The sequence below is a fragment of the Aquiflexum sp. genome, from assembly GCF_977115555.1.
In genome coordinates this window covers 1-41,479 of the sequence record NZ_CDSBKL010000001.1, presented here as the reverse complement: position 1 = coordinate 41,479, position 41,479 = coordinate 1, and the positions used below count along the sequence as shown (strand labels likewise).

The 41,479-nt window shown below is 41.6% G+C and carries 40 protein-coding genes; 25 read left to right on the top strand and 15 right to left on the bottom strand.

Annotation, left to right across the window (positions count from 1 at the left end; genetic code table 11):
- Both ACZFYI_RS00200 and ACZFYI_RS00195 read right to left on the bottom strand, forming a co-directional pair.
- A partial coding sequence (locus tag ACZFYI_RS00200; RefSeq protein ID WP_462522103.1) for a phosphohexomutase domain-containing protein occupies positions 1-1,035 on the bottom strand: 1,035 nt, incomplete at its 3' end.
- 59 nt (positions 1,036-1,094) lie between these two features.
- The gene (locus tag ACZFYI_RS00195) at positions 1,095-1,325 is read right to left on the bottom strand and encodes a hypothetical protein (protein ID WP_258422401.1); all 231 of its coding nucleotides are present in this window, start codon (positions 1,323-1,325) and stop codon (positions 1,095-1,097) included.
- Positions 1,326-1,395: 70 nt separating this feature from the next.
- Here ACZFYI_RS00195 and mazG point away from each other — a divergent pair, with 70 nt between their 5' ends.
- The 4 genes from mazG (at position 1,396) to ACZFYI_RS00175 (ending at position 5,741) form a co-directional block, all read left to right on the top strand.
- Positions 1,396-2,196, top strand: a complete 801-nt coding sequence (gene mazG, locus ACZFYI_RS00190; protein ID WP_462522102.1) for a nucleoside triphosphate pyrophosphohydrolase — start codon at positions 1,396-1,398, stop codon at positions 2,194-2,196.
- A 346-nt stretch (positions 2,197-2,542) separates the two neighbouring features.
- On the top strand, positions 2,543-3,454 hold the full coding sequence (locus ACZFYI_RS00185; RefSeq protein WP_462522101.1) for a hypothetical protein: 912 nt from the start codon (positions 2,543-2,545) through the stop codon (positions 3,452-3,454).
- 66 nt (positions 3,455-3,520) lie between these two features.
- Positions 3,521-4,312, top strand: coding sequence for a CHAD domain-containing protein (locus ACZFYI_RS00180; RefSeq protein WP_462522100.1), 792 nt, complete (start codon positions 3,521-3,523; stop codon positions 4,310-4,312).
- A gap of 46 nt (positions 4,313-4,358) precedes the next feature.
- A complete protein-coding gene (locus ACZFYI_RS00175; RefSeq protein WP_462522099.1) occupies positions 4,359-5,741 on the top strand; it encodes a methyltransferase RsmF C-terminal domain-like protein in 1,383 nt (460 codons plus the stop codon).
- Between the two features lie 4 nt (positions 5,742-5,745).
- Here ACZFYI_RS00175 and ACZFYI_RS00170 read toward each other — a convergent pair whose 3' ends face one another.
- Genes ACZFYI_RS00170 through hflX form a run of 3 tightly spaced genes read right to left on the bottom strand, consistent with a single transcriptional unit; the run spans position 5,746 to position 7,721 of the window.
- The gene (locus tag ACZFYI_RS00170) at positions 5,746-6,075 is read right to left on the bottom strand and encodes a type II toxin-antitoxin system RelE/ParE family toxin (RefSeq protein WP_462522098.1); all 330 of its coding nucleotides are present in this window, start codon (positions 6,073-6,075) and stop codon (positions 5,746-5,748) included.
- Positions 6,056-6,412, bottom strand: a complete 357-nt coding sequence (locus ACZFYI_RS00165) for a hypothetical protein (protein WP_462522097.1) — start codon at positions 6,410-6,412, stop codon at positions 6,056-6,058. Before ACZFYI_RS00165 ends, ACZFYI_RS00170 begins: the two co-directional genes overlap by 20 nt.
- A gap of 46 nt (positions 6,413-6,458) precedes the next feature.
- The gene (gene hflX, locus ACZFYI_RS00160; RefSeq protein WP_462522096.1) at positions 6,459-7,721 is read right to left on the bottom strand and encodes a GTPase HflX; all 1,263 of its coding nucleotides are present in this window, start codon (positions 7,719-7,721) and stop codon (positions 6,459-6,461) included.
- A gap of 224 nt (positions 7,722-7,945) precedes the next feature.
- Here hflX and rfbC point away from each other — a divergent pair, with 224 nt between their 5' ends.
- The 9 genes from rfbC to ACZFYI_RS00115 all read left to right on the top strand — a co-directional run bounded on the left by rfbC (position 7,946) and on the right by ACZFYI_RS00115 (position 15,949).
- Positions 7,946-8,497 (top strand): dTDP-4-dehydrorhamnose 3,5-epimerase, encoded by a 552-nt coding sequence (gene rfbC / locus ACZFYI_RS00155; protein WP_462522095.1) that lies wholly within the window; start codon positions 7,946-7,948, stop codon positions 8,495-8,497.
- Positions 8,497-9,249 (top strand): tyrosine-protein phosphatase, encoded by a 753-nt coding sequence (locus ACZFYI_RS00150; protein WP_462522094.1) that lies wholly within the window; start codon positions 8,497-8,499, stop codon positions 9,247-9,249. The genes rfbC and ACZFYI_RS00150 overlap by 1 nt, the downstream gene beginning before the upstream one ends.
- Positions 9,246-10,211 (top strand): NAD-dependent epimerase/dehydratase family protein, encoded by a 966-nt coding sequence (locus tag ACZFYI_RS00145; protein WP_462522093.1) that lies wholly within the window; start codon positions 9,246-9,248, stop codon positions 10,209-10,211. Before ACZFYI_RS00150 ends, ACZFYI_RS00145 begins: the two co-directional genes overlap by 4 nt.
- A gap of 146 nt (positions 10,212-10,357) precedes the next feature.
- Positions 10,358-11,785 carry a tetratricopeptide repeat protein gene (locus ACZFYI_RS00140; protein WP_462522092.1) on the top strand — a complete coding sequence of 476 codons (1,428 nt, stop codon included), beginning with the start codon at positions 10,358-10,360 and terminating at the stop codon, positions 11,783-11,785.
- Between the two features lie 20 nt (positions 11,786-11,805).
- A complete protein-coding gene (locus ACZFYI_RS00135) occupies positions 11,806-12,576 on the top strand; it encodes a phosphosulfolactate synthase (protein WP_462522091.1) in 771 nt (256 codons plus the stop codon).
- Positions 12,577-12,628: 52 nt separating this feature from the next.
- Entirely contained in the window at positions 12,629-13,564 is a 936-nt protein-coding gene (locus ACZFYI_RS00130; protein WP_462522090.1) for a polyprenyl-phosphate transporter, read from the top strand.
- The gene (locus ACZFYI_RS00125; protein WP_462522089.1) at positions 13,561-14,301 is read left to right on the top strand and encodes a shikimate dehydrogenase family protein; all 741 of its coding nucleotides are present in this window, start codon (positions 13,561-13,563) and stop codon (positions 14,299-14,301) included. Before ACZFYI_RS00130 ends, ACZFYI_RS00125 begins: the two co-directional genes overlap by 4 nt.
- Before the next feature lie 28 nt (positions 14,302-14,329).
- Positions 14,330-15,586, top strand: coding sequence for a pyridoxal-dependent decarboxylase (locus ACZFYI_RS00120; protein ID WP_462522088.1), 1,257 nt, complete (start codon positions 14,330-14,332; stop codon positions 15,584-15,586).
- Between the two features lie 132 nt (positions 15,587-15,718).
- Positions 15,719-15,949: a hypothetical protein gene (locus ACZFYI_RS00115; RefSeq protein ID WP_462522087.1), complete on the top strand. Its 231-nt coding sequence runs from the start codon at positions 15,719-15,721 to the stop codon at positions 15,947-15,949.
- 149 nt (positions 15,950-16,098) lie between these two features.
- On the opposite strand, the gene ACZFYI_RS00110 is transcribed toward ACZFYI_RS00115, so the two are convergent.
- Positions 16,099-17,445, bottom strand: coding sequence for a transglutaminase-like domain-containing protein (locus ACZFYI_RS00110; protein WP_462522086.1), 1,347 nt, complete (start codon positions 17,443-17,445; stop codon positions 16,099-16,101).
- Between the two features lie 241 nt (positions 17,446-17,686).
- Between ACZFYI_RS00110 and ACZFYI_RS00105 the strand changes: the two genes are divergently transcribed.
- The 4 genes from ACZFYI_RS00105 (at position 17,687) to ACZFYI_RS00090 (ending at position 20,073) form a co-directional block, all read left to right on the top strand.
- Positions 17,687-18,634 carry a polysaccharide deacetylase family protein gene (locus tag ACZFYI_RS00105; protein ID WP_462522085.1) on the top strand — a complete coding sequence of 316 codons (948 nt, stop codon included), beginning with the start codon at positions 17,687-17,689 and terminating at the stop codon, positions 18,632-18,634.
- A gap of 97 nt (positions 18,635-18,731) precedes the next feature.
- Positions 18,732-19,097 (top strand): hypothetical protein, encoded by a 366-nt coding sequence (locus tag ACZFYI_RS00100; RefSeq protein ID WP_462522084.1) that lies wholly within the window; start codon positions 18,732-18,734, stop codon positions 19,095-19,097.
- Between the two features lie 63 nt (positions 19,098-19,160).
- Complete coding sequence (locus ACZFYI_RS00095; protein ID WP_462522083.1) at positions 19,161-19,610, top strand: hypothetical protein; 450 nt, start codon at positions 19,161-19,163, stop codon at positions 19,608-19,610.
- A gap of 145 nt (positions 19,611-19,755) precedes the next feature.
- On the top strand, positions 19,756-20,073 hold the full coding sequence (locus tag ACZFYI_RS00090; RefSeq protein WP_462522082.1) for a phosphoribosylpyrophosphate synthetase: 318 nt from the start codon (positions 19,756-19,758) through the stop codon (positions 20,071-20,073).
- 194 nt (positions 20,074-20,267) lie between these two features.
- Here ACZFYI_RS00090 and guaB read toward each other — a convergent pair whose 3' ends face one another.
- The 5 genes from guaB to ACZFYI_RS00065 form a co-directional block, all read right to left on the bottom strand.
- The gene (gene guaB, locus ACZFYI_RS00085) at positions 20,268-21,746 is read right to left on the bottom strand and encodes an IMP dehydrogenase (protein ID WP_462522081.1); all 1,479 of its coding nucleotides are present in this window, start codon (positions 21,744-21,746) and stop codon (positions 20,268-20,270) included.
- A 151-nt stretch (positions 21,747-21,897) separates the two neighbouring features.
- Positions 21,898-22,056: a hypothetical protein gene (locus ACZFYI_RS00080; RefSeq protein ID WP_462522080.1), complete on the bottom strand. Its 159-nt coding sequence runs from the start codon at positions 22,054-22,056 to the stop codon at positions 21,898-21,900.
- A gap of 105 nt (positions 22,057-22,161) precedes the next feature.
- A complete protein-coding gene (locus ACZFYI_RS00075; protein WP_462522079.1) occupies positions 22,162-22,902 on the bottom strand; it encodes a hypothetical protein in 741 nt (246 codons plus the stop codon).
- Positions 22,903-22,919: 17 nt separating this feature from the next.
- Positions 22,920-23,360: an ABA4-like family protein gene (locus ACZFYI_RS00070; RefSeq protein WP_462522078.1), complete on the bottom strand. Its 441-nt coding sequence runs from the start codon at positions 23,358-23,360 to the stop codon at positions 22,920-22,922.
- A gap of 173 nt (positions 23,361-23,533) precedes the next feature.
- A complete protein-coding gene (locus tag ACZFYI_RS00065) occupies positions 23,534-24,727 on the bottom strand; it encodes an RsmB/NOP family class I SAM-dependent RNA methyltransferase (protein WP_462522077.1) in 1,194 nt (397 codons plus the stop codon).
- Between the two features lie 118 nt (positions 24,728-24,845).
- Here ACZFYI_RS00065 and prfA point away from each other — a divergent pair, with 118 nt between their 5' ends.
- From prfA to ACZFYI_RS00035, 6 genes are all read left to right on the top strand, one after another.
- A complete protein-coding gene (gene prfA, locus ACZFYI_RS00060) occupies positions 24,846-25,922 on the top strand; it encodes a peptide chain release factor 1 (RefSeq protein WP_462522076.1) in 1,077 nt (358 codons plus the stop codon).
- 444 nt (positions 25,923-26,366) lie between these two features.
- The gene (locus tag ACZFYI_RS00055) at positions 26,367-26,909 is read left to right on the top strand and encodes a GNAT family N-acetyltransferase (protein ID WP_462522075.1); all 543 of its coding nucleotides are present in this window, start codon (positions 26,367-26,369) and stop codon (positions 26,907-26,909) included.
- Positions 26,910-26,942: 33 nt separating this feature from the next.
- Positions 26,943-28,082, top strand: coding sequence for a BamA/TamA family outer membrane protein (locus ACZFYI_RS00050; RefSeq protein ID WP_462522074.1), 1,140 nt, complete (start codon positions 26,943-26,945; stop codon positions 28,080-28,082).
- Positions 28,083-28,156: 74 nt separating this feature from the next.
- Positions 28,157-30,655 carry a TonB-dependent receptor gene (locus tag ACZFYI_RS00045; RefSeq protein ID WP_462522073.1) on the top strand — a complete coding sequence of 833 codons (2,499 nt, stop codon included), beginning with the start codon at positions 28,157-28,159 and terminating at the stop codon, positions 30,653-30,655.
- A gap of 6 nt (positions 30,656-30,661) precedes the next feature.
- Positions 30,662-31,930 (top strand): carboxypeptidase-like regulatory domain-containing protein, encoded by a 1,269-nt coding sequence (locus tag ACZFYI_RS00040; RefSeq protein ID WP_462522072.1) that lies wholly within the window; start codon positions 30,662-30,664, stop codon positions 31,928-31,930.
- A 149-nt stretch (positions 31,931-32,079) separates the two neighbouring features.
- Positions 32,080-34,572: a TonB-dependent receptor plug domain-containing protein gene (locus ACZFYI_RS00035; RefSeq protein ID WP_462522071.1), complete on the top strand. Its 2,493-nt coding sequence runs from the start codon at positions 32,080-32,082 to the stop codon at positions 34,570-34,572.
- A 189-nt stretch (positions 34,573-34,761) separates the two neighbouring features.
- Here the strand turns inward: ACZFYI_RS00035 and ACZFYI_RS00030 are convergent, their stop codons facing one another.
- Together ACZFYI_RS00030 and ACZFYI_RS00025 are read right to left on the bottom strand one after the other, a co-directional pair.
- Entirely contained in the window at positions 34,762-36,000 is a 1,239-nt protein-coding gene (locus tag ACZFYI_RS00030) for a cation:proton antiporter (RefSeq protein WP_462522070.1), read from the bottom strand.
- An 11-nt stretch (positions 36,001-36,011) separates the two neighbouring features.
- The gene (locus ACZFYI_RS00025) at positions 36,012-36,842 is read right to left on the bottom strand and encodes a universal stress protein (RefSeq protein WP_462522069.1); all 831 of its coding nucleotides are present in this window, start codon (positions 36,840-36,842) and stop codon (positions 36,012-36,014) included.
- Positions 36,843-37,083: 241 nt separating this feature from the next.
- Here ACZFYI_RS00025 and ACZFYI_RS00020 point away from each other — a divergent pair, with 241 nt between their 5' ends.
- Complete coding sequence (locus tag ACZFYI_RS00020; protein WP_462522068.1) at positions 37,084-38,700, top strand: M14 family metallopeptidase; 1,617 nt, start codon at positions 37,084-37,086, stop codon at positions 38,698-38,700.
- Positions 38,701-38,712: 12 nt separating this feature from the next.
- Positions 38,713-40,452 carry a M14 family metallopeptidase gene (locus ACZFYI_RS00015; RefSeq protein ID WP_462522067.1) on the top strand — a complete coding sequence of 580 codons (1,740 nt, stop codon included), beginning with the start codon at positions 38,713-38,715 and terminating at the stop codon, positions 40,450-40,452.
- Between the two features lie 208 nt (positions 40,453-40,660).
- On the opposite strand, the gene ACZFYI_RS00010 is transcribed toward ACZFYI_RS00015, so the two are convergent.
- Together ACZFYI_RS00010 and ACZFYI_RS00005 are read right to left on the bottom strand one after the other, a co-directional pair.
- Positions 40,661-41,242, bottom strand: a complete 582-nt coding sequence (locus ACZFYI_RS00010) for a DUF4256 domain-containing protein (RefSeq protein ID WP_462522066.1) — start codon at positions 41,240-41,242, stop codon at positions 40,661-40,663.
- A gap of 166 nt (positions 41,243-41,408) precedes the next feature.
- Positions 41,409-41,474 carry a DUF2200 family protein gene (locus ACZFYI_RS00005; protein WP_462522104.1) on the bottom strand — a complete coding sequence of 22 codons (66 nt, stop codon included), beginning with the start codon at positions 41,472-41,474 and terminating at the stop codon, positions 41,409-41,411.
- Positions 41,475-41,479: the final 5 nt, after the last annotated feature.

Sequence of the window (41,479 nt, the reverse complement as noted above, 5' to 3'; positions counted from 1 at the left end):
CCTACCGTAATGTGATTCAGGATAAATCACTCCACCGTTGCCTTCACCACCGATCATGGCATTGGTTTCTTTCATTTTATTGACGACGTTGACTTCACCAACTGCGGCTGCATTGTATTGTCCTCCTCTTTTTTCGGTGACATCTCTCAAAGCACGTGTCGAACTCAGATTGGAAACAGTATTGCCCGGTGTCTGAGAAAGTACATAATCTGCCACAGCCACCAAAGTATATTCCTCACCAAATGGACTTCCGTCCTCATTCATAAAGCAAAGTCTGTCCACATCCGGATCCACCACGATACCAAGATCATATTTTCCCTTTTGAAGCTTGTCAGAAATGTCGCGGAGGTTTTCCGGAAGCGGTTCGGGATTATGCGGAAAATGTCCATCCGGTGTACAATACATTTCCTCAATATCTTCCACGCCGAGCGCCCTCAGTAATTTTGGTAGAGCAATGCCTCCAGTTGAATTCACGCAGTCTATGACGACTTTGAATTTTTTGGCAGCAATAGCCTCTTTGTCGACAAGTTTGAGACCGAGTACATGCTGTATATGACGGTCAATGTAATCATCGATTTGGATATATTTTCCAATTTTTTTGACTTCAGCAAAAGTGAAATTTTCCTTTTCCGCACTTTCCAAAATGGATTTTCCTTCTAAATCGGAAATGAATTCCCCTTTGTCATTGAGCAGTTTCAAGGCATTCCATTGGATGGGATTATGACTCGCGGTAAGGATGATACCTCCTCCGGCTTTTTCCAAAGGAACAGCCAACTCGACTGTTGGCGTGGTACTCAATCCCAAGTCAATTACATCAATTCCCAATCCCTGAAGCGTAGCCGCTACAAGCTTGGAAACCATTTCTCCAGAAATCCTTGCATCCCGACCGATGACGACCTTGGGGTTTTTGGTTTGGGCAATTACCCAGCTTCCGTAGGCGGAAGTAAATTTGACAACATCCAAAGGAGTCAATCCTTCACCAGGTTTGCCTCCGATGGTACCTCTGATACCGGAAATAGATTTGATTAACGCCACATTGAAGAGTTTTAAGTGCTAATTGAAAAATCCCGGTTATTCCGGGAGATGAAAAATTTTTATTTGAATTTGGCCAAAACCTTGTCCACTTCATTGTCAGGATTGCCGCAGGAACTGTTTGCATCTACTGTTTTTCCACAATAGCTGCAAGTCCCTCCATCTTTGTTAAGGTATGGGTTTTGTGAGGCACAGGTTCCTTTAAACTCACCGTTTTTTAGGAAAATAAGCCTTACAGACATCAATACAAAGAACAATGCCAAGAATCCCAAAGTCAAATACAAGGTTGCCATATCAATATAATTTGCGCAAATTTACGTAATACTTTGAAAACGTCCTCACTTTCCGATTAGTTTCCCACATATGTCTGATTTATCTCATAGAAAAGCCCAACTGGAATCTTTTGACAGACTTTTGACCATCATGGATGAGCTCCGCGAGCAATGCCCTTGGGATAGAAAACAGACCATAGAAAGCCTAAGGCACCTTACCATTGAAGAGACTTTTGAGTTATCAGACGCAATCCTTGAAAATAACCTAGAGGAAATCAAAAAGGAATTGGGGGATATTCTTTTGCATATTGTGTTTTATGCCAAAATAGGTGCAGAAAAAGAAGCCTTTGATATCGGGACGGTCATTGATAGTCTTTGTGAAAAACTGATCCGGCGTCACCCGCACATCTATGGTGATACCGTGGCCAAAGATGAGGAAACCGTCAAACAAAACTGGGAGAAAATCAAACTGAGTGAAAAAGGAAATACTTCCGTTCTAGGGGGTGTTCCAAAATCATTGCCGGCACTGATCAAAGCCATGCGAATTCAGGAAAAAGCCCGTGGAGTTGGTTTTGATTGGGAAGAAAAGCATCAGGTCTGGGAAAAAGTGGAAGAGGAAATGCAGGAATTCAAGGAAGAATTCAACACTTTGGATGGGCAGGAAATAGACAAATCAAAAGCTACAGGTGAATTTGGGGACTTGCTTTTTTCCCTGATCAACTATGCAAGGTTTATCGATATCAATCCTGAGGAAGCATTGGAACGGACCAACCTCAAGTTTATCAAACGCTTTCAATACCTCGAAACGGCCGCAAAAACTGCCGGAAGGAAAATCGAGGAGATGACCTTGGCAGAAATGGATGTGTATTGGGAAGAAGCCAAAAAGTTATGATTTCTATTTTCAGTTAGTTTCAAATTACTATTTCGAATGATTTCATTTTTTCCAAAAAGAAAACTCAAATGCCATAACGAAAGCGAAATAGTAAATCTCAGCCAAGCTTTTAGAGGTTGATAAATCCATCCAATTTTTTTAAGTACAGCAGTTTTTGAAACTAAATCGCCTGAACTTAACTAGATGCAATCGCCTTTTTTTGGAGGTGAAACACATCTCCTTATGTTCGAAATAAAATTTGGTATATTTGTCTTTTTTAACTTATTTCAATTGAAATTAAGATGTAAAAGCAACTGATTTTAAACTTAAAAAAACGCTTTCATCTTTAGTCTAAATTTCATTATTCATGAAATATTTTCGACTCATTTTACTTTTGGCTTTGATTTCTTTTACATTTTCCAACAAAGCCGGCGCACAGAAACTCCCTTTTACAGAATTGGACAGCATGATTCAATCCTCAATAGAAAAAGGAGAGTGGATTAGCGTTCTAGAACTTGCAAAAGCCCAAATCAAATCAGATGTAGACTGCGCAAAAGGTTATTATTATTCTGCGCTTGCTTTTTATAATCTTGGAAAATATAAAATGGCCAAACCATACATGACCCAATTGAGAAAAATGGATCTTATGGAATTTGAAACTCGAGTGGAAGATTTAAATTCCAAGTTGAATTCGGGCGAAAACCATAACCGCAAGGAGGATTTCTTTTTGAATTATGATTCCAAAAAGGATGAAAAACTATATGACAGGACCTTCCTTTCCTTTGTCTATGATCCAAAAATTCCTTTTGGAATTGCTTATGGAAGTATTAACCACCACGGGATAGCCACCTATTTTCTAATCAGGGCAAACTCTGAAATTTTTACCCAAACCGGAGAGATTACTGTTCGAAGCAATGGAAGCGTCTTTGGCAACCAAGGCAAAGATACAGAAGCCACCGGTATGATAAGGCGAGGAGCAGCTGAATTGCTCATGGGGATTACATGGAAAATTCACCAGCCGGTATGGATGTACTTTGGAGCCGGACTTAACCATTCCAGAGAATTTTGGGAAATAACTGTTTTTGAGGAAGACGGCAGTGTTTACGGTCAATTCTGGGCTAGAAATACCGAAGTAAACCTCAATCAAGCGGTTTTGGAAAGTGGAATTATTTTGGATTTTAAAGGTTTAAACCTTCGGGGAGGGACAAGTCTTGTGGGGTTTGATTTTTCAAAGATGCGGTACAATTTGGGAATAGGAGTTTCTTTCAAAAGGAAATAGGAAATCCTTTTACCCAAAAAATTTAAATAACTGTATATTCAACTTCAGGACAAAAAAATTCAGAGGTTGGAAAAAGGAATTCATAAGAAGTATTTGGAAGAAATAATAAAGGGAATAGAAAAAAACTTTTCTCTCTTTGTCAAAGACCAAAATCCAGAAGACCTGCATCGGATGCGGGTAGAGGTCAAAAAAGCAAATTCCTTGTTGAAGCTCCAGGTATTTGCTAAACCCAAAAGCAAAGTCATTCATTTTTTCCGCCCTATAAGAAAAATCTTTAAGCAGGCTGGATTGATCCGTGAAGCCAAATTAAATCTTGAAAACCTGGAATCTATTCAGGTACAGGATGAAAAAATAAAGCAACTTCTCCAAACCGAAGTTGATAGAGAAACCAAAAAATACCTCTTCAAGGCCAGGAAACTTGGCAATCAACTTGAAAAAAGCGGGGCGATAACTTTGAAAAAGATGAAGACGGTTCCAGACAAAAAAGTCCAGGCTTTTTGCAGATTTCATTTGCAAGTGGTCAGCAAAAATTTCAAAAGGAAGCTCTATGTCAACTACCTGCATGAAAGCCGAAAATCTCTAAAGCTTTTGATCCACATCCATGAAATCATGCCTGATACATCATTTGAAGCATTACAGATAAACTGGTCCTACTTTGATCAACTACAGGAAAAGATCGGAACCTGGCATGATTTTCACCGAACGGCCTATTGGATGAAAAAAAACAAAGCGAACAAAATCAGCCTCAAAACCATTCACTCAAGGCTCCAAGAACAGCTGGCAGAAATCAAGGAATTAAAAAAGGATTTTGAAATAAAAGCTTTGGATTTAAATGGGATTGGGGCTTCGCCGGAATGAGATTCCTTCATTTCCATCTTTATCCCTATTTTTGACAAAAAACACCATGTCAGACCTCAGCCTTCCCAAAGAATTCGAGTCCCGGATGAAATCCTATCTTGGCGAAAATGAATTCAGGGAATTTTCTAAGGCTTTGAAGAAAGATCCTCTGGTATCGGTTCGGATCAACCGGCATAAAACTGAAACCCAACCCGAAAACAGCAAACCGGTTCCTTGGAATGAGGATGGTTTCTTTTTAGAAGAAAGGCCCTCATTTACACTTGATCCACTTTTTCATGCCGGGTGCTACTATGTTCAGGAAGCTTCCTCCATGTTTATCCAACATATATTAAAGAGTATTGCAGCGCCGCAAAACGGAATTTTTCTAGACCTATCGGCGGCGCCGGGAGGCAAATCCACTTTATTAAGTAGCTATTTGGGAAAAAAAGGTTTTTTGGTAGCCAATGAGGTCATCAAATCCCGGGCTAATATTCTCAAAGAAAACATCATCAAATGGGGACTCGGCAACACCTTGGTCACCCAAAATGACCCGGAGCATTTTGAAGATTTGGAAGGTTTTTTTGATTTGGTTTTGGTGGACGCCCCATGTTCGGGGGAAGGGATGTTCCGCAAAGATCCAGATGCCATGTCAGAATGGTCTCCTGATCATGTTGCACTTTGCGCAGCAAGACAGGAAAGAATCATGGACAAAGCAAGTGCTTTTGTTAAAGGTGGCGGCTACCTGATTTACAGCACCTGTACATTCAATGAAAAGGAAAATGAGGAAATGGTCAGATTTATCGTTTCGGAGTATGATTATGAACCTGTGAAAATCCCTTTGGATCCCTCTTGGGGAATTGTGGAATCCGAAGTTCTGATAGACGAAGTCAGCTATTTCGGATATCGGTTTTTCCCCCACCGGGTGGAAGGAGAGGGCTTTTTTATCACTGTCATGAAAAGGCCGGAAGATGCCTTGGTACACGAACCGAAAAGAACCAAGGACTTCAAGCATCCTTACCTCAAACCCGTAGGAAAACAAGAAGCTGAAAAATTGATGGTTCAATTGGGGTTACCTGACTACAGTGGATTTTACAACCTCCAAGACAGTTATTTTTGGGTAAACAAAGATTTTCAGCAGCATTTTGAATACTTAGCCAGATTTTTGAATATCCGGTATTTTGGAGTTGAACTTGGGAAAATCAACAAGCAGCAGTTTATCCCCAACCATGAACTGGCAGTGAGTATACTTCCCAAAACAGGATTTTTGAAAGTAGACCTAGACCTCAAAGACGCATTGGATTACCTGAGAAAGGAGGATATTCCCATAAAGGATTTGCCAGAAGGTTGGGTTTTGGTGACATTTAAAAATACTCCTTTGGGATGGCTTAAAAATCTAGGCAACCGAACCAATAATTATTACCCCAAGGACTGGCGGATCAGGATGAGGTAATATATCAAAATAGCCCTCCTTTAATTTTATTAGGATTTTGGCTGGTATGAAATATTTTTAGAATAATGATTTCACTGTTGGTTACTTCATAAATTATTTTGTAGCTCCAAATAGTTCTTGACCGAAAATTCCCTTCTATTTCTTCAAGGAAAGGCTCTTTTGCAAATTTTTCCTCGAAGAGAGGTATATTTCTAACTACTTCTAAAATCCTGTTTTTTACCTTTTTTGCTTGAATTACAGAATCTTCTTTAATGAAAAAATATATATTCTTTAAATCTTCCTTTGCTGAAATATCCCACTTGATTGGGAGTTTTTTACCAGGATTCGGATTCATTTTCTATTTCCTCTTGATTAAAAAACTTTCCGGACTTTACCCTTTTTGAAGCTTCAAACAATTCTTTCCTGAGGTTATCGATAGTTAAGGCACTTCCGTTTGAAGCAACCCCAATAAATTCATCCTTGGAAGTAAATTTTTTATCTGAGTTGTCAAAAATTCTCCCAGATTTTATAGCTGCTTCTGATTTTTCAGCATTTTCAATCAATTGAATTCTAATTGCCTCCTCAATAGATTTGCTTTCCAAAAGTTCTTTAATACTTCGCAAAACCCTCAGGTCTGAAATCTCCTCCAACATTTCTTTCAATTCATTCTTAAGAATGTTTACCTCTTTCATAAGTCAATTTTTTTATCAATTTACAAATTATCCAATTTGTAGGAAATTATTCCCCCTCAAACTTGGACATGTCCACCACTTCATCTTCAAGATAATGTGGGTAGATTTTCAGGTGTTGCTTTTTGACTTCTTTTACTAGGGATTCCCTGAATGTCTCCACATTGGTACCATCTCCGGCGGCCATGAATACCGGTGCAATGCCATATTTCTTCTGGTAAGCAAGGGATAATTTTTCAAAATCCAGGTACTTACTTTCAGCCACCTCCAATTCTGTCATGTGCATCATCTCCTCTTCTGTAGGCATTTTTGGAACCAAATCAATTTTGTTGAACACCAAAAGGACCGGTTTGTCCCCTGCCCCGATTTCATTCAGGGTATTGTTAACTACATTGATATGGTCTTCAAAATTGGGATGGGAAAGATCCACCACATGGACCAAGAGGTCAGCTTCCCTGATTTCATCCAAGGTTGATTTGAAAGATTCGATCAAGTGGGTCGGCAGCTTCCTGATAAATCCGACAGTGTCTGAAAGAAGGAAAGGAATATTTTCATAAACGACCTTTCTGACGGTGGAGTCTACCGTGGCAAACAGTTTGTTTTCGGCCAAAATATCTGATTTGGTGATCAGGTTCATCAATGTGCTTTTGCCGACATTGGTATATCCGACCAATGCAACCCTTACGATTCCCTTTCTCCCTTTTCTTTGTGTGGCACTCTGTTTTTCAATTTCTTTCAGTTTTTCTTTGAGCAGGGTGATCTTATTTCTGATATCCCTTTTATCAGTTTCAATTTCTTTTTCACCCGCTCCACCCCTGGTTCCTGTGCCTCCCCGCTGTCGCTCAAGGTGAGTCCACATTCTGGTGAGTCTTGGTAGGAGGTACTGGAATCTTGCCAACTCCACCTGGGTTTTGGCTTGTGCTGTTTGGGCTCTGTTGAGAAAAATATCCAAGATCAATAATGAACGGTCATAAACTTTGACCTTAAGTTCATTTTCCAGATTCCTCATCTGCGAAGGAGAAAGGTCATCGTCAAAGATGACCATGTCCACTTCAAAATGTGTCACGTAGGCTTTTATTTCTTCCAATTTCCCTGTGCCTACAAAGGTCCGCACGTCAGGTCTCTCAAGCCTCTGGGTAAATTTATATACGGTCTTTGCGCCGAGAGTCTCTGTCAGGAATGCGAGTTCTTCCAGATATTCATGTACCTGCTGCTCGGTTTGACCCTGACGGATAAGGGCCACCATGACGGCCGTTTCCTGAATAGGAGCCGTTTCAAACAATTTTTGAAATTTTCTGGAAATTTTACTCATATATTTTGGCTATCTAATGGAAAAAGGGAAGCAGACCGGAAATAGTTCCAAACAGGAATGTCTTACAAATTTAACATCCTAAGGACAATAAGCCTTATATTTGGAACATAAAAACCCCTTATTTGCGTTTTGGATATAATTCACCCAAAATGATTCCGGTTTTGGGGTTTTTCCAAATCAATTTCCGGAGTCTTGTAAAAAAATAACCAGAACACCTGCATAGAATGAAAGTAACAGCAACGCCCATCGAGGGACTTTTTGAAATACATCCTGTCATATTTAAAGATGATCGCGGTTATTTTTTTGAATCATTCAGAAAGGAAGCCCTTCTGACTCAAGGAATCGATAAGGATTGGATTCAGGAAAACCAATCTTTCTCCAAAGCCGGCACTATCCGTGGACTTCATTTCCAAAATGATCCGCATGCTCAGGCCAAATTGGTAAAAGTCATCAGTGGGAAAGTTCTAGATGTGGCGGTAGATCTCAGAAAAGGATCAAAAAGCTACGGAAAGGTATTCTGCAAAATTTTGGATGACCAAAACCACCACATGCTGTATGTTCCAGAAGGATTCGCCCATGGGTTTTCGGTTTTGGAGGATGCGGTTTTTTCCTATAAATGTTCCAACTATTACAACAAAGCAAGTGAAGGTGGAGTAATATGGAATGACCCGGTACTAAATATTGATTGGCAGGTGGATTTACCAATAATTTCTGCCAAAGACCAAATTCTTCCATCGTTTGAAGAATTTACAGAATTGACCAAAGGAGGACTATAATGGGATTATTTGATTTTTTGAAAGGTAAGACAAAAGACAAAACACCTGATAGACTCGATCTGGGCTGGCTGAAAGCTGACATGCATTCCCACCTGATTCCGGGAATCGATGATGGATCCAAGTCCGTCCAAGAATCCTTGGAGATGATCTCAAGGTTAAAAGATTTTGGCATCAACAAAATCGTGACCACCCCTCACATCATGTCGGAATTTTATAAAAATACACCTGAAATCATTCTTGGGGGATTGGAAAAAGTAAAGGAGGCCTTAAAAACCGAATCCATAGAAATTGAAATCAATGCTGCAGCCGAATATTACCTGGATGAGTTTTTTCTCGAAAAAGTAAGAAATGGCGAAAAACTGCTGACGCTTTACAAAAACCATGTATTGGTAGAGACGGGTTTTGTATCAAAACCTATGATGCTTGTCGAGATATTTTTTGAAATGGAAATGAACGGTTACAAACCCATATTGGCACATCCTGAGCGCTATCAATACCTTGCACAAGACAAAAAATTGCTTCATGAACTGATCGATCGGGATATATATTTTCAGCTGAATCTTTTGTCTCTCACAGGTTTTTATTCAAGGAATGTGCAGGCTTTTGCGGAATTACTGGTAAAAGAAGGAAGAATCAAATATCTGGGAACAGATACCCACAACCACCGCTATCTCGACGCTTTGGAGACCTTACCTCAGAGTAAATATTTCGACAAAATCCAGGAAATTCCTTTATTCAATACCCTCATATGAAAATTCTGATCACAGGAGCTACCGGACTTTTTGGAAGTTACCTTTCCAAAAAATTTATGGAGGAGGGGGAAATCCTAGCCTTAAAAAGAGAGCACCGGTCTAAAGGCCTATTGGAAAATTCCGATTCTGGGATCACGTGGGTGGAGGGAGATATCCTGGACCCACTTTCTCTGGAAGAAGCAATGGAAAATGTGGACATGGTTATTCATTCAGCAGGGATGGTTTCCTTCAATCCTGGGGATGAAATAAAACTGCGGTCAATCAATGTGACAGGTACAGCCAACGTCGTGAATGCCATGCTTGCAAAAGGGGTAAAAAAACTGATACATATCAGCTCGGTTTCCGCCCTAGGAAGAACAGCCGAAGCCAAAGTTTCTGACGAAAATACCCCTTGGGTGGAATCCAAGCTTAACACACCTTATGCCATCTCCAAGTACCAGGCCGAACTGGAAGTTTGGCGGGGAGTACAGGAAGGTCTGGACGCTTTGGTAATCTTACCAACGATCATTCTGGGGAAAGTCAGTGATGACAGAAGCAGTACACAGATTTACCATTATGTCCTGGAGGAAAGCAAATTCTATCCTGCCGGTTCAGTCAATTTTATTGATATCCGGGATGCAGTAGAGATCACCCATCAACTCTATAAAAAAAATCTTTGGGGAGAAAAATTTATTCTCAACAACAGTGCTGTTCTGTACCAACATTTTTTTGAAACCATGGCAAAAGTTTTTGGGAAAAAAGCACCTTCCAAAAAAGTCAGCCCCGTTCAGATCAAGCTTGCCATTTTTTTTATTTGGATCGGAAGATCGCTTGGACTGACCAAAAACCCCCTCAATAAGCAGACAGCTATGCTTTCGCAACTGTCTATCACTATGGACAACCATAAGGTTCAGCAAGAAATTCACTTCAAATACCGCACTTTGGAGGACAGTTTCAAATGGGCCTTGTCGAACGAAAAATAAGATAGGGACGTTTATTGATTTGAAAATTCAAAATCTACTCTAGGGGAATTTAGCAAGTATTGCCAACTTCTATAAAAAAATAATCAAAGAGGGATTTTGTACCAAAAAAAAATTTGGTATCTTAAGTAAACTATTAAAAGAAACAGATGACCGGAGATTTTGATAATGATTGGGAAGAGGACAAAGAACTTGTAGAACGGTTTGAAAATTCACTTAAGTCCAATTTGGAGCTTTATTTTGAAGAAGAGGAATTAGAAAACATAGTCCGGTTTTATTTTGATCAACAGAAATATGTGAAGGCTCTAAAAGCATCCGCCCATGCTTTGGAAAAATTCCCATTCAGCGTAGAAATCAAGCTGCTGAAAGCCCAGTGCCTGATATTCAACGATGAACTGGAAGAAGGATTGGAGATACTTGAAAACCTTAACAACCTTTCTCCAAACAATGAAGACATTGTCTTGGCCCTCAGTCAGGCCCTGATGATCAACAGCAATATCAAGGAAGCCATCGAATTGTTGGAGAATTTTTTACCCCTTGCCGAGGACAAAGCGGAGGTGTATTATACCCTTGGTAACCTTTACAAAGCCAATGAAAATAATGCGAAAGCCACTTTCTACTACAAAGAATGTGTGAAAATCAGGATCAACCATGAGGATGCTTTGTTCCAATTGGCAATGATCACTGAAGAAGAAGGTTCTTTTGATGAAATCCTGGATTTCTACCAAGACTTCATTGATCAGGATCCATACAGTGCCGGTGCGTGGTACAATTTGGGTGTGGTTTATAACAGGCTTGGAAGGTTTGAGGAAGCGATTCAGGCTTATGACTATGCCCTGATCATAGACGATGCCTTCGCTTCTGCGTATTTCAATCTGGGCAATGCCTACATGAATACCAATCAATTTGAACTTGCGCTTGAAGCCTATCAAAACACGATCAATTGTGAAGGTGCAAATGCTGAAAACTGCTGCTATCTGGGTGCCGCTTATGAAAAACTAGATCAGATAGACCTTGCTTTCAAAAATTTCAAGAAATCTGCCAAACTGGATCCTGAATATGACGATGCATGGTTTGGATTGGGCATGTGTATGCTCAAAAAAGAAAAATTCTTTGAAGCAATACATTATTTCAAAAAAGCCATCAAGCTTACCAAAGAAAATGCAACTTATTGGGTAGGATTGGCAGATGCAGAATATAATCTAGGCAACCTTCAGGCAAGCTCCGAGGCCTATGAAGAAGCCATTATCCTCGAACCGGGAATTATTGAAACTTACGTCAATCTATCAATTATTTATTTTGACCAAAACAGGTTTGAGGAAGCAGAAGATGTGATCAAAGAAGGAATTGAAGAACTGCCGGAAGAGGCAGAACTATATTACCGACTTGTAGTCTATCTGCTTAAATCAGCTAAATACAAGGAAGCCTTTTCATATTTAGAAAATGCATTAACTTTGGACTTTGGGAGACACACATTGTTGTACGATCTGATGCCTGAAATCAAACATCAAAAGGCTATTTTCAAAATCATCTCCCAATACAAGGATGCCGATACATCATCCGATCTAAATAAATAATTACCTGAAATTCGAACTTAATGAATTACGTTCTGAAGAATCTGCCTGTACGAACCGAAAAACCACGTACTACAGGGTTTACTATGGTTATGGACAAAGGCATGGGCATCAGGGAAGTCGAAAACTTCGTTGAAGCAAACAGTGAATTCGTTGACATAGTCAAATTAGGATGGGCGACCTCCTACCTCACAAAGAATCTTGCACAAAAAATCCAGATCTATAAGGACGCAGGAATTCCTGTGTATCTGGGAGGAACCTTGTTCGAGGCATTTGTCATCAGAGGTCAATTTGAAGATTATAGGAGGGTTTTGGAAAAATTTGACCTGACCTTTGCAGAGGTTTCTGACGGATCCATCAGTCTCAACCACGATAAAAAATGTGAATACATCCAGATCCTTTCCAAAGATGTCACAGTCTTGTCCGAAGTCGGATCAAAAGATGCTGCCAAAATCATCCCTCCATACAAATGGATCGATCAGATGCAGAGTGAACTTGATGCAGGTTCCTGGAAAGTCATCGGTGAGGCTAGAGAAGGGGGAAATGTGGGATTGTTCAGAGACTCCGGTGAAGTGAGACAGGGACTTGTAGAAGAAATCCTAACCAAAATCCCCGAAGACAGGATTATTTGGGAAGCTCCCCAAAAAGAGCAGCAGGTTTGGTTTGTGAAACTACTAGGAGCCAATGTCAATTTGGGCAATATTGCTCCAAATGAACTTATTCCACTTGAAACAATCAGGTTGGGACTAAGAGGCGATACATTTGACCATTTCTTGGGCGCACACCTTATGTAATATTATTTTTGGACTGCCCTACTGAAGGGGCAGTTCTTTTTTTTGATCCACAATGAACTATCTCAAAGATTACATTTTAACCTTCCTCAAGGGAATGTCAATGGGTGCGGCTGATGTCGTACCTGGTGTTTCGGGAGGGTCCATCGCGTTGATTGCCGGCATTTACCAAAAACTACTGGACAGCATCAAGTCCATAGATAAAACGGCCCTCGGATTTCTCCTAAAATTTGAATTAAAGGAACTTTGGAACCATATCAATGGGAGTTTCCTAATTACCCTTTTTGCAGGAATCCTGACAAGTATTTTCTCTTTGTCCAAGGTGATTACCTACTTGATGGATAACCATCCGATTCCTCTATGGTCGTTTTTTTGTGGGCTGATTATCATATCTGCGGTGATCATCCTCAGAGATATCAAAAGATGGAATTTCGGGGTAATCTTGTCACTCCTTATAGGAACTGTAGCTGCCTATTGGGTTACAGGATTGCCTCCCACGACTACTCCGGATACACTTTGGTTTACTTTTGTAGCAGGAGCCATTGCTATCTGTGCCATGATTTTGCCAGGTATCTCGGGAAGCTTTCTGTTACTGGTAATGGGCCAATATGAACGAATCATCGGGGCTGTCAATGACAGAGACCTCCTCACCATTGGATTGTTTGGAGCAGGTTGTATCGTCGGATTGCTATCATTTAGCAGGTTGATATCTTGGTTGTTGAAGAATTATCATTCGATCACCATAGCTGTTCTCTCAGGTTTTATGCTTGGGTCCCTAAACAAAATCTGGCCATGGAAGGAAGTACTTTCCTATCGGATGTCTTCTAGCGGCGTTCAGAAGCCTTTTATCACTGAAAACCTGATGCCCCAGAATTATCTGGAAATAACAGGTCAAGAACCGATGATGCTTTATGCCGTTTTGGCTTTTTCTTTTGGCATTTTGTTGGTCTTGGGAATAGAAAGAACCGCTTATTACCTGAAAAGAGGATGAGAAAATTTGGATTGATAGGCTACCCATTGACCCACTCCTTTTCGAAGAAGTATTTTGCTTCAAAATTCGAAAAGGAAGGCATTGCTGACTGTCAATACGATTTATATGAAATCCCTGATATTTCCCTTTTCCCAAATATCCTAGTTGAAAATCCTGGATTGGAAGGAATCAATGTCACGATTCCCTACAAGGAAAAAGTCATTCCTTTTCTAGATGAACTTGATCCTGCCTGCCAAAAAATAGGCGCTGTCAATTGCATCAAAATTCAAGAAGGAAAACTCAAGGGTTACAATACCGACTACATTGGATTCAGGCAATCTTTGGAGGTTTTTCTTGGTATTGACAAGCCAAAAGCCTTGGTTTTGGGAACCGGCGGCGCGTCCAAAGCGGTAATTCAGGCCCTCACAGATATGGGCATTGACTTCCTCATGGTTTCTAGAAATTCTTCTGAAAATCCCGGATGGATCACTTATGAAGATTTGGCAGGGAATCCCAAAATACTGGAATCCCACCACCTTATTATCAATACAACTCCGGTAGGCACTTTTCCAAAAACTGAAGAAATGCCTGAAATCAACCCCAAATACATTACAGGAATGCACAAAGTCTATGACTTGGTGTATAATCCTGAAAAAACTTTTTTGATGCGCTCCCTCGAGGCGCGCGGTGCATTGGTAAAAAATGGATTGGAAATGCTCCAACTCCAGGCCGAAGCAGCCTGGAAAATCTGGAATTAATTTCTTTTCACATTTAACGTTCATTACCATGTACTGGAAAAAACAATCACACGAACAAATCAAAGAAACCATATTCAATGCCCTGTCCCAAAATCTGGATTACAGAGGCGATCATCCCATCCTTGGAATTCCCGGAACCTATCTGGATACCGCTGAGTTTTATCCCGATGCGCCTTTTCTAAAAGACGCACCCTACATGTCCGCTATGGTACGAAATCCAAACCACATCGGAGTCCATACTTTGAGCGACAAATCCGTTTTGGAGATATTTGAGGGAACCCAGAAAATCGAAAAAGACCTGATCCGCTTGGTGGCAGAAGAAATCCTCAACGGTGACCCTAACCAACAAGACGGATACGTGGCCACAGGTGGCACTGAGGCCAATATCCAGGCCATGTGGATCTACAGAAATTTTTTCCAAAAAGAATATGATGCACGTCTTGGTGAAATCGGCTTGGTTTATTCCCAAGACTCTCATTATTCTATGCCAAAGGGTGCGAATCTACTCAATCTTACAAACATCATCTTAGATGTGGATCCGGAGAGCAGAATGATCACCATGGAATCTCTGGAATCCAAAGTAAATGCAGCTATTAAAGATGGAATCAAATATTTTATCGTCATCGCCAATTTGTCCACAACCATGTTTGGCTCCGTGGATGACATAGACATGCTGGGCGAATACTTTACAAACCTGAATGTACCTTTCAAAATCCATGTGGATGCAGCTTATGGAGGGTTTATTTACCCTTTCACAAATCCGATGAGCAGGTTTACTTTCCAGAATCCTTACATGAATTCCATTACAGCAGATGGACACAAAATGCTTCAGACACCCTACGGAACAGGGCTTTTCCTGATCCGAAAAGGATTTTTTGACTATGTCAAAACAGAAGAAGCACAATACATCCCGGGCAAGGATTATACCGTCAGCGGAAGCCGGTCCGGAGCCAATGCCATCTCCATGTGGATGATCCTACAGATTCACGGATCGGAAGGATGGAAATATAAAATGGAAACTCTTTGTGACCACACTGAGCGCATTTGTAAGCGTTTGGATAGGATGGGAGTAGGATATTTCAGAAATCAATACCTAAATATCATCGCGATCAAGGCAAAATACGTTTCAAAGGAACTCTCTGAGAAATACTACCTCGTAGCCAATTCATACGAATTTGAGCCTGAATGGTACAAAATCGTGGTAATGCCACATGTCAAGCCGGGTACTATTGACAACTTTCTGATGGAACTCGAAGGAGAACTCCAATCGAATCTGAGAAAGTAAAGTCAGATTCAAGAAAACCACTCCCTCTTAATAAGTGGGAAATAAAGACCATAAATAGGCAAATAATTGTAATTTTGTTATGAATATCATCAAAGAAGTCTAAAAAAATCACCAACAAAAAAAAAGATAACTATGACATTTCTAAAAAAATTTAAATCCAGGACACTAATGGTATTGGCCTTTGGTTTCCTTTTTGCAGCATCTGTTAGTTCTTGCGGAGGAAAAAAAGAAACCGAAGAGTCAACCGAACAAGTAGAAAGTGCAGAGCACCCTGCAGAAGGAGCGGAGCACCCAACTGATGGTGCGGAGCATCCAAGCGATTCCTCTTCAGAGCACCCTGCAGATACCACTGCAACAAATTAATTTGCCTCAGAACATTTTTTTCCTGAAAAGTGTCTGAAAACCGGATTTCAAGATCTGGATTTTCAGACACTTCTTTTTTTTGAGATACTATAAAAAAGGTTGTTCAGCGGGACATCAATTTCTTTTTTTCTCCTGCTGATTTCTCAGACCTATTCCGTTTTTCTGTTGAACGAAAAAATGGTTTCAGGAAAGGCCGGTTCCCCATTAATCTCCATGATCGGATAGGCCATAAAATTGATAGGACCTCCTGTCGGTCCCGGACTGACTTTCAGGTCACGGCCCTGACTGAATTCAATCCTATTGGCAGGATGTCTCCCAAAATAATAAGTAGCAAGCGCTGTATACTTGTTGCCCTCGCTGATATCTACCGGCCACCATTTGCCCTCTGCATAGAATTCGGCCCAACAATGATACCCGTCAATCCCCCCTTCATTCCTGTCAGAAGGGATCGAGGCTCCAATGGAAAACCTCGCAGGAATATCAATGGACCTTGCCAGAGATATGAAAAATGAATGGAATTCAGTACAATTTCCTGTCTTGGAATCACATGCATAATTGGAATCCCCGCGGCCGTATTTACCAAACTTCATGTACCGCATGTTATCTATGATATAATCGTAGAGCGCTCTTGCCTGCACCAACTTATTGTCGTTTTCTTTTCCTTTGATGGCTTCTTTGGCTATTTCTTCAAACCTTCCCCCGATCGGCATCAAAAGATTTGGCTCTAGGTATTTCTTATCGACAGGATTCATGGCATCATAAGGACCTTTTTCTTTCCGGGCCACCTGATAGGTAATGTCGATTTCCTTACCGCTATCCTCCGGCCCGAGTTCGAGGTAAAGAATCGTGTTGTCAAAATCCTGTTCTTTCAACATTTGATGTTTCCCCGGGAGGTTCATTCTGGTCACTTCTACATTTTGGAAGCTGTCACTTTTGGCAATGGGAATCCACATTTTGGCAGATCCGTCAATCTTGGGTAATTTGGAATAATAGTGAAAATCAAATTCATCCTGTCCTTCGACGACGCCAAGCAAATCTGTGGATGCGGTTTCAACTGGGACACGGCGCCAGGTTTTGTCCACGACTTGCTTCCAAGTGTAGAAAGGTTTTCCATTCAGTTTGTGTAAGGACGTTTCGGTTACCTTCATGTTACCGGGTTCTCCTTCCATAAAAAAATCCACATCATAGACGTCACCTTTTTCATCAGCCAAATCCACACAGGCAAAATGCTTATTTGGGCCAAGGTTAGAAAGGTATTCTGTGTGAACACGGACGAGCTTCAACCGGAAATTTCCTCTTTCGTCATTGACTTGAAAATAGCCGTCTCCAGTCGCTGTTTCACTTTCAATATAGGCTTTGATCCCAGTTTCGATTTCAGCAATTGAGACTTTTTTAACCTTTTCCTCTTCCTTGCTTTCTTCCTTTGCTTCCCGTCCTGATTGGCATGATGCCGCTAAGAGGAGTGTTCCTATTAAAATGGTGAGTTGGTATCTCATCTTTGGGCTTGGTATTTTTGATTTGTTAATCAGGTTATGAATTTTTGGCAAACCGTCATTTATCTTCTCCAAATATACAATTTATCTAAAGATGGGGATTCCAAAAAAATATCTTAAAATCAAACAGTCACCATGGCGGTATTTTAAAGTATCTTTTTATCCATTGGAATAATCACCTGTAAAAATGAATGGAATGTTTTTTAAATTGTATGAATGTAATTCCAAATTTATTTAGCCCACTATGGCAAATACCATCTACTTCCTTTTTCTGTTCATTTCTCTGAACTTGGGCTATATACCGGAAAACATTTTGTCAGAGAAGGAATTATCCTCTGCAAGACCCAAAGTCTCTTTTACTTTCGACGATGGTTCAACCCGTGACTTGCCCAATTATTCATTGGAAGAATGGAACGGAATGATCCTCGCTAGTCTGAGAAAGCATGAGGCCAAAGCGGTCCTTTTTGCCACCGTCGGACCTCTTCAAAATGAAAAAGGAAAATACGTACTTTCCTCTTGGGACAAAGCAGGCCACAAGATCGCAAACCATACCTACACCCATCCAAGGTTCAGCGATCCAAAGACAACTTTGGAAATGTTTAAAACTGAGCTTCTCCGCAATGACAGCGTGATCCGCTACTACCCAAATTTTTACCAGTACTTCAGGTTTCCTTATCTCAAAGAAGGAGAAACCCAAGAGAAAGTGGAAGGATTTAGGGCCTTTATGAAAGAAAAGGGTTATAAAAACGGCCACGTCACCATAGACGCTTCTGATTGGTATATCGCCTCAAGATTAGTGGATAGGCTCAAAGAAAACCCACAGGCTGATGTAAGTGGATTCAGGGATTTTTATATTGAGCACATGTACGACAGGGCAGTTTTTTATGATGGCTTGGCAGAGGAACTGACAGGAAGAAAGATAAAACATACCATCCTTTTGCACCACAACTTGGCGTCAGCGATGTTCCTCGATGACCTGATCGCCTATTTTAAGGAAAAAGGATGGGAAATCATCGATGCGGATGAGGCATTCAAAGACCCGATTTTCAATGAAGTCCCAACTGTGGTTCCGGCAGGAGAAAGTCTGATTTGGGCTCTTGCCAAGCAAAGCGGAAAGTACGACAAAGACCTTCGCTATCCCGCGGAAAACGGCGATTACCTTAAGGCTAAAATGGATAGTCTGGGATTATAAGCCCTGCCAGAAACCCCAATGAAAAAAAGATCTATTTTCTAATTTAAAGTCGAGATTGACCTCACCTATGAATTCTAAACACATTTCTCCCAAGATCTTGCGCATAATCCTTTACCTTGGAATAGTGGCGGTAATCCTAGGTGCCGCAGATCCTTTGGAAGGATCTATTGCCATAGTGGTTGGAAGTGTTTTGATAAGCTTTTCTACTTTTTTGAGTAAGGACAGCCAATGGAAAAAATTCCTTTGGGCCACTTTCATGATCCTGATCGGGGTGATTTATATGTTTTATGTCTCCTCATTGGGTGGTTTTGGAGGCACTTCATCCAGGTCTTGGTGGTGGGCTTTTCCGATTCTTCCTTATCCGGTTGGTTGGTTTTGGATTATTGTTTTATTGTTGAAGCGAAGTTTCAATAAAACCTCACAAACAAGGGATAAAAAATCATCTCCAAATCCTTTGCCTTAGTCAAGCTCTAAATAGCTTTCATTTTGTATTTTTAATCCTTCGGATCAACCTTAACAACCTAGAATGAAAGACCTTGATTCCATCGTTTCCGGATTTTTGAATTCTACGCTTCCCAAAGAGGAGTGGACCCACGAAACTCATCTGTCTGTGGCAGCTTGGCATATCAAAAAATTTGGTTTTTATGAGGCCGTTTACAGATTGAGGACGGGTATTATTTCATTGAACCGATTTCATGGTACTCCCAATACCAAGGACTCCGGCTACCACGAGACTTTGACGGTTTTTTGGGCTAAAATAATCTACCTCCATCAAGAAATCAGTAATAAGAATTTTCTTCCTGACCTTGTCAGGGAATTAATTGACAGCCCTTTGGCTTCCAGAGAACTGCCCTTTGTTTTTTATAGAAAAGAAGAAATCCTTGGCACAAGGTTTAGAAGCATGTACGCTGAACCTACCTTGAGGAAGTTGGATACACATGCCATTAGGTTGATTTTAGGAGAATCTGGAGTTTGACTTTGGTATATAGTTAACCCCATAAAAGGGGGTCAAATATTTCTTTTTTGGAAAAGGAATTGAACTCAAATTTGAATAGGAAAACCAATATTTTTAAATTGAAACCTTGATTTCATTCTTTTAGATTTAAATTAAAAAAGCCATCATGGAAAATTACGAAACACTATCACAAGCGATAAACGGGCTGAAAAGCCAAGGATATACCGAGGATTTCAATCTCAAGGAATTTTGTATTGAATGTCGTGGGGGTGAATTCCGCATATTACATGATGAATTCCAAATAGATAAAGTTTATCGGTTTGAGGGAAATTCTGATCCTGATGACCAATCGGTACTGTATGCTGTATCTTCCGATAAATTTCACTTGAAAGGGATTTTGGTAAATGGCTATGGTATATACTCAGATCCCCTGACAGATGATATGCTTAAAAAATTGAGTTATGATCCTGATTTAAGGGATTGAATTCAAAATTGACTTTGTGAAATCTTTTTTTCATTTCCACAAATTTCCCAGGTTGCCTTTATTATGGAACATAGGAATTTCCCTTTTTGAAAATAACCATTCCTCTCTGAGTATTTTTCCCTCTGAAATCAAAAAAGCGACAGGTAGGACCCGCCGCTTTTTCCAGTAGTTATAACTTTCATTTTAAACTTTCTTTACATTTTAGCTGAGTAGTTTGGGGCTTCTCTTGTGATGCTTACATCATGAGGATGTGATTCCTTGACACCCGCAGCAGTGATTTTTACAAACTTGCCATTCTTCTGAAGGTCTTCTACAGTTGCTGTACCACAGTAGCCCATTCCTGCTTGAAGCCCGCCTACCAATTGGTATAAAACTTCTGAAACCAATCCTTTGTAAGCGACTCTTCCCACGATTCCTTCTGGAACAAGCTTCTTGATATTGTCTTCAGCATCCTGAAAATATCGGTCTTTGGAGCCGGATTCCATGGCTTCCAGAGAACCCATCCCTCTGTATGTTTTGAATTTTCTTCCTTCATAAATCAACATTTCACCCGGAGCTTCCTCTGTTCCTGCAAGCAAAGATCCGATCATTATTGATCCTGCTCCTGCCGCAATGGCTTTGACCAAGTCGCCGGAATACCGAATCCCACCGTCTGCAATGACTGGAACGTTTCTTCCTTTCAGCGCTTCTGCACATTCAAAAACTGCCGAAAGCTGTGGAACACCGACACCTGCTATCACCCTTGTAGTACAAATACTTCCAGGTCCAACTCCCACTTTGACGGCATCTGCACCTGCATCAGCAAGTGCTATTGCAGCTTCCGGAGTGGCAATATTGCCTACTATGACTTCCAGATCAGGAAAAGTATCTTTGATTCTCCGGCAGGTATCCATGACACCTTTGGAATGTCCGTGGGCTGTATCGATAGAGACCACATCCACTCCGGCATTTCTTAAAGCTTCCACCCTTTCTACAATATCAGCGGTTACTCCGATCGCTGCACCGACACGCAGTCTTCCAAATTCATCCTTACAGGCAAAAGGTTTATCCCTTCTTTTGAGGATATCCTTGTAAGTAATCAGACCTGTCAATTTGCCTTCCTCATCCACTATGGGGAGTTTTTCGATTTTGTATTCCTGTAGAACTTCTTCAGCCTGTTCCAAAGAAATACCCGCTTTTGCCGTAATCAGGTTTTCACGGGTCATGATATCCTTGATCTTTACATTTGGATCTTTGATAAACCTCAGGTCTCTATTGGTGATGATTCCTTTCAAAACCCTGTTTTCATCCACTACCGGAATACCTCCAATGTGGTATTCACGCATGATGGCTTCAGCGTCTCTAACTTTGGATTCGATGTCCAATGTAATCGGATCCAAAATCATCCCAGCCTGAGAACGTTTTACCTTTCTCACTTGAGCGGCCTGCTGGTCTATAGACATGTTTTTGTGAATGAATCCGAGTCCACCTTCCAATGCTATGGCTATGGCCAATTCAGATTCCGTCACAGTATCCATAGCTGCGGAAACAAGCGGAATGTTGAGCCTGATTTTTTTGGTAAGTTGGGAGGATGTATCCGTGTTTCTTGGAAGGACTTCAGAATATCCCGGTACTAAAAGCACATCGTCATAGGTGAGTGCTTCAAAAAGAAATTTATTGGAATTGAGGTTCATAGCAAATTCGGTTAGGTAACCCTATTTGCCCGTCAAAGATAAGAACATTTTCAGTTGTCTATCAAATCGGTTTGAAAATAAATTAATTCTGAGATGTGAGACGTGAGATATGAGATGAGAGACTTAAGATTCTAGATGCAAGACACAAGATTCAAGACTTTGGATCACAAATATCAGAAAGGGCTTCCCTTTTTATTTCAAAGGAGGTACAGCCTGTTCCGTTTTCTTCACAGAAACTTACATCGGTTTCCACGTCATCCTGAAGGAGGAACAGCCTGTCCCGTTTTCTTCGGGAACTGAAGGATCTCATTTGCCTTAGGTGAGACCCTTCGTGCCTCAGGGTGACGGTAGACAACCTGATAACTTGACAACAATGACAACGCGTAGCTGACAACAACTATAACCACTACAACAATTACAACCAAAAAATCCCCCTCCCCGCAAGCGCATTCCAAAGTGTTCCCAAAGAGAGAATGAAATAAATGGCAGCAAAAATATTTACCTTTTTGACATTAGTCCTTGCAAAAAACCAGGCAAAAAGCGGTACTGCCTGCAAAGCATGAAGTCCGAGAAAATGAAAAATCCTTAGGTCCCCATATGCCTTCGCCCAATTCAGAAAGAAAATTCCTTCCTGCCCATCAGGGGCACCTACAGTATGACTCAGGTTGGCCGCCATCAAGTACCCCTCCATACTTGCCACGATGAATATCAGCATCCCCAATTGTATTCCTCTTTTATAGCCTGCAAACAGCGATTCTACAACTGAAAATAACCGATACGCCCAAAAAACCATGATGGTATTGATCAGAATGGCTATTCCCATTATTTGGAATAGGACAGCATTGGCTATCGAACTGACATTGAAATGGGAGAGTTCGCCCCTTGATGCTTGATAAATAATGATCACCTGCTCGATTATCATTGCTGTGATGATGGTCAGTTTGATCTTTTGGACTTTCCTTATTTGGGGGAGGTAAAATAAAAACCAAGCCATCGTCCAGGAAAATATCCCGATCGAAACAGCAAATTTCATTGGCTTCATCCAGACACTGACACCATTCAAACTCCTGTCATCAAAAAAAGAAATAACCAACAATACGAAAAATAAAATGAAATTGAGAAGTCCAAACTGCCCTAGAGACTTGCTTCTCTTCAATATTTTTTTGACAAAATTCATGGGTGATAAGGACTCTGATTGAGTTGTTTGGTTTTGAAAGCCCTGACAAGGAAGTAAGTCAAAAGACCCACAGGGCCCATCATAAAAGTCAAAATCAGGCAAGGCAGCACCAACCATCGGCTGATATCTTTTCCCCAGGCATCCTGAGCGATCCACATCCCGACAAACAGGTCAAAGGCAAGGTAATGAATCCAACCTGCCAACAGGGCCTCATCAGATCCGAAAAGCAACCTGACTTCCGACAAGGTACTGAATCCTCCTTCCCCTCCACTGAACAATGCCGGTATGATATAAAAGGCATAAGTCAAGGCCATCAAAATAAAAACCCCTGAAAAAAGGGTCTGGTAAATCCATTTTCGGGGGTAGAAGATAAACAGTGCAATCCATGAGAAAAAGGCCAAGGTGCTGGCCATGCCAAAAACAGCTTCTAGTGTCATGGGAATCGGATGTTTGGTTAATTTAAATTTAGGGAAAATTATCCCGCAAAGGCGCAAAGGCACAAAGAAAAATTTGGAAAATGTAATTTTTTACCTCAAAAGGACAAGAAACCAAGAATCGCTGATTCGAAAAAAAACAGGTTAATTCAAATGCATACCGTCATTTTCCTACCTTAATTTATTTTCCTCTTGATCTTGGCGATATAAAACCCATCATAACCGCTATCTTGAGCAAGTACCTTTTGGTCTTCTACCAACTCAAAGTTTCTGCCGTTTTCTGAACCAAGGAATTTTTCGACCTGCATTTGATTCTCAGTAGGTAGGATACTACAGGTCGCATAGACCAATAATCCTCCTGGTTTTACCATGCCTGCATAGTTTTGAAGAATTTCCTGTTGGATGGCCTGTACCTTTTCTATCGACTCAGGAGTCAGTTTCCACTTGGTATCAGGATTGCGTTTCAATACTCCCAATCCCGAGCAGGGCACATCCAACAGCACCCGGTCAGCAGATTCCTTTAACCTTTTGATGGTCTTATTTCCCTCGATCACCTTGGGTTCGATGATGCTTATTCCGTTTCTTCTCGCTCTCAGTTTGGTGTTTTGCAGCTTCCATGCCTCTACATCCATGGACAGGATCCTGCCTTTGTTCTGCATGAGCGCGGCAAGGTGAAGGGATTTCCCCCCCGAACCGGCACAGGCATCGATCACCCGCATTCCGGGTTCTACCTCCAAAGCTGCAGCCACAAGTTGGGAGGAGGCATCCTGAATCTCAAACAATCCTTCTTTGAAAGCCGGGTTTTTGAAGATGTTCTGTCGCTTGGCAAGCACCAAAGCGTCCTTGTAGCCTTTAGGCGCATAGGATTCGATGCCATCTTCCGCAAGCCTTTTCATCAGCTGTTCACGGGTAACTTTAAGTGTATTGACCCTGAGGACCACATCCGCCTCTTGGTTGAGGGTTTCGATTTCTTTCTCCCATTTCTCTCCCAAAAGCTCAGCACCCAAGTTGTCCAACCAATCGGGAATAGACTGAAGCACTGCCCTTTCCCTGATCCTGTCGTAATTTGCCAAGATAAATTTTGGATCCATTCCTTTGAATTCTCTCCAATCGGGAAGTTCATTTCCCTGAAGCACCCAATAGGTACCAAAAAGATGGTACAGATCATCGGAAGGACTGATTTCATTCAAAAGTCTCCACCAGCGCACAATTTCATAGACTGATTCGGCAATGAACCCGCGATCACGGGCACCCCATTTTGGATTGGATTTCAATTTTCTTTCAATCACTTTATCAGCATACCTGTTTTGGTTAAAAATTTCATCAAGGGATTCAATGACAGCGCTGACTGTGTTGGTGAAGAGTTTCATGGTAAATATTTATATGAGGCACAAAGATAACAGGATTCCATTGCCCGATAGGGAAAGGTTTAAAATCCCAAAACCGATATTTTTATTAATTTTGCACCCGCCAATCAATATTTGAATTATGCTTGACAAATTACAAGCGCTTAAAGACCGATTTATAGAAGTAGGCCAGCTGATCATTCAGCCGGACTCCATGTCCGATATGTCCAGGTACACCAAGCTGAACAAGGAATACCGGGACCTCGAAAAGGTGGTGAATCTCTACGACGAATATAAACTGGTCAAAGAAAACATAACCAGTACCAAAGAAATCCTCGAAAAAGAGAAGGATCCGGATTTCCGGGAAATGGCAAAAGCCGAGCTGGATGAACTGAGACAAAGGGAAGAAGAGTTAGAAGAGGCTTTGCGTCAGCAGTTGATCCCCAAAGATCCAAATGACTCCAAGGATTGTATCCTCGAGATCCGTGGCGGAACAGGTGGAGACGAGGCCGCTATTTTTGCAGGGGATTTGTTCAGGATGTACCAGCGTTTTTGTGAAAAAAAGGGTTGGAAACTCACTGTGCTTGATTTGACTTTTGGCTCTTCGGGAGGATATAAAGAAATCATCAGCACCATCACAGGCGAGGATGTCTATGGGATGATGAAGTATGAATCCGGCGTGCACAGGGTTCAGCGGGTACCTGCCACAGAAACACAGGGAAGGGTCCATACTTCCGCTGCGACAGTAGCGGTCCTTCCCGAGATGGACGAGGTGGAAGTTAACATCAATATGAATGAGATCCGAAAGGATACCTATTGCTCCTCCGGTCCAGGTGGTCAGTCCGTAAACACAACGTATTCAGCGGTCAGGTTGACTCACATTCCATCAGGCCTTGTTGTGACCTGTCAGGATGAAAAATCCCAGATCAAAAACTTTGAAAAGGCCCTGAAAGTACTCCGCTCAAGGTTATACGAAATTGAACTTGCCAAGCACAATGATGCAGTCGGTGCACAAAGGAAGACGATGGTAGGAAGCGGTGACCGCTCTGACAAAATCCGTACGTACAATTATCCACAAAGCCGCGTAACCGATCACCGGATCAACAAGACTGTATATAACCTTCCTGATGTGATGGAAGGCAATATTGAAGATTTCATTTCCGCGCTTAGACTTGCCGAAAATCTCGAAAGGATGAATAGCTCAGGGATGGAGGATTGAGAAATGGGCAACAGTTTACAGTCCATAGTCCACAGAAGGTGAAATTGAACCACAAACCATATTATTAATAGTTTTGGTCTGGATAGGGCAAAGAAATAATTTTGAAATAAATGGAATATCCGGAATAAATCTAATGGAAAGGTAAAAAGGAAATGTGTATGTACGCTCCTTTGCCAATAACTATATAAAACTCGGTGTGATTACAATTGCGGGGGCAATGGACCGTCGACAGTTGACTATAGTCAGATTATCCGCAGATTTAATCATTGATTTTCAGCAAGTGGCAAAGTAGCGGATAATCATAAAAGGGAATGATGATTGCATAAAAGCAAAAAGAAACCATCAATAATCAAAGTCACATTCCAAGTGATCAAAAAAATACAAATTCTTTTCAAAAAAACTCAAAAAACTCCGCTATCTTAAAGAGCAATAACCAGCTATAAAATGAAGATTCAAGGAAAAGGAAATGTAAGCTTAGTGACGTGGCACGAAGGTCATTACCACAGCTTATATCCGATCGCCAACAACCCAAATATTGCCAAAAACCTGAGGGACAGTTTCCCTTCTCCTTACACCATCCATGATTCCCGTCACTGGATCGAACACAACCAAAAATTCAATCCTCCCCAAAATTTTGCCATTGAGTATGATGGCAAACTGGCAGGATCTGTAGGCTGTGAGATCGGCAAAGATGAGCTTCGAACCAACATGGAAATCGGTTTTTGGGTTGCCGAGCAGTTTTGGGGAAAGGGAATAGCTACCCAAGCTGTGCAACTGTTTACAGAATATGCTCTGGATAAATTCCCCAACATCAAGAGAATTTATGCGCAGGTTTTTGATTTCAACGTGCCTTCCATGAAGATCCTTGAAAATTCAGGCTATGAGCCTGAAGCCATTCTGAAGCATGCGTATATCAAAAATGGACAGGTCGGTGATTTGTTTCAGTACGTCATCATCCGGGAAGAAGTAGAAAAATATATGGATTAAGGTTTAATGAAACATTCCTTACTTTTGGGGCTGATGAAAACAGCCCTTTTTTTGTTTTTGGTATTTTCAGTATCTATTCCCTTTGCTTTTGCACAGGAAGTAAATGATACCCTTCCCAAATCCGAAGGAATAGATCGGATATTCGACTTTGGAGATCAGGTCATTGATCTCATTTCGGGAGAAAAGTGGGCTTTCATTCCTGCGGTGACCTATGCACCGGAAACAAAATTGGGCCTTGGGGTACGGGCAATCAGGGTTTTCAAACACAAGGGAGAAACCAATCCCAACCTCCGCCCTTCCTCCATCCCAATCACCATTTTATATACACTCAACAACCAGACGATTTTCACCACAGAACTTGATCTCTGGGCAAATGAGAACAAAGAATACCTGAATGCCCGTCTTGAGCTTTCCAACTTCCCCTTCAAATTTTACGGCATCGGCAATGACCCAATCACTGAGGAGGGGGAATCCTATACGACGAGGTTTGCCTATTTTCACCTGAACTACCAGCGTCAGGTTATCCCAGGATTATTCATTGGACCGAGGTATGAATTCAGAGTGGATGACATCTACAGGCGTGTTCCCGGTGGAATATTGGAGACAAGCCAAGTTCCGGGATACGATGGGCAGCGGCTTTCCGGCTTGGGATTGAACCTTAACCACGACACACGAGACAACATCTTCCAGCCTACTAAGGGATGGCATAACAAATTCAGTTGGATGGGGTTTGCTTCTTTCTTGGGAAGTAATTTCAGTTTCAACCAATACATTGCAGATTTCAGAAAATATATCAAAACCAGCGACACACATGTTCTTGCCTTACAGTCTTGGTGGAGTTTCACCACCGGAAATCCACCCTTCCAACATATTTCCCTGATTGGCGGAAGCGACAGGATGCGTGGATTTTTTGAAGGAAGATTTAGGGATAACCATGCCATGGTCCATCAGGCAGAATACAGGTTGCCTGTTTACAGAAATCTCGGGCTGGTGCTTTTTGGACATGCCGGACAGGTGGCTCCAAAAGTCGGGGATTTTGGATGGAAAAGGTTTCGGTATGGAGCAGGTTTTGGATTCCGATACAGACTCAATGAAGAGGGTTTAAATATCCGTTTGGATTTCGCATTCGGTGACCAGCGTGCTTTCTATTTTGGCCTGAACGAAGTGATTTAGAATCCCAAAAAAAGTAAAAACTATTTTTTTATTCAGACGTTATTTTATTAAGTTTAAAAAACCTGTTCAAGCTTATGAAAAAATGTCTGTCCTTATTTCTCAGCCTTGGGATATTTACCTTTTTAAATTTTAGCCTTTTAGCGCAGACTGCTAAAGATAAACTCAGCGAATCCTTCGAGGAGTACAACAAAACTTTCCCTTGGGAAAAAGTATATCTTCATACTGATAAGCCGCATTATATCCTAAACGACACCATCTGGATCAAAGCTTATGGCATGATCGAAAATGGCAATGAGGCTCCGGAAGTGACTAAATCTGTTCCGCTTTATGTGGACCTGTACGATGCCAAATTCGAAAGGTATATTGATCAGATCATCATCAGGCTGGAGGAAGGCAAAGGTCAGGGGGATATTGTGCTACCCAAAGACCTAGAACCGGGAGCATATTCCTTGAGGGCTTATACCCAATGGATGAGGAATTTTGGTGAGTCAGCTTTTTTCCATAAAGACATTTGGGTAGGAGAATTGGGTGAAGGTTGGGAATATGCTGGATCAGATTCCAAATTGAATCTCGGCTTTTTCCCCGAAGGAGGCGATCTCGTAGAGGGAATAAAAAGCAAAATCGGGTTCAAAGCTACGGATGCCTACGGGCGCAGCACAGATGTAATCGGATATATACTGAATAGTCAAGCAGATACTGTAATGCGGTTCGAATCCGAGCATCTTGGCATGGGAAGCTTCGATTTCAACCCAAAAGAGAATGAATCCTATGAGGTCATTGCCCGATCTCCTGAACAGAATTGGGCCAAATTTGCCCTTAGCCGGATCCAAAAACAGGGCTATGTTCTTGATTTTGATCCCCTATTTTCTGAAGAGGAAATCAAAGTAGAGATCCGACATAACTTGGGAAAGGCAAATGAAAACAAGAAACTCTACCTCATAGGCTTGTCCAAAGGACAAAAAGTCTATGAAAAGGAATTTGATGGAAACCAAGCTAACAACACGACATTGATATCCAAAGAGGACTTTTATCCCGGGATCATCACTTTTACTTTGATGGACGAGGAGACCACACTTTTGGCTGAGAGGCTGGTTTATCTTTTTCCTTTTTCCGGAGGAACCACCACCTTCAAAACAGCAAAAGCCGAATACATTTCCAAAGAACGCGTTCAGATGGAAATCAACGTAATGGACGAATTCCAAAGTGCAGTTGAAGGAAACTTCTCAGTGTCTGTGACAGATGCCTATCAGGTTTTGCATCCCGAAAATGCAGAAAATATCCATTCCTATTTTCAGCTGAGTTCAGAGATCAAAGGAGAAATCGAACAGCCTGATTATTACTTCAACCCAGAAAATCCAAATGCGGAAAAATACCTGGACAACCTCCTGCTGACCCAAGGATGGAGAAGATTCTCTTGGGAACATTTGGCAAAATTAGCCAATCCTCCGGCTTATAATTTTGAAGAGGGGCTTACTTTGACCGGAAAAGTATATAAGGTAAATGAGAAACCGATCGAAGAACCCCATGAATTGCGCATGTTGGTAACACACGCATATGGATTGCCTATTTTATATGAAGGCAAAACTGACCAATACGGCAGTTTTTCTTTTGTTGGAATGGATTATCAGGATTCGGTAGGAATTTATCTTCAGGCTTTTGTAGAAAGGGAGAAAAACAATGGAAAAACCGCTGAGGTGAAAAAAAATGAAGTTATCATGTCCATTCCAAAAATCCCTGATTTCCAGGAAAGGAACAAGGCATTGCTTCCTTCAGGGGACAAATATCAGGATTACAATGAATATCTAGTCACTGTAAAAGAAGCCAAGAACATGTTGGAGCAATTCAGACTTAGTCAAGAAATCGAGCTTGGAGAAGTCACCGTCACAGGGAGGCGTAGCGAACCCATCCCTGACCAGCGAGCCATACAATATAATGATTCCCCAGACAGGAGCATAGCAGTGACTGAAGAGTACTATTATTTTCAGAATATATTCCAGCTTCTTCGAGGCAGGTTTCCCGGCGTGAATGTGGTAGGTGATGTATTTAGCATCAATCCACCTCCAAGTGTAATTATCCGAGGTGGAGGTGCCTCAATCGTGAACGCTGGTGGTGCGACATTTTTAATTGATGGCATGAGGGCAATGCCCTCTATGGTAGCAACTTTGCCAGTTGCTGAAATCGAAAGAATCGATGTCCTCCTTGGACTAAGCAAAGGCGCAGTATATGGTGCTGACGGAGCAGGGGGAGTTATCAATATCCTCACTAAGGCAGGAAATCCCAACAGGGATTTCTCGGATGATATTGTCACGGGAAATGCCACCATCAAAGCCAAAGGATATGATCCAATCCGTGAATTCTATACACCTACAGGAGTATATGACATCAATGCCCCGATTGCAATTGACTACAGGTCCACGATCTACTGGAACCCAAATGTGGACACAGATAACACGGGAAAGGCGCAGATTGAATTTCTCCTGACAGAAAGCAAACCGGAGGTATTTGTAGACCTTCAGGGGATTTCCAAGTCGGGTGAACCCATTCGCGCCACTTATCGCTTTCAAGTAAAATAAAAACAAATGACACGCTTTCAGACCAGATTTGTTTTGAAATTTGTTTGCCTTTATTGCCTGTTATTTTCTTTGACATCCGCGTATTCTTTTGGACAATACAGTCTCAAAGGTAGGGTCGTCGATGCGGAGACTTTGGAGCCTTTGCTATTTGCCACTGTATTTATCAGTAATTCCAGCATCGGGACTTCCACCAATAAGAAAGGGGAATTTGAACTGAGCATCCCCGAAGGCAACCATGAACTGGTAATCAGCTACATCGGGTTCCAACCCTTCAGCTATAGCATATCCACCAAGGTACTGAGGTCTTTCTATGAATTCAGGATTTTGCCCGAAATCGTCGAATTGGAAGAAAGTGAAGTGAAAGAAAAAAGGGACAAAACCTGGTATGACAACCTTGAAGTCTTTAAGAAATATTTTTTGGGCGGCAGTGCCAATGGCATGAGCTGCAATATCCTGAATCCTGAAGTACTGATCCTCGACGGTGAAACAGAGCCAAACTCACTGAAAGTCCGTGCAAGGGACATCCTCCAAATCGAAAACCCCAACTTAGGTTACCAAATCAAATACGTCCTCACCGGATTTGAATTGAACAAAGCAAGAAATGAGGTGGTGTACGCAGGCTATCCATTTTTTGTGGAAGAAAAACTCCCAAAAAGGAGGATCAAAAAAGTAACCGAAAGCAGAGAAAAGGCTTATTTGGGAAGTATGATGCATTTTATGAGGAGCTTGTATACAGGAGACGTTGAAAATTCTGGATACAGGATTTTCGCTACGCAAAAAGTCCCAAACCCAAAAGCTCCCATTATTTCCAATTTGGAAATAAACCTGAATGGTGAGGACTCTCAGGAAAATACCAGTGTTTTGGATAGTCTGGATAGTAATCAGGAAAAAATAGCATATGATTCTATGGATATTCCTTTCAATGACCCAATTGACGCTCAGACCTTGACCCGCTCGACCCAGGATGGAAAGGTGTTTATCATTTATAATAAACCTGTCTATATCCTGTACCTACATGAAGAAGAGGAGTCCGCTTTTTTTCTCTACAGCCTCCGCAACATAAATTTTTCACTCAAGAACCTAGGGCAGACAGAAAGCAAGGAATCCGGCGTCAAACTTCCGCAGCTCAGCAAAATGGAAATGCGCTCCAAAGCGGTTCAAGTTTTTGATAACGGCAGCTACTTTCATCCTTTTGACATTTTTGTGCAGGGGTATATGGGTTGGGAAAGAATCGGTGACTTGATGCCGCTGGATTATGGGATGGAAATAAAGTAATCTTTGAAAGAAAGATTTGACAGCATTCCCAGAAATCAGGTTTCTCTTTTTTGCTATTATTCTAGGAAAATTAGCTTCAAAAATAACTTGAGCTATGAGGTTAGGATAAATATTGGCTATTTTTAGTTTGTTTATCAAACCAATTCAATATGTCCAAAGTCTTCAATCAACTTTCGCTCACTTTTCTGTTTTTAATTTTTTCTGTCGGATTTGCCCAAAGTCAAAACATTGAATCCCTAGTTTCCAAAATAAGGCAGTATAATGCTTATTTTCCTTCCGAAAAAGTCTATCTGCACACAGATAAGCCACATTATTTCTTCAATGACACCATTTGGATCAAGGCATATGGAACTTTGGAAAAAGATGATCAGATTTCCTACAATACCCCTACCGTTCCTGTCTATGTAGAATTGATAGAAAACCAAAGCAAAACCCGGGTCAGCCAGATTGTTCTCAGGATGGAAAAAGGAATCGGAAAAGGGGATATCACCTTGCCCTCAGGTCTATCAGCAGGGATGTACACCCTAAGGGCATACACTACTTGGATGAGGAATTTTGAGCCTGATGTGTTTTTTCACCAAGCCATTTATATTGGCGAACTTGGTAAAGTCACTGCTCAGGTTAGTCCTGCTTCAAGGGATTTTGATATGGCTTTGTTTCCGGAAGGTGGAGACTTGGTTGATGGCATTTCTACATCGATTGGGTATAAAGCTACCGACCAAAACGGTAAGGGTTTACAGGTCAGAGGACATATCCTCAACTCAAACAAAGACACTTTGGGCAATTTTTCTTCCTCTCATCTTGGTATCGGCAGTTTCACTTTTATTCCCAAAAAAGGAGAAAAATATGAAGTGATTGCGCTAGGCGGAGGAACACAAAAAAGAATTGGTTTTCCAGAAATCAAGGAAAAAGGTTATGTTTTGAATGTCAATTCTTCCTTTACTGCAGAGCAACTTGAAATTTATATTAAAAGTAATATTACAGAGAAGGAAAATCTTCACCTAATTGCCATGTCCAAAGGCGCCCTGCTTTTTACTCAGACATTTGAGGGAGGTGCAGCGATGAAAAAATTCACCTTGAACAAAGCGGATTTCAAATCGGGTATCATACAATTTTCTTTGTTGGATGGTTCGGGAAATCCAATTGCAGAACGTTTGGTTTTCTTAAAGCCGGAAGAAAAAGCCACTTCCAAATTCATAACCTCCAAAACTTCTTACTCTCCCAACGAAACCGTAAGGATGGAAATACAGGTAAAAGATGCTTTTGGAAAACCGGTTCAAGGCAATTTTTCACTTTCGGCTACAGATGGGATTCAGGTTTCTAATTTTCCCCTTGCTGAAAATATTAGCAACTATATGGACTTGTCCTCCGAATTGAAGGGAGAAATAGAGCAACCTGCTTTTTACTTTGATACATCCAATCCGAATGCTGCGAAAGATCTTAACAACCTGATGCTTACCCAAGGTTGGAGGAGATTCGATTATTCCAGACTTGCCAAGTTGGAAACTGAAAGGGAACATTTCTTTGATTTTGGAATGCATATCAATGGCAGGGTATTGCCTGAGGGAAGAAGAGGAATCACAGAATCCAAATTTTTGACTTTGATCGTCAATCAGGATGAACACCCATTGGTCTATGATGGGCAGACAGATGAGAAGGGATACTTTTCATTTCAAGGTTTGGACTTTGAAGATTCAACCTCGATTTACATCCAGGTTTTTACTGTAAACAAAAATAGAAAAAACAATCCTGTTCAGTTCAAGCCGAATGAAGTGGAGTTTTTTGAGAAAAACAGACCGGAAATTACGTTGAAGAATTCAGGTTTACTTCAGGATAATGAGACAGATTTAGAATTCAAGGAATATTGGGTTGAGGTCAAAAAGGCTGATCTGATGATGCAGCAATTTCTCAAAAACCAAATTGTAGAATTGGAAGAGGTAACTGTAGAAAGCAGTCAAATCCAAAAGAAACCTGATATCCGCGCGATCCAATACGGTGACAACCCTGATTTTACGCTGATGGTTACACCGGAAGAATGGGTTTTCCAAAATGTATTCCAACTCCTCAGGGGCAGATTCCCGGGGGTCACAGTCAGCGGCGACGTTTTCAGTATCAATCCTCCGCCTACTGTCACTATCCGCGGTGGCGCACCGGGAGGCTCACAAAATAGGGGGGCATTGTTTCTGCTGGACGGCATGCCTGTACAGACTTCTATGGCGGCGGTGATCATGGTTCCTGATATTGAGCGGATCGACCTTCTGAGAAGCATGTCCAAGGCAATGATTTTTGGACCTGACGGTGCAGGTGGTGTAATCAATATCTTTACAAGAAGAGGAAATCCCCAAGCTGAAACTATTTCAAAAACCCCACAGATTGACAGAAATGCCACACTGAACAAAACTGGATTTGCACCAGTAAGGCAGTTTTATACTCCACCAAAGTACATTGAAAATGTGGGGCCAAGGATACCCGACTTCAGATCGACCATCTATTGGAATCCAAATATTGTAACTGACAATAATGGAAAAGCGGTGGTGGAATTCCCTCTTACCGATGGAAAAACGCAGGTAGAGGTCAGGCTTGAAGGGCTTTCTGTCGATGGTAAGCCTGTTTCAGGAACTTATTCCTTCAAAGTACAATGAAAATCCAAACACAAAATCCCTGTTCGTACGGACAGGGATTTTGTTTTTTCAACTCCCAATAAATCAATGGTTATTTCTTAATCCCCACTTAAGTAACTAAGTCTTTTCATCTATAAGACCTAGGAAAATTTCTAAGTTAAAGATTTCAAAATTGGTTGGAAAAGGCTTATTGCAGGTAATAGTTGAGGATTAAGGTTGGTTATCCTGAATCGCCCATTTCATCAAAGGTCCTGAAGCTATTGAAGAAATCAGGGCAAGAATTACAAGTCCAATGAACATGGGTTCTTGAATCAAACCATTCTCCAATGCAATAAGTCCCAAAATTATATCTACGCTTCCTCTTGTGTTCAGCCCGAAGCCAATCAATTTTGACTTCCATTGTGGCAATCCTGAAAGCCTTGCTCCGTAATAACCACCTGCGATTTTGGCCAATAAACCCACGATAACCACTACTCCGACTATAATTGGATCAAATCCCTCGACAAAATCCACCTTAAGGCCAATGGATACAAAGAATATGGGAGCAAAAATATTGTTGATAAATTGATGTAAGATCTCTTTGGCCCTTTCGGACAAATGCTCCGAATCCCCAAGGGCAACGCCGATAATAAAAGCTCCAAAAATGGCATGGATTCCAATAAACTCAGTAAAAGAAGCCGCCAAAAAACAGGTGGCCAAAGCAAGGGAAAGTAAACCACCAGGCCAAGCGAGATTTTTATTTATCCAAGGCAAGGTTTTTCCAATTACCGCTTTTCCAAGTGTCAACATGAAAAATGTAAAACCCAATGTCAGAAATATGGTCCAAAATACTCCTAATCCTTCTTGACCTGAATCGGATACTGACAAAATAATCGAAAAAACAATCCAAGCCAGAATATCTACGATCATTGCACTGGCAATTATCAACAAACCTGATTGTGTTTTGAAAATATCGAGATCCATCAAAATCCTTGCAACAACTGCCAAGGCGGTAATCGAAATAGACAATCCAAAAAACAAAGAGGCTACAAAAGGCTCCTCAATATTGAGTCCTAAAAACTCCGGAAAACTGAAGGCTAAAATGAATCCACAGATAATGGGGATTAACATGGAAAAAACCGCAATCCTAAACGCATTCTTTCCTTGGCTCCAAACCACATTCAATTCGACCTCTAGTCCTGCAATAAATAACAGCAGAACTACTGAAATCTGAACGAAGCCGTCCAAAGCCAGATTTGAATTGACATTGGTATCGAAAAGGTAGGTATGGATTTCAGGCAAAAAATTCCCCAAAATTGTGGGGCCAATCAAAATCCCTGCTAATATTTCCCCTACTACAGGGGGCTGATTGATTTTTCTTGCGATTTCTGCAAATACTCTTGCCAAAATCAACATTGCTGCCAATTGAAGAAAAAGATTGACTACATCCTGGTGTGAGAGGGTCTCCATATGTAATCAAATTATTTTTTGAGAATTAATAAATTACAGGGAAGGTTGTTGAGGATCTCCTCAAGGTCATGGGGGAATAGCCTGTCCAAAAATCCTAGTTTGCCTTCATCACCCACCACCAATAAATCCGCCTTTACATCCTCAGCAAATTTGGCCAATTCTATAGCCCACTTTCCACAGGTAACCTTGATGTTGATTTTCAGGTCTCCCTTATCCAAGTCTTTTAAAATATTATTAACATAGGCCACTTCTTCTGCGACCAATTTTCTCCGTGTACTTGATATTTCTCCTTCCCCACCTTCACCGGCTGTGGCCATCTGAAGGCCGTACATTTTGATCTCATTGACGACAAAAACCTGTTTGGCTCCATCCAATTTGCACCACTCAAGGCCTTTTTCTATGACCAATGGCGTCTGTTCCTGCTCAGTTCCGTTGATGACTACTTTATCAAAAGGAGTAGGCTTTTCCAATGGCTCTATCAATGTCAGCACCGAGCACTTGGAATTTCGTATGATCTTTCTTGCAATTGAGCCGATATAATAATTCAATAGACTTTCACTTTTGAGCGCCCCGGCAACCAAAAGATCCACGTTTTCGGATTCACAGGTCTGGAGAATTTTTTTCGCAGGTTTGCCTTCTACCCAAATGGTTTTCACTCCATCTTGAAAGAGGCCATGTTTCTCAAGCAATTCGTGGAGTTTTTCTTCATGAACGACTGATTTTTCACCCACATGGATGAGTACCAATTCCGCCTGAAAGAGGTCTTTCAATCTTTTGGATTCTGCAACTAGGGCCTCCATTCTTGGAGAGAAAGCAATGGCAAGAGCAATTTTACGAAACATACCTTGGAAATAGTGTTTGTGGAAAAATACCAATTTTTTTGGCTTGGAAATAACTTTTTATGCTTTGTTTTTTAAATGGCGTAAAATTACGTTCCACTCATCCATGCTGAAAACCTTTCAAAACCATGCAAATCACTACGGCGAATCGGCTTTTATTTAACAATTTTATTTTTGTAACATAGCAAGCTTAAAGACACTCAGAGTGTCTTTTTTCATTACAGAACTAAACCTGATATACTTTATGAAGAAAATGTATTTATCGTTGGTGGCGGGTGCGGGAATGCTGTTTTCCGTAAACGCTTTCACGCTGGCGCAGGGGGATTATCCCACACTTAGCCAGATTACCCAAAGGCTGCAAGCCATATCCGGCAGCGGAAGTGTGGCCAAACTCAGTTCGCTTACCAAAACCGAAGGCGGGAAAGACATCTGGGTATTGAAAATCGGAAACGGCGACATGGATAACAAACCCGCCGTTGCCGTAGTTGGCGGGGCAGAGGGCTTTCATGTCCTCAGTGTAGAATTGGCAGTTCAGTTTGCCGAAAGATTGGTCAAAAACCATGCATCGGCTTTGGACAAAAATACTTTCTATATTTTTCCAAACATGTCGCCTGATGCCTATGAGCAGTACCATGCATCTTTGAAATACGAAAGAAGGGGCAATGCCGCCAAAATCGATCAGGATCGTGACGGACAGGTATCGGAGGATGGCTATGAGGATCTCAACAAAGACGGACTCATCACCATGATGCGCGTCGAAAGTCCGATGGGTGAGTACATGGCCAATGAAAAGGACGAAAGGGTAATGGTAAAAGCTGACAGGTCCAAAGGCCAAAAAGGCACTTACCTGATGATGCCTGAAAGCATGGACAAAGACAAAGATGGAAGCTTCGGTGAAGATCTGACAGAAGGAATTGCCTTCAACAAAAACCAGACCTACAAATTCCCGATTTTCCAGCCACTAGCCGGTGATTTTGCAGTATCGCAGGCCGAAAGCCGCGCCATGTTGGATTACCTTTTCAATCAGTGGAACATCTTTGCTTTTGTAACTTTCAGCCCTGCAAACAACCTTTCCGCTCCCTTGAAATACAATGCCGGGGATGCCAAGAAAAGGATCATAGCCTCCATGCTGGAAAAAGATGTAGCCATCAACGGCATGGTTTCAGGAATTTACAATGAAACCGTATCCCAAAAGGCATTTAACCAAAGCAATCAAGGAACAGACGGGGACTTCTTCCAATGGGCATATTTCCATTTTGGAAGACTCAGCTTCAGCACACCTGGTTGGTGGGTTCCTGAGGTAAAAGGAGAGGATGGCAAATCCAACAGCAATGCTGAGGCAAACTTCCTCGCATGGGCTGCAAAAGAAAATCTCAACAATGTGTTTGTGCCTTGGGCTCCGGTAACGCATCCGGACTTCCCCGGCCAAAAAGTGGAAGTCGGCGGCATCAGGCCTTTTGTGATGTACAATCCCCCCTTTGCCAAAGTGGATTCTATTGCCATTGAGCATACAGCATTCATCTTGAAGCTGGCAGAAATGAGTCCGAAATTAGAGTTTCACAACGTGAAATCAGAGAAACTCGGCAACGGCCTAACAAGAATCACCGCAGATTTATTCAACAATTCTCCGTTGCCAACACATTCAGATATGGGTGAAAAGTCTCGTTGGTTGAGGAAAATCAGGGTAGACATCAGTAAAGACGCCTCCGACCTGATAGCAGGTGAAAAAATCAAGCTCATAGACAAGCTTGATGCCTATGGAAAAACCACACTTACTTGGGTGGTCAAGGGAAGTGGCTCTGTGGATATCAAAGCCGGCGCAGCACATACCGGGATCGCTACACTCAATGTGAAACTCTAAACCGACAAAAAAATGAAATTCAAAAATTGGATATATACAACTGCCTTAGGACTGGCAATCGGTTTTGCAGGCATTCAGGAGACCAACGCACAGGAAAAGTATTTCCGCGCCATCGGCACTCCGCACAATCCCAAAGTTCAGGTTTCCTGGAACAGGTACCATACCAACCTTGCTTTGGAAGAAATCATGAAGGACATGGCCAAAAAGCACCCCGATCTGGTGAAGCTTGAAAGTATCGGCAAGTCCTTTCAGGGAAATGACATCTGGGTGCTGATCATCACGGACTTCAAAGCAGGCAAAGCTGAAGACAAGCCCGGGATGTGGATAGATGGAAACATCCACTCCAACGAGATCCAGGGAACTGAATTCACGCTCTACACCGCATGGTACCTTTCAGAAATGTATGGGGACCTGGAATTCATCACCCAATTACTCAAAGACAAAACATTCTACATCGCGCCTACCATCAATCCTGATGCGCACGATAACTTTATCAAAGAACCAAACACTCTCAACTCCCCGCGATCAGGAATGATGAATATGGATGATGACGGTGATGGAGTGATCGGCGAGGATCCTTTTGACGACATCAACAAAGACGGACATATCACCATGATGATCCGTAAGTCTCCTACAGGCCGCTATGTGAAGGACCAAATGGACCCACGAAAACTCATCATGGTCGCTCCCGATCAAAAAGGGGAATATGAAATGCTGGGCTTTGAAGGAATCGACAATGATGGCGATGGTGTCATCAATGACGATGCTATCGGCTATTATGATCCAAACAGAGATTGGGGATGGAACTGGCAGCCTGATTATGTACAGCGGGGAGCTTGGAAATACCCTTTCAGCGTGCCTGAAAACAAAGCCGTGATGGAATATGTGATGAAGCATCCAAACATTGCGGCCGCCCAAAGTTACCACAACTATGGTGGCATGATTCTCAGGGGTCCCGGTGCTGAGGAAGACTTGGGAACATACAACCAAACCGATATCCGCATCTATGATGCCATCGCCAAAAAAGGTGAGGAATTCATGCCGGGATACAAATACCTGGTGGTTTACAAAGACTTGTATTCAGTGTTTGGCGGTCAATTGGACTGGTTCTACGGTGGAAGGGGAATCTTCACATATTCCAACGAACTGATGACTTCCTATCTCTATTTGCATAAAAATGCAGGAAGAGGCAATCAGGATGAACAAATGATGGTGGACACTTACCTGACATTTGGTGATGCCTTTGTCAACTGGGCGGAATATGACCATCCACAATATGGAAAAATCGAAGTCGGTGGGTTCAAGAAAAACTTTGGACGTCTGCACCCGGGATTCCTTTTGGAGCAGGATGCCCATAGAAATGCCGCCTTCACCATCTTGCACGGTTACCACACTCCAAAACTCAGCGTGATGGATGTCAAAGAGGAAGACATGGGAGGTGGATTGAAAGCTGTAACGGCGACAATCTACAACGAAAGATTGATCCCTACCCACTCCAGTCAGGATCTAAAATACAAGATCGAAAGACCTGATTATATCAGCATCACCGGCGCTAAAGTGGTGGCTGGATTTGTTGTGGACAATGAGGACTTCAACAGACTTTCCGAGCAAAAGACAAATCCTGAAAAAATCTCCGTCGCCAATATCCCGGGAATGGGTACGGTAAAAGTGAGATGGATCGTCTCCGGCAACAGCAGCTACAGCATCAATGTAGATTCTGCCAAAGGCGGAAAAGCAAGCTGGAAGAAGTAATTTCAATAGCTGAGAGTCGATAGGCCATAGTCCATAGCGGATTGTCATCAAATAGAAATAGCTACCTGATCTCTCAGGTAGCTATTTTTTTTGTATTCTCTTGTGAATATGAATTTAGATAAAATTTGTATGGACAGGAAACTTTTATAACTCATCGAAATCATTGATTCGAAATAAATACCAAAAAACACCCTTCATAGGATTGATTTCAAATCCTGATTATCCCTCTAAAAGCCCTGCCAGAATAGTAAGATTGGGCGCCATTGTGATAGGTAAAAACATGGTCGTAGCGACGGTCGCAAAAAAGAGCTCCACCCAGTTTTCTGATAGCTTCGGGTGTCTTCACCCAGCTTGAGGTTTTGGTGTCAAATTCTCCTAATTGCTGCAGGTCTCGATATTGCGCTTCGGTTAAGATGTCAATTCCTATTTCCTTAGCCATGTCGACGGCATTGTTTGCAGGTGGAAAATCCTTCCTCGACTCCAGCCCTTCTCGGTCATAGCATATACTTCTGCGTCCTTTGGGACTTTCTGCCGAACAGTCACAAAAAATAAACTCATCGGTAGGTGGATCAAATCCGATCACGTCAGGTTCTCCGCCAGTGATTTCCATTTGATGAAGTGACCATAGCTTTTCCCGGTTTCCATTGCCATGAAGATGGAAATCAAACCTAGCTTGGACAGCTGTCCATTCCAACTGTGGATGACGGTTTTTATTTTTCTCAAACCTGGTTTTCAAAGTACTAAAAAGTAGTTTGCATTGATCGGTAGACAATTCCTTTTTTACAGACATGGTTATTTATTAATAAATTGGATCAATATAAACATCAAATTAAACAAAATTAAGCATGGTCAGGATTATAAAATATGCCTATACCTCTTTGGAGGATAATGCAAAATCGAATTCATATATTCCCCTGATATGGTTTTTTAATTGAAAGTTGACCGGTCCACTATAATCACCCAACCCGTAAAATCTTTTCCATCTTTCGGCCTTTGGCCAATTCATCAATAATCTTATCCAAATACC

Excerpts from the sequence above, each read along its gene's own strand:
- ACZFYI_RS00195 (WP_258422401.1), bottom strand. The coding sequence starts at position 1,325 with ATGGCAACCTTGTATTTGACTTTGGGATTCTTGGCATTGTTCTTTGTA.
- mazG (WP_462522102.1), top strand. The coding sequence starts at position 1,396 with ATGTCTGATTTATCTCATAGAAAAGCCCAACTGGAATCTTTTGACAGA.
- ACZFYI_RS00185 (WP_462522101.1), top strand. The coding sequence starts at position 2,543 with ATGAAATATTTTCGACTCATTTTACTTTTGGCTTTGATTTCTTTTACA.
- ACZFYI_RS00175 (WP_462522099.1), top strand. The coding sequence starts at position 4,359 with ATGTCAGACCTCAGCCTTCCCAAAGAATTCGAGTCCCGGATGAAATCC.
- ACZFYI_RS00170 (WP_462522098.1), bottom strand. The coding sequence starts at position 6,075 with ATGAATCCGAATCCTGGTAAAAAACTCCCAATCAAGTGGGATATTTCA.
- ACZFYI_RS00165 (WP_462522097.1), bottom strand. The coding sequence starts at position 6,412 with ATGAAAGAGGTAAACATTCTTAAGAATGAATTGAAAGAAATGTTGGAG.
- hflX (WP_462522096.1), bottom strand. The coding sequence starts at position 7,721 with ATGAGTAAAATTTCCAGAAAATTTCAAAAATTGTTTGAAACGGCTCCT.
- rfbC (WP_462522095.1), top strand. The coding sequence starts at position 7,946 with ATGAAAGTAACAGCAACGCCCATCGAGGGACTTTTTGAAATACATCCT.
- ACZFYI_RS00150 (WP_462522094.1), top strand. The coding sequence starts at position 8,497 with ATGGGATTATTTGATTTTTTGAAAGGTAAGACAAAAGACAAAACACCT.
- ACZFYI_RS00145 (WP_462522093.1), top strand. The coding sequence starts at position 9,246 with ATGAAAATTCTGATCACAGGAGCTACCGGACTTTTTGGAAGTTACCTT.
- ACZFYI_RS00140 (WP_462522092.1), top strand. The coding sequence starts at position 10,358 with ATGACCGGAGATTTTGATAATGATTGGGAAGAGGACAAAGAACTTGTA.
- ACZFYI_RS00135 (WP_462522091.1), top strand. The coding sequence starts at position 11,806 with ATGAATTACGTTCTGAAGAATCTGCCTGTACGAACCGAAAAACCACGT.
- ACZFYI_RS00130 (WP_462522090.1), top strand. The coding sequence starts at position 12,629 with ATGAACTATCTCAAAGATTACATTTTAACCTTCCTCAAGGGAATGTCA.
- ACZFYI_RS00125 (WP_462522089.1), top strand. The coding sequence starts at position 13,561 with ATGAGAAAATTTGGATTGATAGGCTACCCATTGACCCACTCCTTTTCG.
- ACZFYI_RS00120 (WP_462522088.1), top strand. The coding sequence starts at position 14,330 with ATGTACTGGAAAAAACAATCACACGAACAAATCAAAGAAACCATATTC.
- ACZFYI_RS00115 (WP_462522087.1), top strand. The coding sequence starts at position 15,719 with ATGACATTTCTAAAAAAATTTAAATCCAGGACACTAATGGTATTGGCC.
- ACZFYI_RS00110 (WP_462522086.1), bottom strand. The coding sequence starts at position 17,445 with ATGAGATACCAACTCACCATTTTAATAGGAACACTCCTCTTAGCGGCA.
- ACZFYI_RS00105 (WP_462522085.1), top strand. The coding sequence starts at position 17,687 with ATGGCAAATACCATCTACTTCCTTTTTCTGTTCATTTCTCTGAACTTG.
- ACZFYI_RS00095 (WP_462522083.1), top strand. The coding sequence starts at position 19,161 with ATGAAAGACCTTGATTCCATCGTTTCCGGATTTTTGAATTCTACGCTT.
- ACZFYI_RS00090 (WP_462522082.1), top strand. The coding sequence starts at position 19,756 with ATGGAAAATTACGAAACACTATCACAAGCGATAAACGGGCTGAAAAGC.
- guaB (WP_462522081.1), bottom strand. The coding sequence starts at position 21,746 with ATGAACCTCAATTCCAATAAATTTCTTTTTGAAGCACTCACCTATGAC.
- ACZFYI_RS00080 (WP_462522080.1), bottom strand. The coding sequence starts at position 22,056 with ATGAGATCCTTCAGTTCCCGAAGAAAACGGGACAGGCTGTTCCTCCTT.
- ACZFYI_RS00070 (WP_462522078.1), bottom strand. The coding sequence starts at position 23,360 with ATGACACTAGAAGCTGTTTTTGGCATGGCCAGCACCTTGGCCTTTTTC.
- ACZFYI_RS00065 (WP_462522077.1), bottom strand. The coding sequence starts at position 24,727 with ATGAAACTCTTCACCAACACAGTCAGCGCTGTCATTGAATCCCTTGAT.
- prfA (WP_462522076.1), top strand. The coding sequence starts at position 24,846 with ATGCTTGACAAATTACAAGCGCTTAAAGACCGATTTATAGAAGTAGGC.
- ACZFYI_RS00055 (WP_462522075.1), top strand. The coding sequence starts at position 26,367 with ATGAAGATTCAAGGAAAAGGAAATGTAAGCTTAGTGACGTGGCACGAA.
- ACZFYI_RS00050 (WP_462522074.1), top strand. The coding sequence starts at position 26,943 with ATGAAAACAGCCCTTTTTTTGTTTTTGGTATTTTCAGTATCTATTCCC.
- ACZFYI_RS00045 (WP_462522073.1), top strand. The coding sequence starts at position 28,157 with ATGAAAAAATGTCTGTCCTTATTTCTCAGCCTTGGGATATTTACCTTT.
- ACZFYI_RS00040 (WP_462522072.1), top strand. The coding sequence starts at position 30,662 with ATGACACGCTTTCAGACCAGATTTGTTTTGAAATTTGTTTGCCTTTAT.
- ACZFYI_RS00035 (WP_462522071.1), top strand. The coding sequence starts at position 32,080 with ATGTCCAAAGTCTTCAATCAACTTTCGCTCACTTTTCTGTTTTTAATT.
- ACZFYI_RS00030 (WP_462522070.1), bottom strand. The coding sequence starts at position 36,000 with ATGGAGACCCTCTCACACCAGGATGTAGTCAATCTTTTTCTTCAATTG.
- ACZFYI_RS00025 (WP_462522069.1), bottom strand. The coding sequence starts at position 36,842 with ATGTTTCGTAAAATTGCTCTTGCCATTGCTTTCTCTCCAAGAATGGAG.
- ACZFYI_RS00020 (WP_462522068.1), top strand. The coding sequence starts at position 37,084 with ATGAAGAAAATGTATTTATCGTTGGTGGCGGGTGCGGGAATGCTGTTT.
- ACZFYI_RS00015 (WP_462522067.1), top strand. The coding sequence starts at position 38,713 with ATGAAATTCAAAAATTGGATATATACAACTGCCTTAGGACTGGCAATC.
- ACZFYI_RS00010 (WP_462522066.1), bottom strand. The coding sequence starts at position 41,242 with ATGTCTGTAAAAAAGGAATTGTCTACCGATCAATGCAAACTACTTTTT.